Origin of the sequence: Microbispora bryophytorum, assembly GCF_006874465.1 — a bacterium.
In the GTDB taxonomy this organism is placed as follows: domain Bacteria; phylum Actinomycetota; class Actinomycetes; order Streptosporangiales; family Streptosporangiaceae; genus Microbispora; species Microbispora bryophytorum.
Map to the genome: position 1 here is coordinate 113,897 of NZ_VIRL01000010.1, position 56,523 is coordinate 170,419.

A 56,523-nucleotide genomic window follows, 5' to 3' on the forward strand; every position below is an offset into this window, starting at 1 on the left:
TCGACTCTCAGGGCGTTCCCGCGGTGACGGTTCGCCACGACAGTGCCGAGATCGGCGACGGGTCGTCGACTCTGCGCTCCGGAGTCGTCTCGTACGCCAACAGCCTCGCCATTCGAAGCGGTGCGCGGGCCGGCGCATCGCTGATCGAAGTGATCCGCCGGCTGCCGGAATAATTCGCGAATCAAGGATGGAGTCAGATGATCATCAATAGCCAGGAGTCCACAAGGATCTGTTCCGGTGGCCGGGCGATCGCCGAGATGATCAAGCTCTACGAGCCCGGGCCGATATTCGGCATGGGCGGGTTCCAGATGCTCCCGTTCTACGAGGGGGCGCGTCAGCTCGGGATGCGTCACATCCTGATCAACGATGAGCGAGCCGGTGCGTTCGCCGCCGACGCCTACGCCAGGGCGACCGGGCGACCCGGATTGTGCGACGCCACGCTGGGGCCCGGCGCCACCAACCTGGTGACCGCGCTGGTCGAGTCGTTGAACGCGGGAATCCCGATCGTCGCCTTGGTCGGCGACACCCATCGTTCCCACTCCTGGAAGAACATGACCCAGGAGACGCGGCAGGAGGAGCTGCTGCGACCGGCGGTGAAGGAGTACCTGCGGGTCGAGGACATCGCCCGCATTCCGGAGTTGGTGCGCCGAGCGTTCTCAGTCGCCACGTCGGGCCGGCCCGGCCCGGTCGTCCTGGCCGTTCCGGAGGACATCGCGCACGCCGAGCATCACTTCGCCGCCGCCGACTTCTGGGCCGATCAGCGTGCGACGCGCGTCCCGTCCACCCGGTCCAGCCCCGCGCCCGACGCCGTACAGGACGCTGTCGCTGTGCTCGAGGGCGCACAGCGGCCGGTGATCCTCGCCGGCGGAGGCGTGCACCTGGCCGACGCGTACGCCGAGCTCGCCGCTCTCGCCGAAACGCTCAACGCGCCGGTCGCGCACACCCTCAGCGGAAAGGGCGCGCTCTCCTGTCTCGACGACCGGTCGATCGGACTGTTCGGACGGTACAGCCGATTCGCCAACGAGATCATCGACTCGGCCGACGCGCTGGTCGTCGTCGGGAGCAAGCTGGGTGAGATCGCCACCAAGCGCTACACGATTCCACGGGCAGGGATCCCGATCGTGCACCTGGACAACACCGCCGAGGAACTCGGCCGCTACACCAAGATCGATGTCGCCCTCTGGGGAGACGCCAAGGAGGGTCTGAGCCGTCTCCACGAGGCGCTGTCGGACCGCGTCCCCCCGCAGCGGACGTCGTTCTGGCAGGAGATCGCCGAGCGGCGCACGGCCTGGGAGCGGGAGGCGGAACCGCGGTACGCCTCCGCGGACAGTCCGGTTCACATGGCCCGGCTGATCAACGAGATGAACACCTTGCTGCCGCCTGAGGCGGTGGTGGTGGCGGACGGCGGTTTCGCCAGTCACTGGACCGGACTGTTGTACAACACCAAGCAGGCCGGTCGCGGCTACATCAGCGACCGCGGGTTCGCCTCGATCGGCTATGGGCTGCCCGGAGCGATGGGCGCCTTCCTGGCGGGCCGGTCGCCGGTGATCGGCCTCACCGGAGACGGTGGGTTCAACATGACGGTCGGGGAGTTGGAGACGGCGGTCCGGGAGAAGATGGAGTTCGTTCTCCTGGTCGTGAACAACGCCGCTTCGGGATACGTCAAGGCGCTGCAACACGCGGTGTACGGACCTGGCAGCTACGAGTCGAGCGACCTGAGCGAGCTGAACTACGCACGGATCGCGGAGGCGTACGGTTGCCTCGGGATCCGGGTGGACGACCCTGGTCAGCTCGCCGGCGCGCTCACCCGAGCCCTCGCCGAACGCGGACGGCCGGTCGTGATCGATGTCGCGGTGACTCGGGATCCGGCGCAAATGCTCCCTGCCGTCGACAGCCGGACGCTCAAGGTGGAAGCCGGGGACAGACCGGCCTGATGAGTGACGCGTCAAAGGAGCCGCAAGGAGGATCATGATGGGACCGAACCAGCTCCGTGAGGTCGCGCAGGTGACCGGGCCGGGCGGCCGGCTGCAGGACCGTGTTGTCGTCGTCACCGGCGCCGGCGCGCTCGGCGACGAGATCGGGAACGGGCGCGCGATCGCGATGCTCGCCGCCTTCGAAGGCGCCTCGGTAGTGATCGTCGACCGGGACGCGGCGTCGGCCCGGCGCACGCGCGACCTCCTGGGTGAGGAGTACGCCGATCGGACGCTGGTCGTCCGTGCCGACACCACGTCGGTGGAAGACACCCGCAGGGTCGCCGAGCAGGCCTCCGAGAGGTTCGGCAGAGTCGACGGACTGGTGAACACCGTCGGTGTCATAGGTGCGCCCGGCACCGCGGCCGACGTCGACCCCGCCGAATGGGCACGTGGGCTGGAGATCAACATCACCTCCACGATGCTGATGAGCAAGGCCTGCCTGCCTGACCTGACGCGCGGCGGTGGAGCGATCGTGAACATCGCTTCGACCGCGGCCCTTCGTGGCGGCCACCCGTTCCTTCTCTACCCGACGTCCAAGGGCGCCCTGATCAACATGACCAGGGCGATGGCGGCGCACCATGGGCGGGCCGGGGTCCGCGTGAACGCGGTGGCGCCGGGGCTGGTCGAAACACCGATGGTCGACGCCGCGTCGATGACCGAGGAGTATCGCGAAACGCGCCGGGCGGCGTCACTGCTGGGCACCGCGGGAACCGGATGGGACGTCGCGCGGGCAGTCGTCTTCTTGCTCAGTGAGGACGCCCGATGGATCACCGGAGTGACGATACCCGTCGACGCAGGATTGACCGCGGCGGCCACCGACCTGCCGCTGGACGTCGAACCGACCAATTGAGACGGCGGAGGGCAGGGCGTTGACGACGAAACAGGACCGGATCGCGGCTCAGTTGGATGGGATCGACCGGCTCAACGGTTCCTACCATGCGGTGATCAGCAAGCTGCCCGAAGCAGCTGTCGTCGCAGCGGAGCTGGACAGGCCCGGCAGCTCCCCCGGACCTTTGGCCGGGCTCTCGGTGGGAGTCAAGGACGTGATCGCGACCGCCGGGCATCCGACCACGATGGGCTCGGCGATGTATCGCGATCACGTTCCGGATGCCGACGCCGAGGTGGTGGCACGCATCAGGGCGGCCGGCGGGGTGGTTCTCGCCAAGACGAATCTCTCGGAGTTCGCCATGGGCGCCACGTCGCACAACGCGCACTACGGCAACGTCGGCAACGCGTGGAATCCAGCGCGTGTTGCCGGCGGCTCGAGCGGAGGGTCGGCCGCGGCCGTGGCTCTCGGACTGTGTGACGCCGCGCTCGGCACGGACACGGGCGGGTCGATCGTGATCCCTGCGGCTCTGAACGGGTTGACGGGTCTGCGCCCGAGCCTCGGCCTGGTCTCCAACCGAGGCGTCTTCCCCGTCAGCAGCAACTTCGACACCACCGGCCCGATCGCCCGCTCCGTGGGTCAGGTGCGCCGTCTTCTCCAGGTCATCGCCGGATGGGACCCGGATGACCCCGACCAGCCGCCGACGGCCCGTGAGTGGGACGCCGGGCACAAGGAGACCCGCCTGCCCGGGCTTCGCATCGGGGTACCACGCGGCCACTTCGTCGCCGAAGAGCCGGAGATCGCGGCCCGGTTCGAGGAGGCGCTCGGCGTTCTCGCCGGGCAGGGCGCCAAGCTGGTCGAACTCGAACTGGCCGCCGCGTCCGAAGCGCTGCCGAACATGGCCACCCAGATGTTCACCGACTTCTACGGTGTGCACGCCGAGCGATTCACCACGCACCCCGAGCAGTATGGTTCCGACCTGACTCACAGGTTGCGGCTGGGTGGCGCGACGACCGGCGTCGGATACTCCACGAGCAGGCGCTGGACCGAGCGCTGGCGACATTCACTGGCCCTGACATTCGAGCAGGTGGACGTGATCGTCACCCCGGCCACGTCGATCAGCGCGCCGCTGATCGACGATTCGGCGATGGCCACGACCACGCCACTGCTGACGCGCTTCACCCACCCCTGGTGCCTGTCGCTCGGTCCGACGCTGAGCGTGCCCATCGGTGCGGGTCGCCACAGCCCGGTCGGCATGTTGATCACGGGCCCGGCCTTCGGCGAACGATTGGTGCTCGAGGTGGGCGATGCGTACCAGTCGATGACCGAATGGCACCACCACACGCCGGAGGCGCGCATCGACATCCCGTGACAGCACGGGCCAAGCCGCCGATCATCACGTCCACACGCTCGGAGATCGGATCAGAAGCGGGGCCTCCGGCCCCGCACGTGCCCGGTCATGACGTGGCCCCGGTGAGCTGGGCGTGGAGGCGTCTGCACTCGTGGACGAAGCGCGTCGTCCGGCGGCTCCGCGCGAACTCGCCGATGACCGGGATCTCCCCGCGCGCGCCGGTCCAGCGTGCCACGTCCGCCGCGAAGGCGACGAGTTCGGAATGAGTCACGGTGGCGCGCTGCCCCTCGCCCGGCAACATCCCGGGTAGCAGTGTGCGCAGGATGCGCCACACCTCGTGATGGCCGCCGGCGTCGGCCAGCTCGGTGAGGGCCGCGATGGCGGGACGGGTCTCCCGCCAGGTGCGGCGCAGCACCAGCGCGAGCTGGTGGCCGATCGCCTCGGCGGGCAGTTCGCCCCTGACGGCCATGCGCAGGACCAGCGGGATCATGTCGGGCACGCCGCCGGCCAGGAGGAAGGCGAGGATCACCGCCGTGGACTCGCCCATCGGGCCCTCGGCGATCTCCAGGCCGGCGACGTCCGCCGGAGTCACCCGCCCGCCCCAGTGGCCGCGCAGCAGGAACGGAAGGAAGTTGACGGCCGCGACCTCGCGGTGCGAGGGCAGCATGCCGGGCCATGCCCTCAGCGTTCCGTCGGACTCGTCGATCGTCCAGTCGAACGGCTCACGCAGCAGCACCTCGTCGATCAGCCGATGACCGGTCGGGGCCGTCATCCGCAGCACGGGCCGCAGTCTGACCTCGGTGAAGTGTTCCGGTTCGCCGTCGCCGAAGTCGACCATGGAGGCGTTGACCATATGGCGCCACACGTGGCCGCACTCGGGGTCGGCCATGCCGTCACCGGCGAGCCAGCGGGCGGCCGAGCGCGCCGCCTCCGAGCCGACCTTCGCGGCCCGGTCGGCCGCGGCCTGGTGGCAGCCCCTGGGCAACCGCAGCAGCGCCTGCGCCAGGTCGGCCGGGGGTGGCTCGACGCCGGCGGCGGCGCAGGTCTCCAGCCGGTCGATCAGCACGTCGGGGTCGAGGCGGCCGCTCATCCAGGTCGGCGTGGCCAGCAGCACCGGCGGCAGGGTGCCGTTGCGGAGGGCCTCGGCGAGTTCCGCGTAGCGGTGCAGCAGGAAGTCATGGGGCGGGGAGACCCGATTGGGATGGGGCAGTTGGTTGCGCCGACGCCACTCGTCGTGCTCGGGCAGTTCCTTGGGCATGAAGGAACGCAGCCGGGGCGGAACGAAGACGACGGTCACCTCCACGAGCGGTTCGCCCGATTGCGGCGGAGGCACCGGCTCCCCCCTGCGCATCGCCGCGATCCGGGCGGGGTTCACGCCGAGCTCCGCCATGTGCTCGTAGGCGCGGTCGAGGATGAAGGACGGCATGGCCTCCACGGAGTCGTCGTATAAGGCGCCTGGTCTCGTCCGCATCGGATGGGGGCGATCCGGCAGTTCGTCGTCCCAGATCTCCTCGTCCTCCTCCTCGGCGCCGTCATGCCACGCCTCCTCGACGTCGGTCGGGGAGCCGTTCAGGTGGATCCGGCCCCCGGCGAAGGGGATCTGCCGGTCGCCCTCGCGGGCGACCGCTCCGTCGGGGCCGTCGTCACTGGTCCAGGTGATGAAGAAGGCGCGCAGCGGAGTGTCGTCGTCGAGATAGCGGCCAGGCCGGTAGACGCCGCCCACCGTGATTCGCCGGGGCGACGGCTCTGGCTCGGGCTCCTCGCCACGGGTGAGCAGACGCATTCTCACGGAGTGGTTCGCACTGTCCCAGAATTTCTCCGGCCCGATCGGCGGTAACTCCGGCACGCTGCCGGGGTTGACGAACTCGGCGGACAGCGCCGACTGCCAGTCGCCGGGGTCGATGCGCACCTGTCTGGACCGCCAGTAGCCCTGGTTCTGCTCGACGTGGGGCTTGAGCGTGCGACGCAGTCCCTCCCGGTCGTCGGCGATTCCGGCGACGAAGGCCGCTAGCCAGCGCTCCTGGCCGACCCAGCGCTCCTGGTAGTCGGGGAAGATCGACGGCTCGGGGAACCGCCGCGTCTCCGCCGGCTCGGGCAGCGGCGGGAAGTCCTTCTGCTCCAGCGGTTCCTCGACCGGGGTGTCCCCGCCGACCTCCCCGCCGAACTGCCCGGCCAGCTTCGCCGCCAGGTCGGCGGGGAGGTGCCGGGCGCCGTCGAGGATCGCCTCGGCGTGGTCGGCGAACAGGCCGGCGTATTTCAGGGTCAGCTCGACCGCGCGGCCGCGCACGTCGAAGGACTTGTGCGCGTACGCCGTGGTCAGCGCGGTCACGAAGTCGGCGGCCGCCTCGGGCGTGGCCCGGATCGCCTGGTCGAGCCAGCGCAGGCCCGTGGCGGCGAGCTTGGACTCGTCCCGGAAGGTGAGCGCGTCGACCGCCTCGGCCAGGTCGGCGTGGTCGAGCGGCATCGCCCCGCGCACCTGCCCGGCGGCCAGCTCCGCGACGGTGCCCGGAGCCGACGGCAACAACCGCAGGTAGTCGCGCAGGCGGGGCGCGGACTCCGCGGGCGTGGGGTCGACAAGGGTGTGCAGCCGGACGAAGAAGCGCAGGTCCTGCGCCTCGCCGCCGCGCAGGAAACGGCGCACGCATCCGTCGAGCACCTGCTCCCTGGGCAGTTCGCGGGCGGCGGTGGCCAGCCAGCGAGTCGGCCGGGGCTCCAGCCGCTCGTCACGGAGAGCGCGGCCCGCGCCGTCAGCGGTGAAGACGCGGGGCAGCAGCACCGGGGTCAGCGGGTCATCGGCCACGCTCGGCGCGGCCAGCCAGGCGGCCACGAGCGGGTCGTGGTCGGGAGGCACGGCGCCGGACTCGCGCAGCAGCGCCACCGCCAGCGGCGCGATGCGGTCGGTGGGACGGCGCACCCTCTGAGCCAGCCGGACCGCGACATCGCGACGCCACTCCAGGGGACGGGTGGCCGCCACCCGGCACACCTGAGCGATGTTGGGGTCCTCGGCCCAGCGGCGGTTGACGTCGCGGCCGGTCATCCACGTCACGGCGGCCGCCGGGCCGGTGATCACGCCGACACCGGTCAGCAGCAGCGCGCCGGCCAGTTTGTCGAGCAGGTCGCCGACCTCCCAGGAGGCCAGCTCCTCGAAGTCGCCGGGATGCTGGGCGCGCACCTGCTCCGTGCGGGCGTGGCGCAGCTCCTTGACGAGGCCGGGCAACCGTCCGCCCAGCTCGGCGCGCTCCTCCTCGGTGAGCGTGACCAGCCGGTCGGCCAGGCGGGAGACGTGGTTACCGCTGATCAGGTCGCGGATCTCCGTCCAGACGGTCATCGGGAGACCTCCACTGCGGCGCGGGCGACGATCCGGGCGGCCAGCACGTGTTTGCACGGCCCACGAGAGCCGCGATGGTCCCACCACCACTCACAGGTGCAGGAGCCGTCGGCCAGCGAGACCCGGCGCGCACCGCCCGGGGTGCGGACGGTGGCCGACTCCCCTTCGAGGTGCACGGCGCCCGCGTCGACAAGCGTGCGCGCCTTGGCCAGCCGGGGGTTGAGCAGGATCACGTTGTCTTTGTCATAGGGCAGCTCACGGTGGAAGTGGGCGGCCTCCGCCAGGTCGTAGCCGACCCGGCCGGCGACGCCGAGCTGCGTCAGCGCGGCACGCACCCGGTCGGCGGGGATGCCCGCGCGGCCCGCCAGCAGGCCGATCTCGACCTCGGGCTCGAAGTTGAGCAGCATGCCCACCACGTCGGCGTCGTTCTCGGCCTCGTCGGTGGCCAGGTCGTCGAGCACCGCGCCCTCGCCGGAGAAGCCGCGCCAGCGCTCGGGCGAGAGGGTGAGCGTGTAGCGCATGCCCGGCAGCTCCAGCTCCCAGGCGCTGGAGGCGGCGTCGGCCGGGCCGTACACCCGGAGGGCCTTCGCGAAGCGCAGCAGCGGCAGGAGGGTGCCGAGCCGGTTGGGGCCGGCAAGCCGGACCGAGCCCGGAACCTGGCGGTCGGAGACCTTCAGCTCACGCCCCGCCTGCGCCACCCACACCGTGCCCTTCCTCGGCAGCCTGCGCAGGAACCGCACCGCCGCCATGCCGGTCAGCTCACCGCGCTGATCCATGCCCGAGGCGATGACCTGAACCTCGGCGAAGCCGCGCAACCACCGCTCGGGCAGCGGCACCTTCTTCTCCACCACCGCGCCGTCCATCGTGGTCACGACCAGCTCGTCGAGGCCCACCCCCAGATGCAGCGGGTCACGCGTGCCGATGCGCGCCAGCGCCTCCCGGAGCGGCGCGTTCACGTCGACGTTGGTGGTGCCCCGGTCGAACACCTCGCCGTCGAGGGTGCCGTTCAGCAGATCAAGCCGGGCATACACGCCGCCACAGGCTGAGAACGACTCGAACCGTAATCGGTCTCCGTTGCACGTCACCACCGGGTCCCGCACCCAGCCGGGCCGCGCCTTCGGCTGGTGGTAGCGGGCCAGCGCCACGTCGGCGACGCCGAGCAGGCCCGCAGCGGCGGGGGCCGCCTGGGTCACCACGCCGCTGAAGAACCGGGGGGCCGTGGCCGGGCCGGACAGGGCCCGTCCGCCGGAGGTCGCCAATCCGAGACGACCGTCGACAAGGGAGGAGGGCGCGGCGTACGTGTACGCCTGCGTCGCTGGAGTCATGGCCGGGACATTAGAGCGCCCCACCGACATTCAGGCTCGCTCGTGAGCTGCCAGGGCACTTTGCCGGTTTCGCAGAGTGTCCTGGCGGGTCCTTCCGACACGGCTTCCGTACCGGCTGTCAGCCCCATCGGCGGGTGAGGGGCCGCCGGGTCGCGGCCTGCGGCGCGGCGGGGTGTTCCGCACCGCAGGCCACAGGTGCGGGCTATCCGTTCCAGGTCCACTTCTGGTTGGTGCCGCCGTGGCAGGAGTACAGCTGGATCTTGGTGCCGTTGCTGTTGGCGGCGCCGACGGCGTCGAGGCACAACCCGGACTGGACGCCCTGGATGGACCCGTCCGAGTTCACCCGCCACTTCTGGTTGTCGCCGCCCCAGCAGGAGTAGATCTGCACCTTGGCGCCGTTGCCGGTGCCGGCCGCGTCGAGGCACTTGTTGCCGTACACCCGGATCTCACCGGCGGAGGTGGAGGCCCAGGTCTGGTTGGTCTGGCCGTTGCAGTCCCAGATCTGCACCTGCGTGCCGTCCGCGGTGCTCGCGGCGGGCACGTCCAGGCAGCGGCCGGAGGCCACCCCCTTGATCGCCCCGCTACCGCCACCGGGGGTCGGAGACACGGTCGGGCTGGGGGACGGGCTGCCGCTCGGTGACGGGGAGGGGGAGGAAGTGCCGCCGTCGAGCGTGAGGTTCTTCTGCTGGACCTGCCACTGGGTGTTGCACAGACCGCAGTTGGAGCCGACGAAGTTGGCGCCGGCCGTCGTGTCGCCCTTCAGCCGCCACTTGAGGTACAGCACCGCCACGCGGCCGAACTCGCCGCCGTTCGTCTGGTCGTAGGTGCCGCCGTGCCCCACGTTCAAATTGCCCATGAACGCGGGCAGCCCTGACGGCAACTTGCCCCAGTCGTCGATGGCGTTCGGATAGGCGATGTCACTGGGCCCGCCGATGAAGTAGGCGATCGGCTTCGTCAGCCGGCGGAGCTGGTAGTCGTCGGAGTCGTTCAGCAGCCCGCTGCTGAAGATGGTCGTCGTGGTGACACGTGAGTCGTTGGAGACGGCGTAGGCCTCCAACCCTCCGCAGGACCAGCCCCCTACAGCGATCTTTCCGGTGTCGATCCTGCCGTTGTATTTGCTGCCCTGACGGCTGTTCTCCGCGACCGCCCAATCGATGGACTGCGTGAGCATCTGGGACGTCGTCGAACCAGAGCCGTTCGGGCTGCCGCTGGCGATGACCAGGAACCCGTGCGAGGCGATCTCGCGGAGGAAGTTCAGTTGCCCCGTCCCGTTGGCGGAGCAGCCACCGTTGCCCCATACGAAAACGGGGAGCTTCTCGGACGGGAGGGTTCCGGGCCGGTAGATGGTGTGATTGGGCAAGCTGGTCGAGGTCTCGTAATCAGCCGGGTAGGGGCCCGAGCCACCGACCGCCGCGGCGGCCGGGGTCGTGGTGAGCGCCACTACTCCGGCGCAGACCGGGGCGATCGCGGCCGCCAGCACTGCGCTGATGATCGAGCGTTTTCTCATTTCGCCCTCCGAGGGGGTCACGACGGCGCTCTGTGTCGGATCTGGATCACGCGGCTACACGCCGAAGGAGCGCGGCAACGGCACATGACTGCCACCGCGGCCAGGTGGTCGGCGCCGACCGGATCTGGGGATATGGCGGGCCATCGACGGCGAGTCGCGCCCCGCGCCAGGCGAAACAAGCCGATGAGAGCAGCGTGCAGTTAATATCACTACGGTCACCAAAAGTGTCAAGCGACCGTGACCCGGCACGTGGAGCGGCGCCTTCGCGGACAGGACCGGCCCCTGACGCATTCGGGTGCGGGGTGCAGGCCGATCCTCGGGATGGTGTAGCCACTCCCCTGCCCGGCGCCAGGAGGACGGACCGGGGTGGAGGCGGCTCCGGCGCAGGTCACCATGACCGGTCTGCCGGAGACGCCGGGGAAACCTCGGTGGGCGGCGGCCGGCCGAAAGTGGACGCGTCGCGACGGTCGCGAGAGGCGTTCCGGGAGCCGGGCCGGCGGCCGAGCGCGTGAAAGTTTCTTCAGCCGTCCCCGCCCGCCCGGGCCGAGACGAAGTTCTCCGCTGCGTGGAAGTGGGTGATCCATGACGCGGCGTCCGGCCAGTACGGCGTCGCTACCTGGATGAGCCGCGCCTCGGCGAGCGAACCCAGAGCCGAATGGATCTCCAGCATGAGGTCCCTGGCGGTTTGGCGGGGCCACGGTGCCGGCAGGAGGTGCTCGGGCAGGTTCGGGTCGATGTCCGGAAACCTCCGCCAGGAATCCATGACGGAGGTCCGGGCCACCAGCGCCCGGCTCGCGTCGATCTCCCCGTCGCGGACGGCCACCCGCAGGTCCGAATACTGCGCGATGAATGCCTCGTAGGCCGCGGCGAGGCCGGCCAGGTCGTAGGCGGCGGCCGGTCCATGCGGGCCGGTCTCCTCGTCGAACCGGGTGTGCATCACCGACCATCGACCACCGTCGACCTCGTCCAGAATGTCGTGCAGCGCCTGAGTCACCGGCCCGGCGTCGGATCCGGGCCGGATCCACACGCTGTCGTACAGCCGCGCGAACCCCAGCGACCCCAGAGCCTTGCGGACCGCGTGCCGTGGGGCCTGACCGGACCACGCCTGGCCTGACCGCGCCTGGCTGGACTGTCCCTTGCCCGACTGTGCCTGGCCGGATTGGGGGATCGAGAACGAGACGGTCACCCAGTCGCCGGTCCACTGCGGCGGGTGTGCGCCGAAGCCGAGGAAATGATCCATCCGGGACCGATGCCGGGCGATCGCCTGAGGCGTGAGGTGATACACGGGTGGCCGTCCGGATCCCCGCACGGCGATCAGGCCACGCTTGGTCAGCCGGGACAGCGCGGCCCGCGCGCTGGACTCGCTGATGCCGAACTCCCCGAGCATCGCGACCACCGCCGTCGACGGGAGGCCCGCCTCCGAGGAGTCGAGGTACTCACCGAGCAAGGTCGCCAGCAGGTGCTGCGGGTTGGGGCCGGCCTGCGCACGTGGGGCTCCGGCATCGTCCGGAGGCACATGGACACTCACGTCATCAGCTTGCCTCACGACAACGTCCCTGCCGGACGACTCCGGCCCCGCACCGTCGCCCTGGAACGGCGAAGAGCCCCGCAGGAGCGACGTCACGGGATCGGCAGACGGCGATCGGGCACTCCTCGGTATGCACGGTGATCGGCTCGGGCTCCTGCGTCCCGACCTCGACGCGGACGTCCTCAACCGCGCGACCGGCTCGCGAAGCCACTCCTCCTCCCACGCCGCCGGAGTCGCCGGCTTGAGCCGTACCTACCGGTCGTGACGCCCATCCAGGACCGAAGGCCCACTTGCCACCGACACGGACGTATCCTACTATTTCTACAGAATAACTAGGAATAAGCCCGCCTCGCCCGAGACGGTGCGGAAAGGGGCGAATCATGCCCGCGACGGCCGAGTCCGTGGACACCGTCTGGTTCACCCGCTGTCCGGTCCCGACGGCCAGTGGGCTCGCCTACGCGCTCGGCCGACTGGCCACGCGGTACGCGGACCTGGGCGTCGACGTCGGGATCCTTCAGGACGCACCACTGGAGATCGCCCGGCACCACTACGACCACGACCTCGTCGGCCTGATTCGCGAAGGAGGCAACGTGCCCGCCATCGCGGCGCGGGCCGAGGGGGCCAGGACCCGCCTGGTCGGGCTCACCTGGATCGACGAAGGACAGTCGATCATGGTCCGTCCGGACTCGGCGATCACCTCCCCGGCCGCCCTGCGGGGCGCGCGGATCGCCGTTCCCGGCTGGGCCGCCACGAGGGACACCAGTCATGCGCGCGCCATGGCCCTCCACGGGTTCAAGGGCGCGCTCGGGCTCGCCGGCCTGACGCTCGACGACGTGGAGTTCGTCGAGCTGCCGCTCGACCCCGTCCTCCCCCCGGGCCGCATCCGCGCCGAACGCGCCGCGCCCCGGTTCCGCGAGCTGGACGAGCTGACGTCCGGACGGGTCGACGCGGTCTACGTCAAGGGCGCCGCGTCGCTGGAGGCCGCCCGCGTCCGCGGCGCGGTGGTCGGCATCGACCTCGACGCGGTGCCGTCGCGGCGGTCCAGGGTCAACAACGGAACCCCGCGGCCGATCACGGTGCACGAGGAGCTGCTGCAGTCGCACTCCGAGCTGGTGGTCGAGTTCCTGGTCGAGACGCTGCGCGCGGCCGACTGGGCGGCCGGCGACCTGAACGGCGTACGCGAGGTGCTGGCGGCCGAGACCGGGTCCGGCGCGGAGGGCGTCCTCCTGGCCTACCGGGAGGGCTTCCACCGCACGCTCCACCCCACGCTCGACGAGGAGCGGGTGGACCTGCTGCGGGTCCAGAAGGCGCTCCTGTTGCGTCACGGCTTCCTACGCGCCGACTTCGACCTCGACTCCTGGATCGACCCCCGGCCCCTGCGGCTCGCGTACGAGCGGCTGGCCTCGCGAGACTGACCGCGGTCGTCGTTTCACGGACTCCGACGCCGGACGGTCACCGTCGGTCGCCCGCGCGCGGGCATCCCTTCTCCCCATGCCCCGGCCGGGTGCGATCAGCGGCGGGCGCAGACGCCGGTCATCAGCCGCGCCTCGCCCGCCGGCCCCCCTTGCCATCTTGAAAGGCCATGAGTTGATCAGCACATCCACCTCCGGCGACCGCGGCCCCTCGGCCCGGCCCGCCGGTCGTGCACACGTCCGCCGTCCGTTGTTCCTGACGGCGGTCGCCGCCGTCGGCGTGCTGCTGGCCGCCTGCGGCACGTCGGCGGCGTCGTCGAAGGACGGGTCCGGCGCGCAGGGCGTGAGCACCGTCCGCGTGGGCGTCATCGCCGGCTCGCCCCCGGGCGTCTACTCCGCCATCGAGAACGGGTTCTTCGACAGGGAGCGCATCAAGGTCGAACTCGTGACGCTCAGCGGCGGCCCGGCTCTCGTCGCGGCCACCGAGGGCGGCTCCATCGACATCGCGTGGGCCGACATCTTCGCCTGGGCGGCCGCGATCGAGCAGGGCTTCAAGCTGACGATCATCAACCCGGCCAACGCGCTGAAGCCCGGACAGCAGGTCAACGTCATCGTGACGAAGCCGGGCAGCGGCATCACCTCGGCGAAGGACCTCACCGGCAAGAAGCTCGGAGTGCCGGCTCAGGCGCTCACCACCGTGCAGATCAAGAAGTGGCTCGCGGACCAGGGCCTCGACCCGGACGGCCCGACGTACACCACCGTGCAGGACCGAACCACCTCGGGTGGCCTTGCGGCCCAGGGCACGCTCGACGCCGCGGCCACCAGCGGCGCGTACGTCACCGCATGGGAGGCGCAGTACGGCCTCACGGTGGCCGGCACCTTCGACTCCGGCGTGCCCAAGGGCGCGGCGACGTCCGGCTACGGCGCGCTGCGCAGCTACGCGGAGGCGCATCCCGACCTGATCAAACGCTTCGTGCGGGCCGTGCGGCAGGGCGTGACCGCGTTCCAGTCCTCGGCGCCGCTCGCGCAGAACACGCTGCTGGTGAAGTACGGCGGCGCGGACGTCTCGAAGCTGGAGGCCAAGTATCCCGGCGCGCTGGACAAGGCGTCGGCGGCGACCAGCGGAGAGCTCAGCGGCCCGTTCGACGTCGCCGCCGAGAACACCTGGATCGAGACGGGCGCGCGGTTCGGCGCGCTGAAGAAGGCCTTCGACCTCACGCCCCACCTGTGGCCCACCGCCACGTCCGCCAACCCCTGACCGTCCGCGACGAACGCCGGGAGCCCCGATGGCGACATCAGCAGCACCCCCCGCGGCCGCGACCGAACGCACCGCACCCGCGAACCCCACACCCGCGAACACCGCACCCGCAAGCAGCGCGCCCCTGCTGGCTGTGGAGGACGTCGCGAAGACGTACCGCACCCGCCGGCGGGAGGTGACCGCCCTGCGGGAGCTGTCCCTGGACATCGGCGCCGGGGAGTTCGTCACCGTCGTCGGACGGTCCGGATGTGGGAAGTCCACGCTGCTGCGGCTGCTCAGCGGCCTGCTCCCCGTCTCGGCGGGAGAGATCAGGGTGGCCGGGCAGCGGATCGACGGGCCACCGCGGCAGGCGCGCTGCGTCTTCCAGGACTACGCCCAGTCGCTGCTGCCGTGGAAGACGGTGGCGGGCAACGTCCGGTTCGGGCTGCGGCACGCGTACGAGCCGGCCGAGGGCGGCCATGACGAGCTGGTGGCGCACTACCTCGACCTGGTGGGCCTCGGCCACGCGGCCGACCGGTACCCCTGGGAGCTGTCCGGCGGCATGCAGCAGCGGGCGGCCATCGCCCGCGCGCTGGCCGCGCGGCCCCAGTTGCTGCTCATGGACGAGGCGTTCAGCGGCGTGGACGCCCTGAGCCGCGCCAAGCTGCAGGACGTCCTCCTGCACGCCTGGGCCGAGGAGGGGCTGACGGTGGTGTTCGTGACCCACGACATCGACGAGGCGGTCTACCTGGCCGACCGTGTCGTGGTGCTGCATCCCGAAGGACACGGCCTGCTGGCGGACGTGCGGACCGGCCTGCCCCGCCCGCGCGGCCAGGTGGTCACACGGGAGCTGCCGGAGTTCCTGCACCACCGGCGCGAACTGCTGCACATGGTCCTGGACTGAGAGGACTCCGCCGAATGACCAGCAACCCCACAGCGACCAGAACCCCCGGCGCCGTGCCGCTCCCGGCGGCCCTCGGCCCCACCTCCGCGACCACCTCCGCGACGGGGACGCCGAGGCGCCGCCCCTGGTTCCTGCGCGCTCTGCGCAGCAGGCTCTTCGGCTGGCTCGTGTTCGCCGCGGCCCTGCTCGCCTGGCAGCGCTACGCCACGGCGAACCCCTCGCCCAGATACGCCACCGTGAGCGACGTCGCCGTCCAGTGGTGGGACCAGATCCTCGGCGGGCGGCTGCTGACCGCGACCCTGCAGACCCTGCGCACGATGCTGATCGGGTACGGTTTGGCCGCCGTGCTGGCCGTGGTGATCGGGGTGCTCATGGCCCGCGTACGGCTCGTCTACGTGCTGCTCGAACCGCCGCTCGAACTGCTGCGGCCGATGCCGATCTCTGCGGTCATCCCCCTGCTGATCCTCTACCTCGGCATCGACGACGCGATGAAGATCAGTGTGGTCGCGGTGGCGGCGTTCTTCCACATCCTGTTGAACGCCTATTCGGGCGCGGGCTCCACGCACCGCACGATGATGGACACCGCGCGCACCTTCGGACTGACCTGGCGGCAGACGATGGCCGAGGTCGTGATCCCGGCCGCCGCGCCCTCGATCTTCGTGGGGCTCCGCTCGGCGCTCGCCGCCTCGCTGGTGATCTCGGTCGTCGTCGGCATGATCGCCGGCAACGACGGCCTCGGGCACCTGCTCATGATCCAGCAGCAGAGCTTCCAGGTGACCGACCTGATCGTCGGCGCTGTCACCATCGCGCTGCTCGGCTACGCCCTCAACGCCGCGTTCCTGTTCGTCGAGAGACGGGTCCTGCACTGGCACTTCGGCGCGACCCGCACCCACGACTGACCACAGGCCTGACCACGGGCCTGACCACACGCCTGACCTGCGACACGCCTGACCTGCGACACGAAGGAAGACCGATGACCTCGACCCTGACCACCCCCGCCCGCGAGGGCGAGTGGCTGAAGGCCGGTGAGCTGCTGCTGACCCCGGCGGACGCGGCCGTGCGCACCGAACTCGTCCAGGCGGTGCGCGTGCTACACCAACTGGGCGCGCTGCAGAACCCGTACTCGGCGAACGCGAGCGTCCGGCTGCCGGACTCCCCCGGCCACCTGCTGATCAACGCGAAGGGGCTGCCCGCCGACATCGGCGAGCAGGACTTCGGCGTCATCACGCTGGACGGCGACCTGGTCGCTGGCAGGCTCGGCCCCGGGGTGCGGCAGGTGCTCCAGATGCACACCCTCGCCTACACGCGTCCGGAGGTGAACGCCGTCATCCACACGCACTCGACGCACGCGACCGCGTTCGCCCTGGCCCACCGGCCGATCCCACCGAACTACGAGCCTCTGGTCAACCGCGGGCAGACCCGCGAGATCCCCTGCGCGCCGTACCGCACGCGCAACAACGGCGATCTCGGCGCCTCGATCGCCGGCCTGCTCGCCGAGCACCCCGGCACCAAGGCCGTCCTGCTGGCCAACCACGGACTGCTCGCCTTCGACGACAGCCCGCTGAGCGCCGCCCGCCTCGTCGCCACGATCGAGGAGGCCGCCACTTTGGAGATCCACGCCGCCGCCCTGGGCGGATCGAAGCCGATCGCCCCATGAACAACAGCACGAGCAACAGCACGAGCACGACCGACGGAGCGCGCCGATGACCGAGACCGACCTTCTCCCGCCGCTCCCCGAGCGCAGGCTGGAGATCCTGTGGTACCTGATCGCCAATGACGGCAGGTATCCGTGGGACCCGAGATGGAAGCGGCCGGTCGACTTCGAGTACGTCCAGGCGTGGGCGAAGTCGATCGACGTCAACGGCTTCTACGGCGCGCTGCTGGCCACTCAGCCGACCGGCGGCATGGACCCCTGGATCACGGCGGCCTCGCTGGTGCCCACCACCCGGCGGATGAAGTTCGTGATCGCGGTGCACCCATCGGTGTACACGCCGACGTCGCTGGTGAAGCTCGCGACGACGCTCGACCAGAACTCCGGCGGCCGGGTCATCCTGAACGTCGTGAGCGGGCACATCGGGCTCGATGCCGCCGGGGTGCACCTCAAGCACGAGGAGCGTTACGAGCACACCGACGAGTTCCTCACCGTCTACCGGGCGCTGATGCGCGGGGAACGCGTCGACTTCGACGGCAAGCATCTCAAGATCAGGGGGGCGGAGGCCGCGTTCCTGTCCCTTCAGGATCCGTACCCCCCGCTGTGGTTCGGCGGCGCATCGCCGATCGCCCGCGACGTGGCGGCCAAGCACATCGACAACTACCTCACGTGGGGCGAGCCGCCCGCCGAGACCGCGGAGCTCATCGCCGACGTACGTGCCCGGGCCGCGAGACACGGCCGCTCCATCCGTTTCGGAATCCGGCTGAACCTGATCGTCCGGGACACCGACGAGCAGGCCTGGGCGGCGGCGCAGGACATGCTGGACCACGTGGACGACGGCGTCGTCGCGCGGGTGCAGACCGAGTCGGCGAAGCAGGAGTCCGTGGGGCAGGCGCGGCAGCTCGCCTTCCACAAGGGGGTCAAGCCGCGCTTCGCCCAGGAGCTCGAGGTCTACCCGAACGTGTGGTCGGGCTTCGGCCTGATCCGCGGCGGCCCCGGCATCGCGCTGGTCGGCAGCCCCGAGTCGGTCGCCGCACGCATCCGCGAGTATCACTCCTTGGGAATCGACTCGTTCATCGTCTCGGGCAATCCACTGCTGGAGGAGACGTACCGGTTCGGCGAGCAGGTGATGCCGCTGCTGCCGGTGACGCACGACGACCCCGGCCCGCTGCGTCCCGCCGGTTACACCCCGCCGCGGACCTCCGCGCCCGCACCGACCGGCGCCTCCTCACTCGTCGCCGCCGGCAGGCGCCGGTGAGCGCGGGAGACGCCCCGCTTATGACGAAACGGCGACTTCTGCGAAAAGCAGCTCGCCGGCCTCCGGAGCCGTCGCAATCCCGCCTTTCAGAATTTCACCGATCAGTTCATCGTCCCTGCTGCGAACCAAATGCCGTGTGGGGCTGAGATAGGTGCGCACAAAAGCGCAGACATATCGCGCGATTGCCGCGATACAGTGCGGACATGCCCCTCGCTCCGCTGACGAAACCAGTTCCGCTGAGCCGAGCGTGGCTTGCCGTTGTCGTTGTCGTCGCCCTCTTCGCCGGCGGTTTCATCGCGACCCGGCTGCCTTTCGGCACCGTGCCGCTCCGCGTGGCCGAGGGTCATGCGTTCCTCACGTCGGAGGGTAAGAAGGGGGCTTTCCAGGCGGACAACGGAGTCAGCTCAAGCTTTTACGGCAACGTGGTGTGGACGGATGCCGGTCAGCCCACGGTCGGCGGTCGCCCCTCCTGTCTCTGGGACAAACAGACGAACAGCCCACGACCTGCGGGCGCCAGAGTCGAGGCGGGATACCGATGGGTCAGGACACCGGACGGAGTGAGCCTGCCCATCGTGGCCTGGCTGAAGTGCCTATAGCGTTTCGTCGTGTCCGACGACGGGAGGCCAGGAGATGAAGATCGCTGTCATCGGCGGGACCGGCCTCATCGGATCCCGGGTGGTCGAGATCCTGAACACCCGCGGGCACGAGGCGGTGCCACACTCGACGTCCACCGGAGTGGACCTGCTCAGTGGGCGGGGCCTGCCCGAGGCGCTGGCGGGCGCCGACGTCGTCGTCAACCTGACGAAGCCGCGGACCTTCGACGACGCCTCGCCCGCCTTCTTCCGGAAGACGATGGACAACCTGCTGGCCGGCGCCGAGGCGGCCGGCGTCGGCCACGCGGTCATCCTGTCGATCGTGGGCGCCGAGCTGGTGCCCGGTTCGGTCTACTACCGTGCGAAGGTGCTGCAGGAGGACCTGCTCAAGGCGGGCCCCGTGCCGTACTCGATCGTGCGTTCCACGCAGTTCTTCGAGTTCATCGGCACGGTGCTGTCCTGGACCTCCGACGAGCACACGGTCCGCCTGCCCGCCACCCTCATGCAGCCCATCGCCGCCGACGAGGTCGCCCGGGCCGTGGCCGACGTCAGCGGGGGCGTCCCGCTGCGCGGCACTCTGGACATCGCAGGCCCCGAGGTCCTCGCGCTCGACGAGCTGGGCAGGATCACCCTCGCCGCCCGTGGCGACCACCGCACGGTCGTCACCGACGACAGCGCCGGCATGTACGCCGCCGTCTCGGGCCACGCCCTCGTCGCCAAGGACGGCGCCGTCATCGCCGGGACCACCTATCGGGAGTGGCTCACGCGCTGACCGGACCGCACCCCACCCCCACCCCACCCCAGCCCACCCACGCCCCCACCCACCCGCGCCCCACCGGCGCCCGTTCCGCGCATTCCCGCAGCCGGAAGCGCGCGATCCCGGCGCCGCCTTGTCACAGATCGAAACTCTGCTCTGTCTTCGGGGCGGACCGTACGTTGCACAGCGACAGGAGCAGGACCTTGCCCCCAGCAGGCACCACGATCCGGATCCGGGTCCGGATGAGCGCCCGTGCCATCGATGAGCCGCACCGCGTTTCGAGTCAGCTCGAGCTGCTGTTCGATCTCACCTTCGTGGTCGCGGTCGCGGCCGTCACCGCGCAGTTCGCGCACGACATCGCCGGCGGTCACGGCCTGGCCGGGCTGGTGCCGTTCCTTCAGGTGTTCTTCGCGATCTGGTGGGCGTGGATGAACTTCACGTGGTTCGCCTCGTCCTACGACACCGACGACGTCGCCTACCGGCTGCTGACCATGGTGCAGATGGCCGGCGTGCTGGTCCTCGCCGCCGGCGTGCCCGCCGCCGCGAGCCACTCCGCCTACGGGGTCATCACGCTGGGCTACCTCGTCATGAGAGTCGGGCTCGTCGCCCAATGGCTGCGGGCCGGTCTCGAAGACCCGGCGCGGCGCCGCACCGCGTTTCGCTACGCCGGCGGCATCGCCTTCCTGCAATTGGGCTGGCTGTCGCGGCTCGTCCTCGTGGAGACGGGAGTCCTGCCCGCGTCCTTCGGCCTGCCGTTCTTCGTCTGCCTGGCCGCCCTGGAGCTCGCGGTGCCGTGGTGGGCGGAGCGGGCCAGGGCCACCAACTGGCACCCGTACCACATCGCCGAGCGCTACGGCCTGTTCACGATCATCCTGCTCGGTGAGAGCGTGCTGGCCGCGAGCAGAGGGGTCGGAAGAGCGCTGGAGGCGGACGCGGTCGGCGGTCCCTTCGTCGTGATCGCGGTCGCCGGCCTCATCCTGCTGTTCGCTCTTTGGTGGCTGTATTTCCTCGGGCCTGCGGGGGACGGTCTCAGTGATCGTCGTCATCGGTCCTATTTGTGGGGATATGGCCACTATGGAATTTTCGCGGCTCTGGCAGCCCTCGGCGCCGGGCTCGAGGTGACGGTGGAGAAGAGCGGGCACGGCGTCGCGGCGTCGCCGGCGCTCGGCTACGCGGTCGCCGTCCCGGTAGGGGTGTGTCTCGCCCTGCTGTGGGCCGTACACGTGATTGTCGTCGCAGAGCCCATCATGTACCCGGCCGCCGTGTTGGGGTGCGTCGTCATCGTCCTGTCGCTGCCACTCGCGACGCCCTGGATCGGCGTGGCCGGCATGGTCGCGGCGATCGCGGCCGTCTGCGTTCTGCTGGTCGCCGTCACGATCTGGACGGCGGCCGCCGGGTCCCGCACCGGAGCACGCCGTCATGACCACGTGACCGATGACGAGTTGACGTGAACCTGCCGGTCGCCGTCACAACCCCGAGGGCTGTCCGGTCTTAGCTGGCGACCGGGTGACGACGAAGTGACCCGGCGGACAGAAGGAGAGCGCAGTGAAGATCGTGGTAATCGGCGGCACCGGCCTGATCGGGTCCAAGCTGGTGAAGAAGCTGGGCGAGCATGGCCACGAGGCGGTCGCGGCATCGCCGAACACCGGCGTCAACACGCTGACCGGCGAGGGGCTCGCCGAGGTGCTGACGGGCGCGAAGGTCGTGGTCGACGTGTCGAACTCACCGTCGTTCGAGAGGGCCGCGGTGCTGAAGTTCTTCGAGACCTCCACGGGCAACCTGCTCGCCGCGGAGGCGGAGGCCGGCGTAGGTCACCATGTCGCGGTCTCGATCGTGGGAACGGAGCGGATGCCGGAGAACGGCTACTTCGCAGCGAAGATCGCCCAGGAGCAGCTGATCGAGAAGTCGGGGATCCCGTTCTCGCTCGTGCACTCGACCCAGTTCTTCGAGTTCGCCCGGGGCATCGCGGACGACGCCACGGTGGACGGCAAGGTGCACATGGCGCCGGTGCTCTTCCAGCCCATCGCGGGCGACGATGTCGCCCAGGCGGTCGGCCGGACCGCGGTGGGGTCGCCGCTGAACGGCAAGATCGAGATCGCCGGGCCCGAGCAGTCCCTCATGGACGAGTTCTTCCGGCAGGCGCTGATCGCCTGGGGTGACCCGCGCGAGGTGGTCACCGACCCGCACGCGCGTTACTTCGGCAGCGAGCTGACCGAGCGGTCGCTCGTTCCGCTCAACGACGACGACGCGGCCCTCGGCACGATCCGCTACCACGACTGGCTCGGCCGCACCTCCACCGGCAAGTAAGCCGACCAGGCGGTTCATCCCCCCGAGGGCGAACGCGATGACCGCGATCACTTGCCACACCGCCGCTCCGGCCGCGCCGCAGTACCGGCTGCGCCGCGGTCTCGGCTCCGCTGCTGTCCCGGCTGCGCTGCGGGCTCGGCTGCGTTGCTGTCCCGGCTGCGCTGCTGTCCCGGCTACGCAGTGCAGGTCGCCGCGGTCATCGCGTCCCGCCCCTGCCGAGCCATCCGCACAAGACACGGAGAGAGGAACGATGGCCGTTCCGAGCGACGAGAACGAATTCCTGCACGAGCTCGAAATCGAGGTCGAGGCGGAGGTGATCCAGGTCGAGTCCAGCCGTCCGGAGGACGCCGCCGCCCTGCCGGTCACCGACTGGCTCTTCGACCCGGCGGACGCCGAACGCGAGGAGATCGGCCTGCGGGGTCTGCTCGCCGCGGTGGAGGTGCTGGAAGACGACCTCCGGCCCGGCGATCCCGCCGAGTAGAGCGGTCTAGCAGCGGGCGACACCGACGGCGAGCAGCTCTTCCAGCTCGTCCAGGTCGCCGGTCTGCGCGGCCGACAGGAACGACCGTACGAGGCGCCGGTGCCCGGTGGTGCTCACCGGGGTGTGCCTGCCGGTGGCGAGGTGGTGGCGGGCGCGCCGCAGGAGTTGCCGCGCGTGGTCCTCGCTCAGATGGAGGATCTCGGAGATCCTGCGGTAGGGGTAGTCGAAGGCCATGCGCAGCAGATAAACCGCTCGTTCGGCGGAGGTCAGTCTCTCCAGCAGCAGCCGGATCGCGGCCTCGACCGCCTCATGCCGTTCCGCCGCCGTCTCGGGGCCGACGGAGCGGTCCGTCGTCTCGGGCAGCCAGGCGCCGGCAGTGGTCTCCCGGCGCCTGCGCGCGGACTGGGCGACGTTGAGGGCGAGCCTGGTGGTGGTCAGCGCGAGGAACGCGGGCGGATCGACGACGATCGAGCGGTCGGCGCGGGCCCAGCGCAGCCACGTCTCCTGCACCACGTCCTCGGCCTCGCCCACGTCGTGCAGGACACGCAGGCCGATCGCGAAGAGCCGGGGTGCGACGCCGGCGAACGCCGAGGCGGCTCCGTCCCGTCTTCCGATCGATCCTTGGCCGGTCCGGTCCGCGTGGTCCCCGTGGTCCCCGTGGTCCCCGTGGTCCCCGTGGTCCCCGTGGTCCCCGTGGTCCGCGTGGTCCGCGTGGTCCGCGTGCGGGCCCGACAGGTTCATCGTCACGATCTCGGCTCCGTTCACACCCGGCATCCGGCGGTTGCCGCTGTGCTCACGGTCGCGCCCGGAGCCCTCTCATCGCGCCCTGGAGAGCACGTGGTCGACACCCTGGCCCGCATGCCGCGGGTCCCCAGTGGACCCGGGGCGAACGCCGGGGGCGCGGCAGGGGGCGCGGCCTGGGCCGCTTCGCACCGAGGTCGTCGCGCTGGTCGTTATAGGCAGAGTCACCCTGACCGCCGATAATGACCAGGCTGATGGTGATTGCCGGGTTGACAGCGGAAAGGTGGCTGCGCGCCGATCCGAGAGGGAGCGCGGGTAGCCTCCTACGTCCGGCGGTCGACGGTCAACGGGTGAAGGGTCGGCGGGGGCGGTGCCCATGACAGGCGGAGGTTCCGAGTCGCGGCTTCGTGGGCGGCAGATCGAGTGCGAGACGCTGGACCGGCTCGTGGCGGCCGTGCAGGCCGGCAACAGCTCGGTCCTGGTCCTGTGCGGCGAGGCCGGCATCGGCAAGACGGCACTGCTGGAATACGCGCGAAGCAGCGCGTCCAGCTGCCGGACGGCCAGGGTGGCGGGCGTCGAGTCCGAGATGGAGCTGGCCTTCGGCGGCCTGCATCAGCTGTGCGCCCCGTTCTTGGATCACCTCGGTCACCTGCCGGGCCCGCAACGCGACGCGCTCGGTACGGCGTTCGGCCTGAGCGCCGGACCTCCGCCCGACCGCTTCCTGGTCGGGCTCGCGGTGCTCAACCTGCTGGCCGACGTGGCCGGGAAAGGGCCGCTGGTCTGCCTCGTCGACGATGCCCAGTGGCTCGACGAGGTCTCCGCGCAGACCCTCGCCTTCGTCGCGCGACGCCTGCTCGCGGAGCCGATCGGGCTGGTGCTCGCAGTGCGCGAGCCCCACCTCGAACACGAGCTGACGGGGCTGCCGCGACTCGACGTGGGGCGGTTGAGCGACGGCGACGCCCGCGCGCTGCTGGACACCGTGATCCTTGGGCGGCTCGACGAGCGGGTCCGTGACCGGATCGTCGCCGAGGCCCAGGGAAACCCGCTGGCCCTGCTTGAGCTGCCGAAGGGGTTGACGGCCACCGAACCGGCGGGCGCGCTCGGGCGGCCCGGCGTGCGGGCGCCCGTGGGCCGGATCGAGCAGAGCTTCCTGCGGCGGGTCCGGTCGCTGCCGTCCGAGACACAGCGGCTGCTGCTCGTCGCGGCGGCCGAGCCGGTGGGCGACGTGACGTTGGTGACGCGGGCGGCGGAGCTGCTCGAAATCCAGTGGGCCGCGGCCGCCCCGGCCGAAGCGGCGGGGCTGATCACCATCGGTGCCCGGGTGCGTTTCCGCCATCCCCTCCTGCGCTCGGCGGCCTACCGCGTGGCAGCCCCGCAGGACCGGCAGGACGTCCACCGCGCGCTGGCCGACGCGACCGACGCCCGGTCGGATCCCGACCGCTGGGCATGGCACCTGGCCAACGCCACGGCCGGCCCCGACGAGACGGTGGCCACCGAGCTGGAGCGCTCCGCCGATCGGGCGCAGGCGCGCGGAGGCGTCGCGGCGGCGGCGGCGTTCCTGGAGCGAGCGGCCGAACTGACCCCCGATCCCGCCCGCCGAGGCGCCAGGGCGCTGGCGGCTGCACGGGCCAAATACCAGGCCCGGCGGCTACGACGCCGCGCTCGAACTGCTGGACGCGGCCGAGCGCGGCTCCCTCGACGATCACCAACTCGCCCAGTCCAGCCTGCTGCGCGGTCAGATCGTGTTCGCGTCCAGAAGTGCCGGCGCGGCCCTGCCACTGCTGCTCAGAGCCGGGAAGCACCTGGAGCCGCTGGACGCCGGGCTGGCCCGTGAGACCTACCGTGACGCGCTGTACGCGGCTCTCACCGCAGGCCGTCTGCCGAGCGGCGCCCAGTTGCCGGATGTCGCGGAGGCGGTGCTCGGCGCGCCGCCGGGGCCTCGGCCGGGGCGTGACGACCTGCTCCTGAACGGCCTGGCCGTGGTGGCCACCGAGGGCTACCCGGCGGGCGCGCCGATGTTGCTGCAGGCCCTGAGCGCCTTCCGGGCCGAAGCCGTCTCCGCGGAAGAAGGCCTCGGCTGGCTCCCGCTCGCATGCCGCATGGCCCATAACGTCTGGGACTTCGACAACTGGTCCGTGCTCTCGGCGAGGCTGGTCGATTTAGCCCGCGAGACGGGAGCTTTGTCGGTGCTGCCGTCGGCTCTGCTGCTGCGCCTGTCGAATCGGGTCTTCGCCGGCGAGCTCGACGTCGCCGGCACTCTGGCCGCCGAGGCGATGACGATCGGTGAGGTGACGGGCAGCCGCTTCCTCGCCCAGTACGGCGCCCTGGTGCTCCACCCGTGGAGGGGCCGGGAGGCCGCGACACGTCAGGTGATCGAAGCGATCACCCGGGACAGGGCCCTCGAAGGAGAAGGGAAGGTGTTGACCGCCACCCAGTGGGCGAGCGCCGTGCTCTACAACGGCCTCGGCCGCTATGAGGAGGCCTACGTCGCGGCCGAGCGGGGCTGCGAGCACCCGCAGGAGCTGGGGCTGGCCTCCTCGTCCATGGTCGAGCTCGTCGAGGCGGCCGCCCGGAGCGGACGGCCGGCCCGTGCCGCGGAAACCGCCCGGCGACTCGACGAGATGGCCCGGGCCGGCGGCACCGACTGGGCTCTGGGCACCTCGGCGAGCGCGCGCGCCCTGGTGAGCGACGGACCGGCCGCAGATGCTCTGTATCGCGAGGCGGTCGAGCGGCTCGGCCGCACCGAGGTCCGGACGGCGCTCGCCCGCACCCGGCTGCTCTACGGCGAGTGGCTGCGCCGGGAGAACCGCCGCGCCGACGCACGCGAGCAACTGGGCATCGCGTACGAGATGCTCAGCGACATGGGGGCCGAGGCGTTCGCGGAACGTGCCCGGCGCGAGCTCCAGGCCACCGGCGAGACGGTACGCAAACGCACCGTCGAGACGCACACCGCTCTCACCGCCCAGGAAGCGCAGATCGCGCGCCTGGCCGGTGACGGGCTGACGAACCCCGAGATCGGCGCTCAGCTCTTCATCAGCCCGCACACCGTCGAATGGCACCTGCGCAAGGTCTTCGCGAAGCTCGGCATCGCGTCCCGCAGGCAGATCAGCACCGCGCTGCTCGAAGGGACCGGGGCCACGGCCTGAGGCCCGGCGGCCGCCGCCGGCCGCCGCCAGCCGCCAGCCGCCGGACGCGCCCGGCCCCGCCTCAGTCAGGAACCCGCCGCTGCCGAGGTGACGTGCATGGCTCAGGAACCCCCGGCCGCCGAGGTGACGTGCACGGCTCAGGAACCCCCTACCGCCGAGGTGACGTGCATGGCGACCGGCCGAAGGGCCAGGCCGTCGGTCCATGCCACCGACTCGGGCGAGTCGGTCAGGCGGAGAGCGGGTCGCCGGGTGACCAGGGCTCTGATCGCCTCGGTGAGCTCGACCCTGGCGAGACTGGCGGCGAGGCAGCGGTGCGGACCATAACCGAAGGCCACGTGGGGGTTGGGAGGGTGGTCGGTGAAACGGTGGATGTCGAACCGGCCCGGCTCGGGGAACGCCTGCGGGTCGTGGTTGGCCGCGTTCAGGTTCGGCATGACGACCGTCCCCGCGCTCAGCGAGCCGCCGGGCAGGTCGGTGTCCGCCGTGATGCGGCGCATGAAGGCGTTGGCGGGCGGCCCGTCGAAGCGCAGGATCTCCTCGACGGCGGTGGCCGTCAGGCCCGGGTCCGCGACCAGCTCGTCCCACTGGCTCGGGTGGAGGAACAACCGGAAGACGCCTCGGGCGATCATCGAGGCGGTCGTCTCGTAACCGGCCGTGATCAGGGAGAAGACGGTGTTGACGAGTTCGCCCTCCGACAGCCGGTCTCCGGAGTCCCTGGCCTGGATGAGCAGGTCGATGAGGTCCTCGCCAGGCGAGAGGCGATGCTGGGCGACCAGCTCGGTGGCATAGGCCATGAAGTCGCTGTAGCCCTCGTAACGCGCCTGCTCGGTGGCCGTGGAGGTGGTCAGGAACATGTCCGTCCAATGGACGAACTGCTCGTAGTGGTCCATCGGCACGCCGAGCATCGCGCAGATGACATGGGCGGGCAGCCGCAGCGCGTATCCCTGGACCAGCTCGAAGCGGTCGCCCAGGCCGTCGAGGAGCTCTTGGGCGATCGCCGCGACGCGGGGACGCCACGGTTCGATTTGGCGCGGGGTGAAGGTGCCCTGCATGATCCTCCGGTAGCGCGTGTGCTCCGGCGGATCCTGATTGATCAGCGCGTCCGGGTCGTCGTCGATGCCGACGCCGCTCACGAACCGCGGCAACCCGGGGATGCGTAGATTGCGGCTGGATGTGGGCGAGGCCAGCAGCGCGCGAACGTCCTCGTACCGGACGGCCATCGGGACGCGGTCGCCGCTGGGCATGGTCGCCGGCTCCAACGGCCCCGACTCGCGCCTGCGGGCGAACTCCGGTGGTGGCGTGGCAAGCGGCCCCGGCACGATATCCGGCCCGACGCCGGTCTCGATGGTGGGCCCGATGGTGGGCTCAGTCCCGTGCGGATCCAGCTCGGCGGTCATTGCAACCCCTTCCGGTCCGGGTCGCCCGGGGTGCGGCCTACGCGGAACGTACGAAATGCCGCACCATCCGTCAACGGACGGATTCCGAGGAGGAGCTCATAGACCGCGAAGACGTTCGCGGCGGCTGTCACAAGTCCGGCGGCTGTCCGGTCTTAGCCTGCGACCGGCCGGCACCCCAAGGTCCGGCACCCCCTGAGACCCATGCCGCCGGGCGGTCATCTCGCACAACGACCCCTTCTGCCAGTGAGGTAGGACTTCGATGAAGGATCTGACACCCCAGAGGACTGTGGCTACCGGGCCGGCGCCGATCACCACTCTCGACGATCTGCGTGAGCACCTTCAGTGGGCGGTCGAGCTGGAACACGCGACGTTGCCGCCGTACCTGTGCGCGCTCTACTCCCTGGAACCGGAGCACAATCCGGAGGCCGCGGAGGTGGTGGGCAGCGTCTTCGCCGAGGAGATGCTGCACCTGGCGCTGGCCGCGAACCTGCTCAACGCGGTGGGCGGCCGGCCGCGCCTCGACATGCCGGAGATGTTGCCGCCGTATCCCCGGCGGCTGCCCCACAGCGACCTGGAGCTGTCGTTGCTCCCGTTCGGCCCGCAGGCCCTGGAGATGTTCCTGCGACTGGAACGGCCGGCCCCGCCCGGCGCGCCTGCGGAGGCCGACGGCTACGAGACGATCGGGCAGTTCTACGCCGCGATCGAACAGGGTCTGCGCCACCTGTGCGAGCGGCTGGGCGAGCGGGAGGTCTTCTGCGGCGACCCCGCGCGCCAGGTGAGCGGCGGCCGTTTCCGGCACACCGCGGGGGGCTTGTTCGCGGTGGAGGATCTGGAGTCGGCGCTGGGCGCGCTGAGGGAGATCGTCGAACAGGGCGAGGGCACGGCCCGGGGTGAGGTCTGGGACGGGGACCAGGACATCTTCCACCCCGATCGGGACGAGGTCGCCCACTACTACCGCTTCCGGGAGCTCCAGCTCGGCCGGCGCTACCGGCGTGGCGACACCCCGCAGTCCGGGCCGACCGGCGAGACGATCTCGGTGGACCCTGCCGCCGTGCGTCCGATGCGGCCCAATCCGCGACTGTCCGACCACGCCCCGGGCAGCGCGATCCGCACCGCCCAGGACGGGTTCAACCGCGTCTACTGCACGCTGTTGAACCAGCTGGAGCAGGCCTTCAATGGCGACCCGAAACTGCTCGGGGCCGCCGTCGGCACGATGTACGCGCTCAAGGCCCAGGCCGACGCCCTGATGCTGATGCCCGACGTCGACGGCACCACGGCCAGCCCCACCTTCGGCTACGTGCCGCCGGAGTCCCGCTCATGAGCGTCTACCGCGCTTCGGAGTCGAGCTCGGCGAGCGCGGTCTTCAGCTCCGCACGCCCTCTGATGCCGAGCTTCGTGAAGACCTTGCGCAGGTGGTATTCGGCGGTGCGCGCGCTGATGAACAGCCGCGCGCCGATGTCCCGGTTGGTGAGTCCCTCACGCGCGAGGCGCGCCACGTTGAGCTCCTGCTCGGTGAGCCGCGCCGACGACCCCTGCACGCGTACGCGCGGGGTCTCGCCGCTCGCGCTCAGCCCGCCAAAGCCGAAGGCGGGAACCCGATCCGGTTCCCGCCTTCTCCGCTCCCGCTTCCCCTGCTCCCGCTTTCCCTGCTCTCAAGGGTCCGCCGTGCGGGCGAGTGCGAGCAGATCACGGACGAGCGCGGTCAGTGCGACCTGGTCATGAACGCGGCGCCCGACGGTCCCGCCGAGCTTCCAGCTCCTCCGGGCCGACCACGGTCAGCATCGGCTGCCCGGGCGCGCAGAACATCGTCACCACGAACGCCGACTCCTCGTCGGCGAGGTGGTTGCCGTCCTGGTAGTGGATCACGTCGCCGCCGGGCTCCCAGAACGTCTCACCGGCCCGGACGACCCGCGCGGGCTCGCCTTCGAGCTCGAAGTCCATCGCCCCCTTGACCACGAATCCGTACACCGGCCCGGAGTGGCGGTGAGGCGGCGTGCCGGCGCTGTCCGGCGGCAACGTCACCAGGATCGTCATCGCCTCGGCCCCCTCCGGCACTTGCGGGGCCTCCGGAACGTTGCCGACCATGTCGATCTCCGGCGGCGGACCGCTCTTGCCGTAGTTCTCATAGTGGTGAGCGTGATCGGTGCTCATCGGGCCTCCTTCGCGACACGGTGGCCGACTGGTTCCGGCCGTACACCAGCTCAGACAAGGCAGCTTCCCGATGTGTGACACGTGCCCACGACCGAGGCCGTCACCCGCGAGGCGCCCACCATCCGCGGCCTGAGCCCTGCCTGCCACGCTGCGACCTGAGCTGACGCTCCTCGTCCGCGCGGGCTCGGCAGGCGACCAGATCACCGCGCTCCGCGACGCCCAGGAGGACAGACTGGTCGTGACCGCGAAGGTCGGCGGTGAACCCGACAGGAGTGTGTGCCGATGCCGCGAGTGCCACAGGTCGTCGTCATCGGAGGCGGCCTCGGCGGGCTCTGCCTGGCCCACGGCCTGCGGATGGCCGGGATCGGCGTGACGGTCCACGAGCGCGATCCCTCACCCGGCCACCGGCCGCAGGGATACCGCCTCCACCTCGACTCACGCGGCGCGGGCGCGCTGCACCGGTGCCTGCCGCCCCGCCTGTACGACCTGTTCACCGCCACGGCCGGGCTGCCCAGCAGGCGGGTCACCGTCCTCGACGAACGCCTGCGGGAAGTGCACGCCGTGACGTTCGACAGCGTCTCCGCTGGGGGCGTGCCGGCAGAGGGTGGGTCGGCAGGGGGTGTGTCGGCGGAGGGTGGATCTGCAGGGGGTGGGTCTGCAGGGGGCGACCCCGCGACCTTCAGCGCTCCGGTCGACCGGATGGTGCTGCGCCAGGTTCTCCTGGCCGGGCTGGACGACGTGGTCAGTTACGGCACCGAGTTCACGCACTACGAGCACGAGGGCGAGCGGGTGCGCGCCTGGTTCGCCGACGGCGACAGCGTCACGGGGGACGTGCTGGTGGGCGCCGACGGCGTCGGCTCACGCGTACGCGGGCAGCTCCTGCCACATGCGCGGATCAAGGATCTGGGCACCAGATGCGTCTACGGCAGGACGCTGCTCGACGAGCGGGTGGCCGCCCTGCTCCCTCCTCGGCTGCACGAGGGCTTCGTGTCGGTGCACGCGCGCCGGGCCGGCCTGGCGCTGGGTCTGGTGCGGCTGCGCGAGGATCCGGCAGAGGCGGCCGCCAGGCTCTGGCCGGGGCTGCGTCCACAGTGGCCGGGCGACTACGTGATGTGGGCGCTGACGGTGGACGCGCGCGAGCTGCCGGGCGCCGGCGCCGAACTGCCGGCCGCCGGAGGGCTGCACGAGTTCGTGAAGCGGCGCATCTCCACCTGGCACCCCGACCTGGTGTCCCTGGTGGCCGCCGCCGAAGTGGATCAGACGGCCTGTGTGGCGATCAGGAGCTCCGTCCCCGTCGGGCCCTGGAGACCTTCCAACGTCACCGTGCTGGGCGACGCCGTTCACGCGATGAGCCCGGCCCAGGGCTCGGGGGCCAACTGCGCGTTGCTCGACGCGGCCGTCCTGTGCCGTGCGCTGTCCGGCGCCGTCGCCGCGGGCCTGCCACTCGACGGCGCGATCGGCGACTACGAACGGCGGATGACCGGCTACGGATTCGCCGCGGTCCGGGCGTCGGAGCGGGCGGCGACGGCGGGGAGCGGCCCTCTGGCCAGGGCGATGTTCCGGCTCGGGCGAATGCTCCACTAGGACCTTTCCAAGACTCCGTAGCCGGACGCGCGGAAGAGGAAGGAGGCCCAGGAGCGGTAGGGCCGCCATGCCTCGGCCGCCTTCCGGTACGCGGCGGGCGGGGCGTCCTCCGGCAGGCCGTACGCCTCGCGCAGGATCGCGAACAGCCGTGGTTCGTCTCCCGGGAACGCGTCCGGCGCGCCCGCGCCGCGGATCAGGATCAGACCGGCGGAGAACGGCCCCACGCCGGGCAGGGCACGCAGCTCCGCCAGCGCCTCCTGGGGGTCGAGCGCGCGCAGATGCTCGGAGGTGAGCACGCCGTCGAGCGCCGCCCGGGCCAGCCCGCGCAGCCACTCCTCCTTCTGCGCCGGCAGGCCGAGACCGCCGGCCTGCAACAGCGTCATGGGCGGAGGAAAGGCGGTGTAGGTCGCCCCGTCCACCACGACCTTCGCGCCGTATCGCTCCGCGATGCGCTGTTTGAGCCGGGCGGCGATGAGCATCGACGAACGCTGCACGATCACCGCCCAGCAGGCCGCCTCCCAGGGGCTCCAGAAGCCCAGCGGGCGCAGCCCGGGGCTCTTGCGCTGCAGGTCGCCGAGCACCGGGTCGGCCTCGCCGGCCGCGGCGAAGCCGGAGCCGTCCACGTCGAGGGACAGGATGCGCGCCACCTCGCCCCGGATCGGTGGCCCGGCGGCCCGCGTCGTGGCGACGGCGACCCCGTCCGGCGCGGCGGTCACGGTCACGCCGAGCGGCAGCCAGTCGGACTCCGCGCAGTAGGCGAAGCGCAGCGCGTGCCCGTCGGAGGGGAGCCCGCTGGTGGCGGGCCAGTCCTCGACGAAGCGCAACGTCGCGCCGAAGTCGAACGGGCCCTGCGCCGTGAGCGTGAAACCGTGCCTGGTCATGCGCGCATCGTACGAGGCCCGACCGACAGACGATCATGCCGGGCGGCGTGGGCACGACCGCCCGCGGGCCGTACCGGATCCGCCGTACCGGATCCGCCGTACCGGATCCGCCGTACCGGATCCGCCCCGCAAGACGCCCTGCGATCCCCCATGCGATCCGCCCCGCAATCCGCCCCATCGGATCCTCGGGAACGAGGACCCCGGCGAGAGCGGGGAAGTACCATGTCGGCAACCGTCCGCAGGATGATCACGTTCGGCGTATCGGAAAAGAGGTGGCCCCGCGCCTCGGAAACGCCTTCCTTCGAAAGCTTTCGGCAGGAGACTTGCGACTTTCACTGTCGCCTCTCCGCTCCTGTTGCCTATTCTTCCGTTGCACGGCGACGTCCGGCGTGACCAAAACCCGGACTAACTGGCATGTCCGTGTCGATCATGGAGTGGGCATCGTGTCGAAACTTTTCGGTGACAGCATAGAGACCGGCCGCGGCGGCGAGCCGGCCTTCCAGGGGATGACGGGCTCATGGTGACGGTGGCGTTCAGCGGCACGCGGGAGGGCCAGGCACCGCTGACCTGGGGACAGCGGCTGATGTGGCGGGCGGTCCACCTGATGGGCGACAGCCAGACCTTCCTGAGCTGTCCATGGGTGCTCCCGGTGTACGGCAGGCGTGACCTCGGCAGCGTCCTGGACGCGCTGCGCGTGCTGCTCGAACGCCACGAGAGCCTGCGTACGACCTTCGCTCTCACCCCGGAGGGGCCGGTGCAGCGGGTCGGCCGCGGCGGCGAGCTCACCGTCGAGCTGGTCGACGCGGGACAGGACCGGGCGCTGCGGGTCGCCGAGCGGCTCGCGGGCGAGCTGGGCCGGACGCCCTTCGCCCACGACCGGGACCTGCCCCTGCGCTGCGCCGTCGTCGTCAAGAACGGCCGCCCGATGGCGCTGGCGATCGCCTTCTCCCACCTGGCGGTGGACTTCCAGGCGCTGAACACGCTGTCGGAGGAGTGGAAGGTCCTGCTGCGGGGCGAGGGACTGCCGCCCGCCGAGTGGCAGCCGATGGACCAGGCGGCCGCGGAGCGCGAGGAGCCGTACCCCGCCCGTTCGGCCAAGTCCGTCCGATACTGGCACTCCGTGCTGGCGGAGGGGCCGCTCGACGTGTTCGACCATCCGCCGCGTGAGGCGGACGACCCCCGGTTCATCGAGGTCGGCATGGAGTCGGTGGCGCTCGCCATCGCGGCGCAACGGCTGGCCGAGCGCTGGACGATGAGCACGACCAGCGTGCTGCTCGCCGCCTGCGCCACGGTGCTGACCGTCGTGAGCGGCCGTCCGCGTGCGGTCATGCAGCTCGTGCACAGCAACCGCCGCGACGCGCGCGTCCGCGCGATGGTCGCCACCGTAGAGCAGGACGGCCTGTTCGTGCTCGACCTGCCCGCCACGGACTTCGCCGCCGTCTGCCGGGCCGCGCAACGCGGGGCGCTCAGGGCATACCGCAACGCGCACTACGACCCCTTCGAGATGCAGGCGATGCGGGAGGAGATCGGCCGCCGCCGCGGCCGGGAACCGGATCTCGACGCGTTCTTCAACGACAGGCGGACCGTCGGCACCTGGCCCGGCCTGCCTCCCGTCGGCCCCGACGAGGACGTGGCCCGCCTCACCGAAAACACCACGACGTACGTCACGAACGCCTGGCCGGGTGTCCGGTTCAAGGCGTTCTTCACGGTCGTCTCGGCCCCCGACACCGGGAAGCTCAGCCTCATCGTGGACACCGCCTACCTGCCCCCCGGCACCGCCGAGGCGATGCTGCGCGGCGTCGAGAACCTGCTGGTCCGCGCCCTCACCGAGGAGGTGCCGATCGCCGCCGTCCCCGAGGTGTGCGGGATCGGCCCCTACGATGAGCGGCTCAGGACTGCTGGATCGCCAGGCGCAGACCGAAGCCGATGACGACGAGGCCGGTCAGCCGGTCCAGGGCGCGCCCGACCGGCGGCCTGCGCAGCCACCCGCGCACCATCCCGGTGAACCCGATGAGCACGGCGCTCCAGACCAGCGCCTCGCACACGTGGACGCCCGCCAGCAGCACGCCCATCACCGCGTGCGGCACGCCCCGGGGCATGAACTGCGGCAGCACCGCGACGTAGAACGCGCCCACCTTCGGATTGAGCAGGTTGGTCAGCAGGCCCCGCCGGAACGCCCGTCCCCATCCGGCCTCCGGCGGGCCGGGCGGCGCCGCGTCGTCCCCCTGGCTCGTGCGGCTGTGCCAGAGCATTCTGGCGCCCATCCAGATCAGGTACGCGACGCCCGCCCACCGCAACACCTCGTACGCCACCTGGGAGGCGGTGAGGAGAGCGGACAGACCGGCGGCCGTGAGCATCCCCCACGACAGGGTGCCGCCCTGGATGCCGAGCACCACGGCCCAGGCCGATCTCCGGCCGGCGAGCAGCGACGTACGCAGGATCAGCGCCGTGTCCAGGCCCGGCGTGAGCGTGAGCAGCGCCACGATGGCGGCGAACGAGGCGAGCGCACCATAGACGTCCACGGGCGGTCACGGTAGCCCACACCCCTGCACAACCGACACCCACCCGATCGCCGCGGATTATCGCGGCAGGCCAGGAAAGCCATCGGCGGCTTAGCATCGAAGGCATGGACGAACCGCAGCCGGTCACGCTCCCCAACGGCCGCAATCTGAAATGCGACACGTGCGAGAACGAGCTGTTCGAGCCGCGCCGGTGGAAACTCCAGACCACGGGCATGACGTTCATGAACCTCGACTGGGCCAACCGCGACGCCACCTGCTTCGTGTGCAGCAGTTGCCGCCGTATTCACTGGTTCCACTGGTGATCGGAGATCAGAGGTAGCCCCAGGCGGCGGCGATCTCTCGCAGGGCCCCGGGCACCTCCTCGGGGGCGGGGAGCGGACGGCCCGGCTGGACCCGCCCGCTGCGGATCTTGTCGCGCCAGTCGCCGATGCCCTTCACGAAGTCGCCGTGGTCCTTGTCGCCGTACCGGACCATCCCGGGCTCGTACTCCACGCCCAGCCAGGCGCACAGCCGGCGCAGCTCGCCTTCCGTGTCGTCGACGAGCCGCTCGTATCGGACGTCGATCCCGTCGTGACGGCGCCTGGCATCCTCCAGGTGGCGCATGTACTGCAGCGTGTGCCGCACGGCCTCGTCCATGGGCCGGGCTCGCGGGTCGGCCTCGTGCCACGACCGGGCGATCGACGCGGGGTGGCGCAGGAGGAAGACGAATCGGGCATCCGGCCAGCACGTCGTGATGCGGCGGCAGGCGAAGACGTTGCTGGGCGTCTTGTCCACGATGACCTCCTTTCCGCTCCTGACCAGCTCCCGATGCAGCAGTCGGTCCCACAGGATGTGCTCGATGTCGCTCGTGCGGTGACCGGCCGCCTCCATGGCCTGCCGTACGGGATCGGTGGTGAGGGTGACGGCGATTCGCCGGACGTGCAGTTCGTGCGGCGCGTGGATCCTGCTGTGGCTGTTCAGCAGCACACGCAGGAGCGTGGAGCCGGACCTCACCGGGGAGAGCACGAAAACGGGCGCGCGCAGCAGGCGGTCGGCGGCGGGATCGGCGGGCGGGCGCGGCTCGTCTCGCGGCTCCGCGGCCGGTACGGCCCGTGGCCTGGCTCGTGTGATGACGTAACCGGTCATCCCCTCGACGGCGGCGTTGACCCTGCTCTTCCATGCCATGGCCGCGACCGTAGGCAGGCGTGGTGGCCTCGCGGTTAACGGAGGCTGGGGATTTCCGAAGTCGACGCGGCCGAACCGGATGCGCAGGTCACGCACGCCCGTCACGCACGCCCGTCATGCCCGCAGATCACGCACGCCGGTCACGCGCCGGTCGTGCACGCGGGTCATGCGGGCCGGTCCGGTCATGCGCCGGTCATGCGGGCCGGTCCCGTCATGCGCGGGTCATGCTCACGCGGGCGACAGGACCAGGACCGCATAGCCGGGCGCCACGCTCGCCAGCCGCAGGCGGATGTCGCCGATCCTGCCGGGCCGTCCCGGGGCCAGCGTCAGCCCGCCCTCCGTCCGGCAGCGGCCGTTGACGCAGCTCTGGCTGACGCCGGTGTTCATGCCCTCGACGCGGAAGGCACCCGCGCCCGCCTTGAAGCGCAGCCGCAGCTCGCCCTGGTCGAGCGAGACGATCGTGATCGCGTCGAGGCCGGTCTTCCGGTCGAGCCGCAACCGATCCCCCGGGCGCACCGCCACCTCGCAGGCGGCGTTCCGGCACGCCTCCGGATGGTCCGCGGCCGAGACGGCCGACGGGCCGGGCGAGGGTGAGGCGGGAACCGCGGTGGACACGGGATCGCCCGTGGACACCAGACCGCCCGGGGACGCCGAGCCGTCCGTGGCCACGGGCCGCGGCCGCATCTGCGGCTCCGGGGTTCCGCACGCCGCGAGCAGCACGATCACCGGTAGGGCGACGAGGCCGACCCAGCCGATCAAGCGGGACGCGTACTGTCCTCGACGCATGACTCTCCCCGAGACCACGACGGCTCCGCCGGTTCCTGACACCGGCGGGCGGAGCGCCCCAGACCCGGCCGCTCGACGCGTTCGAGCCTTCCCCGAACCCGGCGGCCCCAATCCCCGAAACGGGGATCACATGAGGAGGGCGCCGGTGATCTGGTGGGCGGTCCTGCGCACGGCCGCGCCCATACGCGGCAGCGCCGCCGCCCCCACCGGCGCGGCGACCGCGACGGCCATGCACACACCGCCGTCCGGGCCGAAGACGGGCGCGGCGGCGCAGCACACCCCCTCGGCGAACTCCTGCCGCGCGTACCCCACGCCCTCGCCGCGGATGGCCGCGAGCTCGCGTTCCAGCGCGGCCGGTCTGGTCACCGTACGGCCGGTCATCCGCCGCAGGGCCGGGGCGGCGAGGAACGCGGCGCGCAGGCCCGCGTCGTAGGCGAGCAGCACCTTGCCCGTGGCCGTGCAGTGCAGCGGCGCCCGGTCGACGCCGTCCGACGGCGACGTGACCCGGTTGTGGCCGTACAGCCGCTCGACGTACGCGACCTCGAACTCGTCCCGCACGGCCAGATTGACCGTCTGCCGGGTGGCCTCGTACAGCTGGAGCAGATGCGGCAGGACCACCCTGCGGGAGCCCGGCAGACGACGGCCCTGGACCGCCCAGCCGCGCGGAGGCACGAGGTCGGCGAGGCGTCCGCCGACCGTGTAGTCGCCGCCAGTACGCGTGACCAGGCCCCGTCGCTGGAGGCTCCCGAGCAGGCGATGCGTGGTGGTCTTGGAGAACCCGGTGGACCGGTGCACCTGGGTCAGGTTCATCGGCCTCATGCCGGCGGCGAGACACAGGAGGATTTCCATCCCGCGTTCCAGGCTGCCCAGGGCGGAGGCCGCCTCCGCCCGGCGGGCGCGATCCAACGGTACGAACAACCTCACCCCGCGACGCTCGTGAATCACATCTTGATCGGCCAGCGGTCACCTTAGCCGCGCCGCGCCGCGCATGAGGGGAGAACGCGTTTGCTACGCCGAGGCCGCGAGCCCGACCTGGCGGCCCACCCCGTCGCACTCCGCCGCGGCCAGCACGGGAGCGAGCAGCCCGGGGAACCGGGTCTCCAGGTCGTCGCGGCGCAGCACGACGAAGCAGCGGGTGCCCTCCTGACGCGTGCGGGTGATCCCGGCGTCGCGCAGAACCTTGAGGTGATGACTGAGCGTCGACTTGGCGACCGGGGCCCGCAGCTCTCCCCATCCGTGCTCCCGCCCGTCGGCCAGCAACCGGACCAGACCCACCCGGATCGGGTCACTGAGCGCCGCCATGACCGCGGTGAGGGAAATCTCGTCCAGTTGGGGGTGGTGCGCCCGCTTCATACACCGATGGTAGCTTGTTCGATGTTTGGCGAACATCGAACAATGGGAGTCGCGTTGACCGGACAGCCAACCGGCCGCTTCGCCGGCCGGATCGTCGTCGTCACCGGTGCGGGCTCGGGCATCGGGCGCGCCACCGCCCTCGCCTTCGCGCAGGCCGGCGCCCAGGTCCTCGGGGTCGGCCGCCGCGCCCAGGCCCTTGAGGAGACCGCCCGGCAGCACCCGCGCATCGCCGCACTCGCCGCCGACGTCCGTGTCGCGGGCTCGCCCGAGACGATCGTGCGTACGGCCGTCGACCGCTGGGGCCGGTTGGACGTGCTGGTCAACAACGCCGGCGCGACCACGGTCATGCCGCTGGCCGAGACGACGGCGGCACGCGTCACCGACCTGTTCGACCTCAACGTCACCGCGCCCAGCCTGCTCGCCCGGGCGGCGCTGCCCCACCTGCGCGAAACGGGCGGATCGATCGTCAACGTATCGAGCACCTTCGGCCACCGGCCGCTGCCCGGCGCGGCGCACTACGCCGCGTCGAAAGCCGCGATCGAGCAGCTCACCCGCAGCTGGGCGGTGGAACTCGCCGGAGACGGGATCCGGGTCAACGCCCTGGCCCCCGGGCCGACCGAGAGTGAGGCGCTCACCGCCGCCGGTCTTCCCGAGGCCGTCGTCGAGCAGACCAAGCAGGACGAGGCCCGCCGCATCCCCCTCGGCAGACGTGGCGAGCCCCGAGAGGTGGCCGAGTGGATCCTCCACCTCGCCGATCCCGCCGCGACCTGGCTCACCGGCCAGGTCCTCACCCTCGACGGCGGTCTTGAGCTCACCTGATCCGAGGAACCGCCTCCGGCCGGTGCGCTCGAAGAGTACCCCGGCCGGAGGCGCACCTCAGTTCACCTCGACGCTTTCCAGGATGCCGAGGGCGTCGGGGACCAGGACGGCCGCCGAGTAGTAGGTGGTCACCAGGTAGGAGAGGATCGCCTTTTCGTCGACGCTCATGAAGCGCACCGACAGACCGGGCTCGTACTCGTCCGGCAGCCCCGTGCGGCGCAGCCCGACGACGCCCTGTTTGTCCGCCCCGGTGCGCATCACCAGGATCGAGCTGAGCCCTCCCTCGCTGATCGGGATCTTGTCGCAGGGCAGTATCGGCACGCCCCGCCAGGCCATGACCGTCGCCCCGTTCACCTCGGTGACGTCTGGATACACGCGGCGCCGCGTGCACTGCCGTCCGAAGGCGGCGATGGCCCGGGGATGGGCGAGGAAGTAGTGCGAGCTGCGCCGGCGGGCGAGCAACTCGTCGAGGTCGTCGGGGGTGGGCGGGCCCGAACGGGTGTGCAGGCGCTGCTTGAGATCGGCGTTGTGCAGCAGACCGAAGTCGCGGTTGTTGACCAGCTCGTGCTCCTGACGCTCCCGCAACGCCTCGATCGTCAGCCGCAACTGCTGCTCGGTCTGGTTCATCGGCTCGTTGTACAGATCCGCCACCCGCGAGTGCACCCGCAAAATCGTCTGCGCCACACTCAGCTCGTACTCACGCGGACCCAGCTCGTAGTCCACGAACGTCCCCGGCAGCGTCGCCTCACCCACATGCCCCGCCGCCAGAGCGATCTCCGCCTCGCCGAACCGGTTCACCGGCCGCGCCTCGGCGGGACGGCCGAGATGCTCGCGCAGGCCGCCGGCCAGCGCGGTCAGGTTGTCCAGCACCGACCGGTCGAGGACGAGAACGATGCAGGAGGTGACGGCCTTGGCGGGCGGGGCCCCCGGGCCGGTGAGGTCCCCCAGGTGGTCTCCGTCGGCGAGGACCTGGAGCAGGGCCTCACCGCCGTACGCGCCCGCGCCGACGCGTGCGACCTTGCCGTGGGCGACGAGCACCACCTGTCCGGGTGGCACCGGCTCGCCCGAGCTCAGGTCGTGCTGGACGAACCGGTCGGCCAGCGCCCGGAGCGTGTCCAGGTCGCCGTAGTCGTGCAGGGACGGCAGTTCGCACAGCTCGGCCGGGATGACCCGCACCCGCGCCCCGGTGGAGACGAAGCTCACCCGCCCGTCCCCCACCGTGCAGGTGAGCCGGCGGTTGACCCGGTAGACGCCGCCCTGGACCTCCGTCCACGGGAGCACCCGCAGCAGGTGCCGGGGAGTGATCTCCCGCATCTGCGGCGGCGTCTTGGTGGTCGTCGCCAGGTTCCGCGCGGCGGCCGTGCTCAGGGTCAGGCGCGACTCGGTCATGGCGCCCCCACCGGCAGCGCGTGAGCCAGGGAAGCCGGTGAAGCCGGCGGAGCCAGGGGAAGAAAGCGAGCGGTGGCCGTGCCGAGGCCCGTCGGGCCCTGGGACCACCGGGCCGCCGGACCCCTGCGCAGCTCCTCCTCGCAGTAGCGCCGGGACCGCTGGTGCCAGCGCAGGATCGCCGCCATCCAGTTGCGCAGGTCGGCCACGTATCCCCCGACCGACTCCCGCACGGCCTCCCCCACCTCGATGCGGTCGAGCAGGGCGGGCAGGTCGACGGTGGTGATGTGCTCGAACTGCCTCATCCGGCTGGTCATGAGCGCGTCCACCACGGTCACCGCCTCGCCCGGCGCGCAGTCGAGGAAGGTGCCCAGCACCACGACGGCGTTGTGCAGCTCACCCTCGAACTGGGTCTCCTTCTGGTAGGAGAACAGGTCGTTCAGCAGGCACGCGTAGTCCTGCGCGGCGTCGGTCATGCCGAGGAACTCGCGGGTCCGGTGGATCTCGTCGGGGATGACCCGGCCCGGCGCCAGCCTGGCCAGGCTCATCGTCATCTGCGAGCCGAACGTCCTGCGCCGCATCTCGATGTAGTCGACCGGATCGGGCACACGGTGCTGGGCCTGGTTGGCCAGCTCCCACACCCAGCTGTCGATCATTTCCTCGACCGCGACGCGGAAAGCCCGGCGGGAGCCCTCCGGCAGCGGCCCGGCGGTGCGCGGCCACAGGTCGGCCAGCCCGCGCTCCAGCCCCGTCATCGGGGTCAGGCGCGGGACGAGGTCCAGTGGCATGAACTCCTTGAGCCGCCGGTTGCCGAGCTTCGCGCCGATCAGGTCGCGCGCCACCCCGTAGACCCGGGGATAGTAGTCGTCGCCGTACGTCCCCCAGGCCAGCCAGTTGGTGGCCAGGATCAGTTCGTCGGCCGTGGCGTCCGGGTTGATGCCGGACGCGCACAGGGCGAGGTCGAAGCCGACGAGTTGCGGTTCGTTCCACACGGCGGTCGCCGGGATGCCGGGGACCCCGTCGAAGAAGCCGATCTCGGCACACCATTCGACGTCCGCCGCTCGCGCCGCGTCCAGGTGCGGGTTGTCGCGCACCTCGAACGGCATGTACGGCTGCGGCAGCCGCACCGCGGCCTCGGCGAAGGGCCGGTGGGTGTGGTTGCGCAGGCCGCCCGCGCCCGTGAGGTGGGCGCGGGCCACGTTCATCCCGAAGAACCCGGCCTGTCCCGCGGTCTTGGTGTAGCGGCTGGAGGCGGTGTGCCAGGCGTGTCCGCCCGCCTGCCAGTCCTGCAGTCCCTTGACGTAGCTCAGGACCAGCGCCTGCTCGGGCGGCAGCACCCCTTCGTCGGCGAACAGCGCCGGAAGCTCGGTCAGCGCGGTGTGCTCGAACTGGTGCAGCCGGGAGGTGAGCAGGTCGTTGGTGATCTCCACGGCGCGCTCGGTGTCGCAGCCGAAGAAACGCTCGCTGACCAGCACACAGTTGGACAGCTCGCCCTCCCGCAGCACCTCCCGTTCGTAGGAGAACAGGTCGTTGCGCAGGTGCACGGCGTCGGCGAACGACTCCGTCAGCACCCGGATCGGCCGGGAGTCCGCCAGACGGGCGGGCAGCTCCGCGCCGGCCGCGTGCTCCACCAGCGCGGCCGACCACGGGGCGCCGCCGACCTTCCTGCGTTCCTCGATGTACTCGATCGGGTTGGAGACGGCCTCGCGCTCGATGTGGAACAGCTCCCACATCGACTCCTGAAGGAGGTCGCGGGTGACCCGGACGAACCGGCGCCGCCACGCCTGCGACATGGCCGGCACGGTGCGGGGCCACAGGTCGGCCAGGCCCCGCTCCACCGGGTTCGTCGGCTCGGGCGGGTCGTCCGCCATGAACGCGTCGAGCCGGTCCAGGTAGTCCTGGGCGCCGTCCAGGTCCCTGCTGCGTTTGAAGGTCTCCAGGAAGTGGTCGTCGAAGTAGAAGACCCACACGTACCAGTCCGTGACCAGGTCCAGTTCGGTGGCGGAGCAGTCGGGATGGGTGTAGGCGCACATCAGGCCGTAGTCCATCGCGTCGAGCGACTCCTCGGTCCAGATGTCCGGGTCGTCGAGCATGCCCATGTCCGCCGCCCACCCCCGCGTGTGCGCCCGGGCGGTCTCCACGTGCGGGTTCAGCCGGGGCGGATAGGGGAGGTAGAAGTCCGGCAGCCGGTAGGAGGACATCACAGGACCTCGACGCTCTCCAGGATGCCGAGGGCGTCGGGGACCAGGACGGCCGCCGAGTAGTAGGTGGTCACCAGGTAGGAGAGAATCGCCTTTTCGTCGATGCTCATGAAGCGCACCGACAGACCGGGCTCGTACTCGTCCACCAGTCCGGTGCGGCGCAGGCCGACGACGCCCTGGTCCTTCTCCCCCAGGCGCATGACCATGATCGAGCTGATGCCCTTGTCGTTCACCGGGATCTTGTTGCACGGCAGCATCGGCACCCCGCGCCAGGCCGGGGCCTTCTGACCGTTGAACTCCACGGTCTGGGGGTAGATGCCCCGGGCGTTGCACTGGCGGGCGAAGGCCGCGATCGCCTTGGGGTGGGCGAACATGACGTTCGGGTTCTTCCAGACCGTGGCGAGCAGCTCGTCGAGGTCGTCGGGGGTGGGCGGGCCCGAACGGGTGTGCAGGCGCTGCTTGAGATCGGCGTTGTGCAGCAGACCGAAGTCGCGGTTGTTGACCAGCTCGTGCTCCTGACGCTCCCGCAACGCCTCGATCGTCAGCCGCAACTGCTGCTCGGTCTGGTTCATCGGCTCGTTGTACAGATCCGCCACCCGCGAGTGCACCCGCAAAATCGTCTGCGCCACACTCAGCTCGTACTCACGCGGACCCAGCTCGTAGTCCACGAACGTCCCCGGCAGCGTCGCCTCACCCACATGCCCCGCCGCCAGAGCGATCTCCGCCTCGCCGAACCGGTTCACCGGCCGGTCCGGGTCCTCCCGATAGGCCTGCACGTGCTCACGCAGGCCGTCCGACAGCGTGAGCAGCCGTTCGAACTCCTCCCTGCCAAGGGCGAGCACCGTGCATGCCGTCACCGCCTTGACCGTCCACTCCCACCGCGCGTCCGCGTTCACCAGCATGTGCTCGCCGACGTACTCGCCGTCGGCCAGCACCCCGAGCCGCGTCTCGTTGCCGTACTCCCCCTCGCCGAGCCTGTCGACCTTGCCGTGGGCCAGGAGCAGGACCTCGTCCATCGGGGTGCCGGCCCGCTCGATGACCTGGCCGGCCTCGTACTCCCGCTGGGTGAACAGGTCGGCCAGGGCGGCGAGCACGTCGGCGTCGGCGAAGCCGCGCAGGGCGGGCAGCTCGCACAGCTCGGCGGAGATGACCCGCACGTCCGCCCCGGTCGAGACGAACGTCAGCCGCCCGTCGGCCATCTGGTAGGTCAGCCGCCGGTTGACCCGGTAGGCGCCGCCCACCGCCTCGACCCAGGGCAGCACGCGCAGCAGATGACGGGAGGTGATCTCCTGCATCTGCGGCGGCGTCTTGGTCGTCGTGGCCAGGTTGCGCGCGGCCCTGGTGCTGAGGCTCAACCGGTTGTCGGTCGGCATCGTGTTTTCGGTCACGGCACATCACCCCATCTGTGATCGGCACGGCGGCCGGTTGTTCGGTGACTGGACACGCTCGTCGCCGAGCGGCGGAGGGGGAAGGAAAGATCAGAGTCGTACCGGCCCGGACAGGGCCGCGCCGCGTGCACCGGCGGCATCGCCCGCGCTGCCTGCGCCACAGGCACGGGCTGCGCCGCATGCCCCAGGCGCCCGTACGGCGAATGCCCGAACGGCCGCGTGCGGAGGCCGCCGGAGCGTTCCGGTGGCGGGCGTGAGGAGACAGGCGGGCGTACCGATCGCGCGCCTCACCGGACGCGGCGGGTGAGCCGCTCCGTGAGCACCGCGAGCGCCCGCGCCGCCTCCGGGGCGATCGCGCAGTCGCGCAGCGCGTCGAGCGCCTGCACGGCCCGCAGGGCGATGAGGCCCTCGACCTCGCCGAGGGCTCCGGTGTCCACGATGATCTGCCTGAGCTCGGCCGCCCGCCGTTCGTCCAGGTCGGGGGCACCGTGCCAGGTCCGCAGCCGGTCCCGTTCCGGTCCTCGCGCCCGCGCGAACGCGTACGCCATGAGCACGGTCCGCTTTCCCTCACGCAGGTCGTCGAGGACCGGTTTGCCGGTGACGGCGGGGTCGCCGAAGACACCGAGGACGTCGTCGCGCAGCTGGAACGCCTCCCCGAGCGGCAGGCCGAACCGGGAGTACGCATCCAGCAGGGCGGGCGGGGCCCCGGCGAGCGCCGCGCCGATCTGCAGCGGGCGCTCCACCGTGTATCGGGCCGTCTTGTAGCGGATCACCGTCAGTGCCCGTTCGACGTCCGCGTCCGCGCGGGCGTGCGCCAGGATGTCGAGATACTGCCCGGTGACGACCTCCGTGCGCATCCGGTTGAACAGCTCGCGCGCCGCCCGCCCCCGCGAGTCGGCGGCGACGGCGTCCGCGAGCAGCTCGTCCGCCCACGCCTGCGCGAGCACTCCGAGCAGGATGGCGGCGGACTGGCCGAAGGTCTCCGCGCCCGTCCAGCGCGGGGCCCCGGCGAGCCCCCGGTGGATGGTGGGGCGCCCGCGGCGCAGCTCGCTGCCGTCCATGACGTCGTCGTGGATCAGCAGACCGGCGTGGTAGAGCTCCAGCGCCGCGCCGGTGATGACGGCCCGCTCCTCGTGCGGCTCCTCGCCGCCCGCGCCCCGCCAGCCCCAGTAGCACAGCAGCGGCCGGATGCGCTTGCCCCCCTCGACGACAAACTCGCGCAGCAGCCGGTAGCCCTCGGCGACGTCCGGATCCCCGACCGGGGGGCGCCGGGCGTCGAGGAAGCCGGCCAGCAGCTCGTCGACCCGTCCCCGGACGGCGCTCGTGACGGCGGCGATGCCGCCGTCGTCACCGATGCCGGTGGTCCCCTTGATGGACGTGTCCACGGTGTCCGCGGTCATGCTCGGCCTCCTCGCTCGGCGAGCCGGTATCCCTTGCGGAAAGTTACTTAATGAACACGCAAAGTAGAACCGGCCGTTCCGATAGTCGGAACTTCTCGCCGACAGACGCGGCTTAGTTCGGTTCGGTCCGCTGCTCCGCGCCGCGTTCACGAGGGCCGTGGCGCCGGACAACCCCGGAGGGGAGGCCGATCAGCAGTGCGATCGCGACGAGAAGCGCGCTCACCCACAGTGGGCCGAGGTCCGCGGCCCCTTTGCCCAGGGCGGCGGTGCCGAGGGTGGCCGCCGCGAGGAGCGGCCCGGCGGCGGCGCCGACGTTGAGCGCCGCCGTCGCGTACGAGCCGGCCATGGTCGGCGCTCCCGCCGCCTCGTAGAGCACCCGCGTGATCAAGGTGCTGCCCAGGGCGAACGACAGCGCGCCCTGAACGAACACCAGGATGAGCAGAACGACCGGCTCTCCGGCCGTGACGGCCAGCGCGGGCCAGCCGATGAGGAGCAGCGGACCGCCGATCGCGAGAACCAGTCCGGGGTGCCGGTCGGACAGCCGTCCCGCGATGGCGACGCCCACGAACGAGCCCACGCCGAAGAGCACCAGGACGACCGGGATCCACAGCGGATCCAGCCCCGCGGTGCCGGTCACGATGGGGGCGAGGAAGGTGAAGCTCGCGAAGGTCGCCGCGTTCACCAGTGCGCCGAGCAGCATGACCAGGATCAGGCGCCGGTTCCCGAGCTGTGCGAGTTCCGATCGCAGGACCCGCCCGTCGGCCTCGCCCGCCTGCGCGGAACGCGCCGGGATCCCGCGCAGGATGCCGACGGCCGCGGGCACGCAGAGGACGGCGACGGCCCAGAACGTGACCCGCCATCCGAGCAGCGTGCCGAGGACCGCCCCTCCCGGGACCCCCGCGACGGTCGCCACCGTCGTTCCGGACAGCAGCACGGCGACAGCCCGCCCCTTCCGGTTCTCGGGGACGAGAGCGGCGGCCGTCGAAACGGCCACGGCGAGGAACCCCGCGTTCGCGAGCGCGGCGACGATCCGGGCCGCGAACAGGACGGGGAAGCCGGAGGCGGCGGCGCCCGCGACGTGGGCCGCCACGAAGACGAGGACGAAGCCGAGAAGGCCGGACCGGGGAGACCGGTCGCGGGCGAGCCCGGCCATGAGCGGGGCGCCGACGATCATTCCGATCGCGAAGGCCGAGGTGAGCGTGCCGGCCGTTCCGACGGTCACGCCGAGGTCTGAGGCGATGTCCGGCAGGAGGCCGGCGAGCATGAACTCCGAGGTGCCCATGGCGAAGACCGCCAGGGCGAGCGAATACAGCGGAAGAGGCATCGAATGGCTCCGAGGCGATGAGAAGCACGAGAAGGAGACGTCTCGTCACCGCGGTCAGCACCCGGGAGCGCGTTCGTCCGGCCGCGGACGCGGCGGGACGACGGATTCACGAACTCAGTGGTGCAGGGGGCTGACGGCGTGACCGAAAGCCCCCTTCTTGGATGCCTCAGGGCTCGACATGGCCCACACCATAGCGAACCGGCGCCCGTCGGCGTCCATCGGCTTCACACACCCCGGCCCGTGCCGTCGGACGCTCAGTCGGCTCTGCCGAACTGTGCTGATCAGTCGGCTCTGCCGAACCGCGCTGTCCAGTCGGCTCTGCCTAATTGTGCCGATCAGTCGGCTCTGCCGAATTGTGCGATCGCGGTCGCCAGCAGGGCGAGCCCGAGGACCGCGAGGACGGCCACCTCGACGAGGATGGGCACGTGCCACCCGCCCCACGTCAGCCCGGGCGCGAGCCGGGCCCGTACGGCGGGCGTCAGGTTCAGGTGCGCGAAGACCAGCCGCCTGATGGGATCCACGGCGTACGAGAGCGGATCGATCCGGTTGAGCGCGGTCAGCCACGCGGGCAGGTTCGACGCGGGGAACATCGCGCCCGACATGAAGTACAGCGGCATGATCAGCAGCTGGTTGAGCGCCATGAACGACTGCATCTGCTTGACCCGCACGGACATCGCGACTCCGAAGGCCGTGATGGTGAAGGCCAGCAGCACCTGGATGCCGAACACGCCGAGCATCAGGCCCGGCGCGTACGGCACGCCCACGGGACCGGCGATGCAGATGACCACGAGGCCCTGGAAGGACGCGACGGTGGCCCCGCCCAGGCATTTGCCGAGGACGATGGACCCTCGGGACACCGGCGCGACCAGCATCTCGCGCAGGAAGCCGAACTCCCGGTCCCAGACGATCGAGGCGGCCGAGGACATCGCGGTGAACAGGACGGCCATGGCGAGGATGCCCGGGTAGAGGAAGGTCCGCAGGCCGAGCCCGCCGGTGCCGCCCGAGGTGAGCTGGGACAGGCCGGTGCCGAGGACGAACAGGAACAGGAACGGCTGCACGAGAGAGGTGAGGATGCGCAGCGGGCCGTTGAAGAACCGGATGATCTCGCGCTGCCAGACCACCTTGACGGCACGCAGCTCGCTCGTCGCGCTGCGCCCGGGCACCCGGACCGCCGTGATGGGCAACGTCATCGCCGGCCTCCTCGCGCCGCGGCGAGCGCGGCCGGGCCGCGTGCGCCGCCGGTCGACTCCGCGTCGCGGATCGACCGGCCGGTGTAGGACATGAACACGTCGTCGAGGCTGGGCCTGGCCACGCTGACGGACCGGATCGGCAGCCCCGACCGCGAGAACAGCTCCGGGACGAACCGCTCCCCCTCGTCCACGTGGAAGACGACCACGCCCCCGGACGCGACGGCCTGGATGCCGAACCGATCGTCCAGGGCGGCGACGGCCGCCGCGCCGTCATCGGTCTCAATCTGGACGCGGTCCTTACCGACACCGGCCTTCAGCGCCGCGGGGGTGTCGAGCGCGATGATCTGGCCGCCGTCCATGATGGCGATGCGGTCGCAGTGCTCGGCCTCGTCCATGTAGTGGGTGGTCAGGAAGACCGTGATGTCCTCGGCGTCCTTGAGCTCCCGGATGTAGGACCAGATGGAGCTCCTGGTCTGCGGGTCCAGGCCCACCGTGGGCTCGTCGAGGAACAGCACCCGCGGCGAGTGCAGCAGGCCGCGGGCGATCTCCAGTCTTCGTCTCATGCCGCCCGAGAACGTCGCGACCCTGGCGTCGCGCCTGTCCCACAGCCCCACCATCTCCAGCACTCCGCGCAGCCGTGGACCGACGTCCGCGCGGGGCACGCCGTACAGCTCGGCGTGGAAACGCAGGTTGCGCTCGGCCGTCAGATAGCCGTCCAGCGTCGGGTCCTGGAACACCAGCCCGATCGAGCGCCGCACGCTGTCGCGTTCGCGCACCACGTCGTGTCCGGCCACCCGCGCCTCGCCGGACGTGGGCGTGGTCAGCGTGCAGAGCATGCTGATCGTCGTGGACTTCCCGGCCCCGTTCGGGCCGAGGAAGCCGAAGATCTCCCCTTTGCGCACGGTCAGGTCGATGCCGCGCACGGCCTCGACGTCGCCGTAGTGCTTGGCCAGGCCGGTGGTGTGCACCGCCGGATGCGTCATCCTGCCTCCCCATTTGTTACACTTGGTGCAACAGTACACCAGGTGTAACCAACGGAGGCCGATACGCTGTGCCCATGAGTGCGGGCGGGCTGCGGGAGCTGAAGAAGAACCGGACCCGGCAGCTCATCGCCGACACCGCGAACGCGCTCTTCCGGGCCCGGGGGTTCGACGAGGTCACCGTGGACGAGATCGCGGCGGCCGCGCAGGTGTCGAAGAAGACGGTGTTCAACCACTTCCCGACCAAGGAGGACCTGGTCTTCTACCGGGCCGAGGACCGGGAGGCCATGTCGCTGGCGGCGGTCACCGACCGCCCGGCCGGGTTCTCCATCCTCGACTCCTTCCGCGCGCTGTGCCTGGCGCAGACCAGGTTCATCCCGGGCATGCGGCGCGACCTCGTCCATCCGCGCAGCTTCTTCGACCTCGTGAGCGGCAACCCGTCACTTGAGCGGAAGATGCACGAGGTCAACGAGCGGATCATCCGGGTGCTCGCCGACGCGCTGGCGGCCGAGGCGGGCGCGGAGCCCGGCGACCCGCTGCCCCGCATCGTCGCCTCGACGCTGGTCGGCGCGCAGCGGGCGCTCTACCGGCGGCTGCGGCAGCGGGTGCGGGAGGGCGGGTCCGACGAGGAGATCGGGCGCGCCCACCGCGCGGACGTCGAACGGGTCTTCGGCCTGCTCGGCAACGGCCTCGGCGGCTACCCGCCGGTCTGATTCGTCCGGGCAGGCCTCATTCGGCCACCGCGACCCTGGCCTCCTGGTCCTCGGCGGTCACAGCGTGCTCGCGCCGCCAGGGGCCGTGGAACAGGAAGACGGCGGGGGCGAACAGCGCCAGGCACACCAGGGAGACCACCAGCCAGGTCTGCCAGCTCGTGGCCTCGACCACGTGCGGGATGACCAGCAGGCCGACCACGGCGATCGCCTTGGTGAGGAAGCCGAACAGGCCCCATGCCGTGCCCTGCAGCCGGGGGTCGACGTCCTCGGCGTCCTCGGAGTAGTTGGCCATCCAGGGGGCGTACGCCACGCCGAGCGAGCCGCCGAGCAGCGCGCCGACGATCATGAGCATGCCGCTGGAGACGCCTTCGCCGCCGAGGATGTACGCCAGGTAGGCGGTGACCACCACGGCCGCGACGGTGCCGACGAGCGTGATCGGCTTGCGCAGCTGGGTGCGGTCGGAGACGCGGCCGGCGACGATCAGCGTGATCAGGTTGAGGCTCCAGAAGCACGCCATGATCGTGGACGCCTCTGCGGTCGTGATGCCCAGGGCGCCGACCAGCATGGTCTGCCCGAAGAGCGTGAGCGTGATGTAGAGCACCAGCCACAGCGAGATGCCGACCACGTGGGCCCAGATGTTGGGCCGTACGAACAGCGAGGAGACCCTGGCCGGCCTGGTCAGGTCGACGACGTCGGCGGCCTTGCGCTCGGTGTGCTGGATCTGCGCGCGCAGCTCGGGCGACAGGTCGGCGATGTTGAAGGCGATGACGATCGAGATGACCAGCGAGAAGCAGCCCATGATGACGAACTGCGACCGCCAGGAGTCGTCGAAGATCGGCAACGTCCAGCCCGCGACGGCGGCGGCGAGGAAGTTGGCTCCCACCGGGCCCCAGGTCCAGAAGCCGAACGCCTGAGCCCGGCCGAGGCGCGGTGAGAAGTCGCGGACCAGCGGCGCCGTGCTCGCCATCGCCACCCCGTCGACGAAGGCCAGCGCGATCCTGGCGATCAGCAGGTCCCGTGGACTGTGCACGAGCGTCATGCCGAAGCAGCACACGGCGGTCAGCAGCATCAGCGGGACCAGCAGGCGCACCCTGCCGATCCGATCGGTTAGCCTGCCGCCGAGCGCCGACGCGAGCGCCCCCGCGACCGCCGCCGCCCCGGACACCGCGCCGTACGTCGCGAGGGACATGTCGAGGTCCTTGAGGAGCAGCGGGACCACGGGGGCGATCTGCGCCTCGTAGGAACCGATGAGGACGGCCAGCACGGCCATCGTGAGGATCTTCATGCGGCGGGCACCCGTTGGGTACTCGTCGAGCTCGCGTACGTAGGACAGGCCCATTGACACGCCTTTCTCGTCAGCCCCCGTCCCTGAGATGAGTTCTAGAAGCAAGCTCTAGAATTCATTTCCACGAATGCTCCGCCTCCTCACGGCTGGAGTCAAGGGTTGTGAGCACGTGTTTCCTGGGGATCGACTGACTAGAATGAGATTCTAGGATTTCGATCGAAGGAGGACGGGTGGACATCGCCGAGGAACTGGCCGGACTGGACGCGGCCTTCGACCACACCGCCGTCGCCGCGCCGCGCATCAGGGACCTGCTGCCGCTCTATCGAGGCCTGCTGGGAGGCGCCTACCTCGGCGGGGGCGACAACGTGGTGAACGGCTACCGGACGCTCCAGCTCAGGTACGCCAACGGCAGCAAGATCGAGCTGATGGAGCCGCTGGCCGGATCCTCGTTCTTCGACAGCTTCTTCGACCTCACCCGCGGCAGAGGCGGGGTCCACCACCTCAACTTCCACGTCACCGACATCGAGGCGGCCGTGGATGCGCTGCGCGGGCGCGGCTACCGGCTGTTCGGCCTCAACCTCGCCGAACCCCGCTGGCGCGAGGTCTTCCTCCACCCGAAGGAGGCGCACGGCGTTCTGGTCCAGCTCGCCCAGCCGGGGCCGCGCGCCACCGAGCCGGTGCCGTCCCTCGACGACCTGCTGGCCGGTCGCGGCCGGCGCGGCAACGGCGTCCCGAGCCCCTGACGACAAGACCCTCGCCAACTCTAGACCGGAGTTCTAGAATCCGACTCTAAGACTTCCTCCGCCTCCGAGGAGAACGATGACCGCATCGCACAAACCCGTCCCGAAGCCGACGCCGGAGACCCAGCCGTTCTGGGACGGCACGGCGGAGGGGCGGCTGCGGATCCAGCGCTGCGACGCCTGCTCGCGGCACTTCTTCTATCCACGGCCCGCCTGCCCGCACTGCGGCTCCGACGACGTCACATGGGTGACGGCCGGCGGCAGGGCCACCCTCTACTCGTATGTGATCAGCCATCGCCCGGCTCCCGGCTTCGAGCAGGACGGGCCGTACGCGATCGCGGTCGTGGAGCTGGAGGAGGGCGTGCGGATGATGACGAACATCGTCGGCGTCGAGATCACGCCGGAGAACCTGCCCCTCGACATGGAGCTGCGCGTGGTGTTCGAACAGCGCGGCGACGTGCACGTCCCCCTCTTCACCCCCGCTTCCGCCGTCGACGACGCCCCCACCGGAGCCGCCGCGTGAACATCGTCATCGCGGGCGCGGCCGAGACCGACGAGCTCGGCAAGCTGCCCCACATGTCCACCGCGCAGCTCCACCTCCAGGCCGCGCGCAACGCTCTCGCCGACGCCGGAATGACCAAGGACGACATCGACGGGGTCGCCACCGTCGGCGTGCCCGGCCCGATCCAGATCGCCCACGCGCTCGGGATCGCTCCGGCCTGGCTCGACGGCACGGGGGTGGGCGGCTCGTCCTTCCTCTTCCACGTACGGCACGCCGCCGCGGCCATCCGGGCCGGGCTGTGCACGACCGTGCTCATCACGCACGGCGAGTCCGGGCGGTCGCGGGTCGGCGCGCCCCGGCCCGCCCTCGGCCCCGACTCGCTGATCGGCCAGTTCGAGATGCCGTACGGCGTGCTCGGCCCGCCCACCATGTTCACGCTGACGGCGCTGCGCTACATGAAGGAGACCGGGCTCACGCACGAGCAGCTCGCGGAGGTCGCGGTCGCGCAGCGCCGGTGGGCGCACCGCAACCCCCGGGCCATGTTCCAGGACCTGATCACCGTCGAGGACGTGCTCGCCTCCCGGATGGTCGCCTACCCCTTCCACCTGCTGGAGTGCTGCCTCGTCACCGACGGCGGCGGGGCGCTGATCGTGACGACCGAAGAGCGCGCCCGCAGGTCGCCGGTCCATCTGCTCGGCTCCGGCGAGTCCGCCGAGTCGCCGATCATCTCCCAGATGGAGGACTTCACCACCTCCGCCGCCTTCCGCCGCTCCGGCGAGGCCGCCTTCGCCGAGGCGGGCATCTCCCACGACGACGTGGACCATCTCATGATCTACGACGCCTTCGCGCACGTGCCCATCTACGGGCTGGAGGACCTCGGCTTCGTCAAGCGCGGCGAGGCCGGGCCGTTCATCGCCGAGGGCCACACCTCCCCCGGCGGCCGGCTGCCGCTCAACACCAACGGCGGCGGCCTCTCCTACACCCACACCGGCATGTACGGGATGTTCGCCATCCAGGAGTCCGTACGGCAGTTGCGCGGCGAGGCGGCCGCCCAGGTGCCCGGCGTCGAGGTCGGCGTGGTCCTCGGCAACGGCGGCATGTTCGCCTCCGCCGCCACGCTCGTCCTGTCCAACCGCCGCCCCTGACCCGCCCCGGCCGCCCTCTGGCCCTCGCACCCTCCGGCCGGCCGCCGGAGGGTCGACGGCGGCGGCGACGGCGGCGGCGGGAAGGTCTCCCCTCGTCCACACCGGCACAGCGTCGCACCGGCTCCGTGAAGGAGACCGGCCGTCCGCCGCAGGCATCGGACCGCGCTGCGATCAGTAAGGCCCGTAGGTCACCGCGCAGGGGACGCCGTTGAGCGTGAAACCGGTGGGGTGTTCGTCGGCCCCGTTGGCGTTGAAGCCGATCCAGAAACTCGTGCCGGGATCGATGCTCGGCTGCCAGATCGGATTGGCGGCCTGGACGCTGGGCGGGGTTTCGGAGAAGGTCGCGTTCCACCCTTGCATGAGCGTCTGCCCTCCGGGGAAGACGAACTGCAGGATCCAGGGGCCGAACACCAGGGTCCCGGTGTTGGTGATCGTCAACCTGGTCGTGAACCCGGTGGTCCACCCCACGCTGGCATAGGTCACCGCGCAGTCGTAACCGGCTGGCACGTCCACGGGCGCCGCCTGGGCGGGCCCCGTGAACGACGCGGCCAGGAGAATCGCGGCAATGCCGATCCCCAACGAAGCCCGCAGAAAACGCATCGATCCCCCTCAGGGCGCCGTTCCGTGAAACCGATTTCGATGTGATCGTGATCCACTCGAAATGCGCTGTCAAACAATTCCCCGGGCATATCTCGCGGCTTCCCGGCCCTGTCGCGCGTACGTTCGCCGCTTCGGCGAGCCGAGCTGGGAGTTTCACCGCCGGCCACATGGCGGTCACGTGACGGAGGCCGGCGGGAACGCCCCTACTCGACGTCGCGAATCATGCTTTTCAGGCGCGCTGGAATGGTGGTCTCGCGACCGGTGCGGTAGCGGCCCGGGGTCGTTCCGATGATGTCGGTGAACGCCGTGATGAAGCTGCTCGGGTTGGCCCATCCACAGGCGTAGGCGGTCCGGGTGGTGTCGTGGCCGTCGGCGAGGAGCACGAGCGCGTGGTGGACGCGTAGCTGGGTGCGCCACTCGTAGAAGGTCATGCCGAGTTCGTCGCGGAACAATCGGCTGAGCGTGCGGGTGCTGGCTCCGATCGTCTTCCCGAGCTCGGCCAGCGAGGCGTTGTCCGCCGGATTCTCGTACAGCAACCGGGCGACGGCCCGCAGCCGGTCGTCCCGTGGCTCCGGCAGGTGCAGTGGCTGTTCGTGTGCCTCGCGTAGCTCGTCGACGAGGACGCGAAGGAGACGAAGGCGCGCGGAGCGGCTGTAGACGAGCGCGTCGTCGTAGTTGCGGGGGCCGGTCAGGGCGAGCAGGACCTCGCGGGCGAGGTTGGAGGCCAGGAACACGACGGGATGCTCGGGTACGAGCCGGGCGAGGGACGGCGGGAGAAAGACGATCCGCATGTCGGTGTCGCCGTGGGCGCGGTGGTAGTGCGTGAACCCGGCCGGGGTCCAGGCGACCCGGTTGGCGGGAACGATCGACGTGCCGCGCTCGGTGCAGACTGCCAGGACGCCGCTGGCCGCGTACACCAGATGTCCCCGTGCGTGCGACTGCACTGCACTTGTCTCACCGGACGGCCACAGGTGGCGCCCGCCGGACGGCCAGATATGCGACGTCACACCGGCCGTCAGGCGAGGTTGGCGGCGAACAGGCATCATTTGGCATCCTATCGGTGGCCCGCCACGGCTTGATCTCATGACACTTCCTCCATGCGGAGTGGTTCCCGGTCGCGCGAAGCGCCCGGCCGGACCACACGGCGTCGCGGCGCACCTCGACGCCGCGACGTGAGAGAGAAGGAGAAACGTATGGCGACGTTCGTTCTCGTGCCCGGCGGCTGGCACGGCGCCTGGTCGTTCGAGGCGGTGGTCCCGCTGCTGGAGCGCGCCGGTCATGCGGTGCACGCCCTGACCCTGACCGGTCTGCGGCCGGACGACGACAACGCGACGGTCGCGACCGCCAACCTCGACACGCACGCCGGCGACGTGGTGCGGCTCCTCGACCGCGCCCGCATCACGAGCGCGACGCTCGTCGGCCACAGCTACGGGGGGATGGTGATCGCCGCCGCCGCCGATCGCGCCGGCGGCCGGGTCTCACGACTGGTGCATCTCGACGCCTACGTGCCGCGCGACGGAGAGTCCTGCTGGTCGTCGACGACCGAGCGCTACCGGGAGGCGTTCGCCGCCGGCGCTGCGAGCACCGGCTACGCCGTCCGGCCGCCGGACGGCGGCGATCCCCGCCGCCGTCCCCATCCCCTCGCCTCGTTCCTGCAGACGATCCGGCTCACAGGCGCGCTCGCCCAGGTCCCGCGCCGGGAGTTCGTCTACTGCTCGGGATGGGAGGACCGGACGCCGTTCGCCGAACTCCGCACCCGGCTCCACGCCGATCCCGAATGGCAGGTCCACGACCTCCCCACGGGACACGACGCGATGCACGAGGCCCCAGAGGCGGTCGCCGCGCTACTGCTCGGCGACGCGGGCCACGACCGCCGCGACGGCGCCGAGATCGGCGGGCTCGGTGCCACGAGCGCCCCGCGGTAGCGCGGTGCCGCGCAGCTCGTCCAGCACCCACCGCACTTCGGCCGCGTCCACCGGCAGGGCGATCGCCCGGCGCCCGTGACGCCGGTCCGGGCGGCTGATCCCGCGGAATCGACCGCCACAACTGGCACGGCCTGTTCGGTCTCGACATCCACGGCCCTGTCCGAGGATGCCCGCTTCATGGATTCCGGGGACATCTCGCCGCGATGCCCCGATCATTGGGCGATGCGACCGGAAATCAGCGCGATCGGACGGCTCGCCGTGATCGGTGCGCTGGGCGCCGCCGCGATCGGATGCTCGGGCGGCGCCAGCGGCGGCGTCGACGCACGCGACTCCCCCGCCTCCACGGCGGGCACACCGGCGGCGGTCACCCGGCCCGAGGCGGTTCCGTCTCTGTCCGGCGGAACCTGGACGGAGATGAGAACGGCCGGAAACGGCGCGGTGATGCTGAGTGTCGCCGCGACCGGGCGCGGCGAGGCCTGGGCGGTGGGCAGCCCCGGCGAGAGCAGACAGAGCGGCCCTATCCTGCGCTGGGACGGCCGCACCTGGCAGTCCGTGGCACTGCCGCCGGGCCTGCGCTATCCGCAGGTGGTGTCCGGGACGTCCCCCGGCAATGTATGGATTTTCGACACGGACGCGAACGCGTGGCAGTGGAACGGCCGGCAGTGGTCGCCCCGGGGACGACCACCCTGGAAGCTCCCGGTCCTTCTGGAGGACGCCGTGGTCACCGGGCCCGAGGAGGTGTGGGTCGCCGGAGGTCAGGAC

52 protein-coding genes (2 of these 52 only partly in view) are annotated in these 56,523 nt (G+C 71.1%); 28 read left to right on the plus strand and 24 right to left on the minus strand.

Features of this window, described 5'->3' with window-relative positions:
* The 4 genes in view from FLX07_RS19350 to FLX07_RS19365 are tightly spaced (at most 34 nt apart) and all read left to right on the plus strand, a layout consistent with a single transcriptional unit that may run on beyond the window.
* Positions 1–173: the 3' end of a hypothetical protein gene (locus tag FLX07_RS19350; RefSeq protein WP_142572221.1), read on the plus strand. It extends 667 nt beyond the left edge of the window; the window shows 173 of its 840 coding nt (coding positions 668–840); its start codon lies off the left edge, out of view; it ends in the stop codon at positions 171–173.
* A 24-nt stretch (positions 174–197) separates the two neighbouring features.
* Positions 198–1,934: a thiamine pyrophosphate-binding protein gene (locus FLX07_RS19355; RefSeq protein ID WP_142572222.1), complete on the plus strand. Its 1,737-nt coding sequence runs from the start codon at positions 198–200 to the stop codon at positions 1,932–1,934.
* Positions 1,935–1,968: 34 nt separating this feature from the next.
* Positions 1,969–2,823 carry an SDR family NAD(P)-dependent oxidoreductase gene (locus tag FLX07_RS19360; RefSeq protein ID WP_208762280.1) on the plus strand — a complete coding sequence of 285 codons (855 nt, stop codon included), beginning with the start codon at positions 1,969–1,971 and terminating at the stop codon, positions 2,821–2,823.
* 19 nt (positions 2,824–2,842) lie between these two features.
* Positions 2,843–4,171: an amidase gene (locus FLX07_RS19365; protein ID WP_167748306.1), complete on the plus strand. Its 1,329-nt coding sequence runs from the start codon at positions 2,843–2,845 to the stop codon at positions 4,169–4,171.
* Between the two features lie 85 nt (positions 4,172–4,256).
* On the opposite strand, the gene FLX07_RS19370 is transcribed toward FLX07_RS19365, so the two are convergent.
* The 4 genes from FLX07_RS19370 to FLX07_RS19385 form a co-directional block, all read right to left on the minus strand.
* Positions 4,257–7,478 (minus strand): DUF7824 domain-containing protein, encoded by a 3,222-nt coding sequence (locus FLX07_RS19370; protein WP_142572224.1) that lies wholly within the window; start codon positions 7,476–7,478, stop codon positions 4,257–4,259.
* Entirely contained in the window at positions 7,475–8,803 is a 1,329-nt protein-coding gene (locus FLX07_RS19375) for an SWIM zinc finger family protein (RefSeq protein ID WP_142572225.1), read from the minus strand. Before FLX07_RS19375 ends, FLX07_RS19370 begins: the two co-directional genes overlap by 4 nt.
* A 202-nt stretch (positions 8,804–9,005) precedes the next feature.
* Positions 9,006–10,310 (minus strand): RICIN domain-containing protein, encoded by a 1,305-nt coding sequence (locus tag FLX07_RS37845; RefSeq protein WP_142572226.1) that lies wholly within the window; start codon positions 10,308–10,310, stop codon positions 9,006–9,008.
* Positions 10,311–10,830: 520 nt separating this feature from the next.
* Entirely contained in the window at positions 10,831–11,838 is a 1,008-nt protein-coding gene (locus FLX07_RS19385; RefSeq protein WP_142572227.1) for a PaaX family transcriptional regulator, read from the minus strand.
* A gap of 130 nt (positions 11,839–11,968) precedes the next feature.
* Between FLX07_RS19385 and FLX07_RS38480 the strand changes: the two genes are divergently transcribed.
* From FLX07_RS38480 to FLX07_RS19435, 11 genes are all read left to right on the plus strand, one after another.
* On the plus strand, positions 11,969–12,103 hold the full coding sequence (locus tag FLX07_RS38480) for a hypothetical protein (RefSeq protein ID WP_263407693.1): 135 nt from the start codon (positions 11,969–11,971) through the stop codon (positions 12,101–12,103).
* A gap of 115 nt (positions 12,104–12,218) precedes the next feature.
* On the plus strand, positions 12,219–13,253 hold the full coding sequence (locus tag FLX07_RS19390; RefSeq protein ID WP_142572228.1) for an ABC transporter substrate-binding protein: 1,035 nt from the start codon (positions 12,219–12,221) through the stop codon (positions 13,251–13,253).
* 172 nt (positions 13,254–13,425) lie between these two features.
* Complete coding sequence (locus tag FLX07_RS19395; RefSeq protein ID WP_167748307.1) at positions 13,426–14,508, plus strand: ABC transporter substrate-binding protein; 1,083 nt, start codon at positions 13,426–13,428, stop codon at positions 14,506–14,508.
* 28 nt (positions 14,509–14,536) lie between these two features.
* Positions 14,537–15,391, plus strand: a complete 855-nt coding sequence (locus FLX07_RS19400; protein ID WP_142572230.1) for an ABC transporter ATP-binding protein — start codon at positions 14,537–14,539, stop codon at positions 15,389–15,391.
* 14 nt (positions 15,392–15,405) lie between these two features.
* Positions 15,406–16,290, plus strand: coding sequence for an ABC transporter permease (locus FLX07_RS19405; protein WP_142572231.1), 885 nt, complete (start codon positions 15,406–15,408; stop codon positions 16,288–16,290).
* A 74-nt stretch (positions 16,291–16,364) separates the two neighbouring features.
* The gene (locus FLX07_RS19410) at positions 16,365–17,048 is read left to right on the plus strand and encodes a class II aldolase/adducin family protein (RefSeq protein WP_142572232.1); all 684 of its coding nucleotides are present in this window, start codon (positions 16,365–16,367) and stop codon (positions 17,046–17,048) included.
* A 46-nt stretch (positions 17,049–17,094) separates the two neighbouring features.
* The gene (locus tag FLX07_RS19415; RefSeq protein WP_142572233.1) at positions 17,095–18,300 is read left to right on the plus strand and encodes an LLM class flavin-dependent oxidoreductase; all 1,206 of its coding nucleotides are present in this window, start codon (positions 17,095–17,097) and stop codon (positions 18,298–18,300) included.
* Between the two features lie 630 nt (positions 18,301–18,930).
* Positions 18,931–19,665 carry an SDR family oxidoreductase gene (locus tag FLX07_RS19420; protein WP_142572234.1) on the plus strand — a complete coding sequence of 245 codons (735 nt, stop codon included), beginning with the start codon at positions 18,931–18,933 and terminating at the stop codon, positions 19,663–19,665.
* A 188-nt stretch (positions 19,666–19,853) separates the two neighbouring features.
* Positions 19,854–21,101 (plus strand): low temperature requirement protein A, encoded by a 1,248-nt coding sequence (locus FLX07_RS19425; protein ID WP_142572235.1) that lies wholly within the window; start codon positions 19,854–19,856, stop codon positions 21,099–21,101.
* Positions 21,102–21,195: 94 nt separating this feature from the next.
* Entirely contained in the window at positions 21,196–21,957 is a 762-nt protein-coding gene (locus FLX07_RS19430; protein WP_142572236.1) for an SDR family oxidoreductase, read from the plus strand.
* Between the two features lie 250 nt (positions 21,958–22,207).
* Entirely contained in the window at positions 22,208–22,438 is a 231-nt protein-coding gene (locus FLX07_RS19435; protein ID WP_142572237.1) for a hypothetical protein, read from the plus strand.
* 6 nt (positions 22,439–22,444) lie between these two features.
* Here FLX07_RS19435 and FLX07_RS19440 read toward each other — a convergent pair whose 3' ends face one another.
* Positions 22,445–23,179 (minus strand): sigma-70 family RNA polymerase sigma factor, encoded by a 735-nt coding sequence (locus FLX07_RS19440; RefSeq protein ID WP_142572325.1) that lies wholly within the window; start codon positions 23,177–23,179, stop codon positions 22,445–22,447.
* A gap of 376 nt (positions 23,180–23,555) precedes the next feature.
* Here FLX07_RS19440 and FLX07_RS37070 point away from each other — a divergent pair, with 376 nt between their 5' ends.
* Entirely contained in the window at positions 23,556–25,013 is a 1,458-nt protein-coding gene (locus FLX07_RS37070) for an AAA family ATPase (RefSeq protein ID WP_208762281.1), read from the plus strand.
* Positions 24,922–26,325 (plus strand): helix-turn-helix domain-containing protein, encoded by a 1,404-nt coding sequence (locus FLX07_RS37075; RefSeq protein ID WP_208762282.1) that lies wholly within the window; start codon positions 24,922–24,924, stop codon positions 26,323–26,325. Before FLX07_RS37070 ends, FLX07_RS37075 begins: the two co-directional genes overlap by 92 nt.
* A gap of 137 nt (positions 26,326–26,462) precedes the next feature.
* Here the strand turns inward: FLX07_RS37075 and FLX07_RS19450 are convergent, their stop codons facing one another.
* On the minus strand, positions 26,463–27,722 hold the full coding sequence (locus tag FLX07_RS19450) for a cytochrome P450 (RefSeq protein WP_142572238.1): 1,260 nt from the start codon (positions 27,720–27,722) through the stop codon (positions 26,463–26,465).
* A 286-nt stretch (positions 27,723–28,008) separates the two neighbouring features.
* On the opposite strand from FLX07_RS19450, the gene FLX07_RS19455 reads away from it, so the two are divergent.
* Complete coding sequence (locus FLX07_RS19455) at positions 28,009–29,043, plus strand: ferritin-like domain-containing protein (protein WP_208762283.1); 1,035 nt, start codon at positions 28,009–28,011, stop codon at positions 29,041–29,043.
* 4 nt (positions 29,044–29,047) lie between these two features.
* On the opposite strand, the gene FLX07_RS19460 is transcribed toward FLX07_RS19455, so the two are convergent.
* Together FLX07_RS19460 and FLX07_RS19465 are read right to left on the minus strand one after the other, a co-directional pair.
* A complete protein-coding gene (locus FLX07_RS19460; protein WP_268239485.1) occupies positions 29,048–29,260 on the minus strand; it encodes a helix-turn-helix domain-containing protein in 213 nt (70 codons plus the stop codon).
* Positions 29,261–29,438: 178 nt separating this feature from the next.
* Positions 29,439–29,873 (minus strand): cupin domain-containing protein, encoded by a 435-nt coding sequence (locus tag FLX07_RS19465; protein ID WP_142572240.1) that lies wholly within the window; start codon positions 29,871–29,873, stop codon positions 29,439–29,441.
* Positions 29,874–30,155: 282 nt separating this feature from the next.
* Between FLX07_RS19465 and FLX07_RS19470 the strand changes: the two genes are divergently transcribed.
* Positions 30,156–31,457 carry an FAD-dependent oxidoreductase gene (locus FLX07_RS19470; RefSeq protein WP_142572241.1) on the plus strand — a complete coding sequence of 434 codons (1,302 nt, stop codon included), beginning with the start codon at positions 30,156–30,158 and terminating at the stop codon, positions 31,455–31,457.
* Here FLX07_RS19470 and FLX07_RS19475 read toward each other — a convergent pair.
* Positions 31,454–32,338 (minus strand): DNA-3-methyladenine glycosylase family protein, encoded by an 885-nt coding sequence (locus tag FLX07_RS19475; protein ID WP_142572242.1) that lies wholly within the window; start codon positions 32,336–32,338, stop codon positions 31,454–31,456. The genes FLX07_RS19470 and FLX07_RS19475 overlap by 4 nt on opposite strands.
* A gap of 517 nt (positions 32,339–32,855) precedes the next feature.
* Here FLX07_RS19475 and FLX07_RS19480 point away from each other — a divergent pair.
* Entirely contained in the window at positions 32,856–34,268 is a 1,413-nt protein-coding gene (locus tag FLX07_RS19480; RefSeq protein WP_142572243.1) for a condensation domain-containing protein, read from the plus strand.
* Here FLX07_RS19480 and FLX07_RS19485 read toward each other — a convergent pair.
* A complete protein-coding gene (locus tag FLX07_RS19485; protein ID WP_142572244.1) occupies positions 34,228–34,860 on the minus strand; it encodes a LysE family translocator in 633 nt (210 codons plus the stop codon). The two genes, FLX07_RS19480 and FLX07_RS19485, sit on opposite strands and share 41 nt — an antisense overlap.
* 104 nt (positions 34,861–34,964) lie before the next feature.
* On the opposite strand from FLX07_RS19485, the gene FLX07_RS19490 reads away from it, so the two are divergent.
* Positions 34,965–35,162: a hypothetical protein gene (locus tag FLX07_RS19490; protein ID WP_142572245.1), complete on the plus strand. Its 198-nt coding sequence runs from the start codon at positions 34,965–34,967 to the stop codon at positions 35,160–35,162.
* Positions 35,163–35,169: 7 nt separating this feature from the next.
* On the opposite strand, the gene FLX07_RS19495 is transcribed toward FLX07_RS19490, so the two are convergent.
* The 4 genes from FLX07_RS19495 to FLX07_RS19510 all read right to left on the minus strand — a co-directional run bounded on the left by FLX07_RS19495 (position 35,170) and on the right by FLX07_RS19510 (position 38,163).
* A complete protein-coding gene (locus FLX07_RS19495) occupies positions 35,170–36,024 on the minus strand; it encodes a sulfotransferase family protein (protein ID WP_142572246.1) in 855 nt (284 codons plus the stop codon).
* A 228-nt stretch (positions 36,025–36,252) separates the two neighbouring features.
* Entirely contained in the window at positions 36,253–36,810 is a 558-nt protein-coding gene (locus FLX07_RS19500) for a hypothetical protein (protein ID WP_142572247.1), read from the minus strand.
* 126 nt (positions 36,811–36,936) lie between these two features.
* On the minus strand, positions 36,937–37,734 hold the full coding sequence (locus FLX07_RS19505) for an IclR family transcriptional regulator (RefSeq protein WP_142572248.1): 798 nt from the start codon (positions 37,732–37,734) through the stop codon (positions 36,937–36,939).
* An 84-nt stretch (positions 37,735–37,818) separates the two neighbouring features.
* A complete protein-coding gene (locus tag FLX07_RS19510; RefSeq protein ID WP_142572249.1) occupies positions 37,819–38,163 on the minus strand; it encodes an ArsR/SmtB family transcription factor in 345 nt (114 codons plus the stop codon).
* A gap of 54 nt (positions 38,164–38,217) precedes the next feature.
* Between FLX07_RS19510 and FLX07_RS19515 the strand changes: the two genes are divergently transcribed.
* Positions 38,218–38,982: an SDR family NAD(P)-dependent oxidoreductase gene (locus FLX07_RS19515; RefSeq protein WP_223854085.1), complete on the plus strand. Its 765-nt coding sequence runs from the start codon at positions 38,218–38,220 to the stop codon at positions 38,980–38,982.
* Positions 38,983–39,039: 57 nt separating this feature from the next.
* Here FLX07_RS19515 and FLX07_RS19520 read toward each other — a convergent pair whose 3' ends face one another.
* From FLX07_RS19520 to FLX07_RS19550, 7 genes are all read right to left on the minus strand, one after another.
* On the minus strand, positions 39,040–40,371 hold the full coding sequence (locus tag FLX07_RS19520; protein ID WP_142572251.1) for a family 2B encapsulin nanocompartment shell protein: 1,332 nt from the start codon (positions 40,369–40,371) through the stop codon (positions 39,040–39,042).
* A complete protein-coding gene (locus FLX07_RS19525; RefSeq protein WP_208762284.1) occupies positions 40,368–42,569 on the minus strand; it encodes a terpene synthase family protein in 2,202 nt (733 codons plus the stop codon). Before FLX07_RS19525 ends, FLX07_RS19520 begins: the two co-directional genes overlap by 4 nt.
* Positions 42,569–43,942, minus strand: coding sequence for a family 2B encapsulin nanocompartment shell protein (locus FLX07_RS19530; RefSeq protein WP_142572326.1), 1,374 nt, complete (start codon positions 43,940–43,942; stop codon positions 42,569–42,571). Before FLX07_RS19530 ends, FLX07_RS19525 begins: the two co-directional genes overlap by 1 nt.
* A gap of 302 nt (positions 43,943–44,244) precedes the next feature.
* A complete protein-coding gene (locus FLX07_RS19535) occupies positions 44,245–45,357 on the minus strand; it encodes a polyprenyl synthetase family protein (protein ID WP_142572253.1) in 1,113 nt (370 codons plus the stop codon).
* 112 nt (positions 45,358–45,469) lie between these two features.
* A complete protein-coding gene (locus tag FLX07_RS19540; protein WP_142572254.1) occupies positions 45,470–46,681 on the minus strand; it encodes a Cmx/CmrA family chloramphenicol efflux MFS transporter in 1,212 nt (403 codons plus the stop codon).
* Between the two features lie 335 nt (positions 46,682–47,016).
* A complete protein-coding gene (locus tag FLX07_RS19545; RefSeq protein WP_142572255.1) occupies positions 47,017–47,871 on the minus strand; it encodes an ABC transporter permease in 855 nt (284 codons plus the stop codon).
* Positions 47,868–48,854, minus strand: coding sequence for an ATP-binding cassette domain-containing protein (locus FLX07_RS19550; protein ID WP_142572256.1), 987 nt, complete (start codon positions 48,852–48,854; stop codon positions 47,868–47,870). The genes FLX07_RS19545 and FLX07_RS19550 overlap by 4 nt, the downstream gene beginning before the upstream one ends.
* Positions 48,855–48,928: 74 nt before the next feature.
* On the opposite strand from FLX07_RS19550, the gene FLX07_RS19555 reads away from it, so the two are divergent.
* On the plus strand, positions 48,929–49,564 hold the full coding sequence (locus tag FLX07_RS19555; RefSeq protein WP_142572257.1) for a TetR/AcrR family transcriptional regulator: 636 nt from the start codon (positions 48,929–48,931) through the stop codon (positions 49,562–49,564).
* Between the two features lie 16 nt (positions 49,565–49,580).
* Here the strand turns inward: FLX07_RS19555 and FLX07_RS19560 are convergent, their stop codons facing one another.
* Complete coding sequence (locus tag FLX07_RS19560; protein ID WP_142572258.1) at positions 49,581–50,903, minus strand: MFS transporter; 1,323 nt, start codon at positions 50,901–50,903, stop codon at positions 49,581–49,583.
* A gap of 176 nt (positions 50,904–51,079) precedes the next feature.
* On the opposite strand from FLX07_RS19560, the gene FLX07_RS19565 reads away from it, so the two are divergent.
* The 3 genes from FLX07_RS19565 to FLX07_RS19575 all read left to right on the plus strand — a co-directional run bounded on the left by FLX07_RS19565 (position 51,080) and on the right by FLX07_RS19575 (position 53,236).
* Entirely contained in the window at positions 51,080–51,592 is a 513-nt protein-coding gene (locus FLX07_RS19565) for a VOC family protein (RefSeq protein ID WP_142572259.1), read from the plus strand.
* 76 nt (positions 51,593–51,668) lie between these two features.
* Positions 51,669–52,112 (plus strand): Zn-ribbon domain-containing OB-fold protein, encoded by a 444-nt coding sequence (locus FLX07_RS19570; protein ID WP_142572260.1) that lies wholly within the window; start codon positions 51,669–51,671, stop codon positions 52,110–52,112.
* Positions 52,109–53,236 carry a thiolase C-terminal domain-containing protein gene (locus FLX07_RS19575; RefSeq protein WP_142572261.1) on the plus strand — a complete coding sequence of 376 codons (1,128 nt, stop codon included), beginning with the start codon at positions 52,109–52,111 and terminating at the stop codon, positions 53,234–53,236. Before FLX07_RS19570 ends, FLX07_RS19575 begins: the two co-directional genes overlap by 4 nt.
* A 171-nt stretch (positions 53,237–53,407) precedes the next feature.
* Here the strand turns inward: FLX07_RS19575 and FLX07_RS19580 are convergent, their stop codons facing one another.
* The gene (locus FLX07_RS19580; RefSeq protein WP_142572262.1) at positions 53,408–53,836 is read right to left on the minus strand and encodes a cellulose binding domain-containing protein; all 429 of its coding nucleotides are present in this window, start codon (positions 53,834–53,836) and stop codon (positions 53,408–53,410) included.
* Between the two features lie 203 nt (positions 53,837–54,039).
* Positions 54,040–54,780, minus strand: a complete 741-nt coding sequence (locus tag FLX07_RS19585; RefSeq protein ID WP_167748309.1) for an AraC family transcriptional regulator — start codon at positions 54,778–54,780, stop codon at positions 54,040–54,042.
* 249 nt (positions 54,781–55,029) lie between these two features.
* On the opposite strand from FLX07_RS19585, the gene FLX07_RS19590 reads away from it, so the two are divergent.
* Positions 55,030–55,761, plus strand: coding sequence for an alpha/beta fold hydrolase (locus tag FLX07_RS19590; RefSeq protein WP_208762285.1), 732 nt, complete (start codon positions 55,030–55,032; stop codon positions 55,759–55,761).
* A 222-nt stretch (positions 55,762–55,983) separates the two neighbouring features.
* Positions 55,984–56,523 carry the 5' end (the start) of a ligand-binding sensor domain-containing protein gene (locus FLX07_RS19595; protein ID WP_142572263.1) on the plus strand. Its footprint extends 639 nt past the window's final position, so 540 of the gene's 1,179 nt are visible here — the first part of the coding sequence; the start codon lies at positions 55,984–55,986; the stop codon falls past the right edge of the window.

Excerpts from the sequence above, each read along its gene's own strand:
- FLX07_RS19470 (WP_142572241.1), top strand. The coding sequence starts at position 30,156 with ATGCCGCGAGTGCCACAGGTCGTCGTCATCGGAGGCGGCCTCGGCGGG.
- FLX07_RS19390 (WP_142572228.1), top strand. The coding sequence starts at position 12,219 with ATGCCCGCGACGGCCGAGTCCGTGGACACCGTCTGGTTCACCCGCTGT.
- FLX07_RS19435 (WP_142572237.1), top strand. The coding sequence starts at position 22,208 with ATGGCCGTTCCGAGCGACGAGAACGAATTCCTGCACGAGCTCGAAATC.
- FLX07_RS19520 (WP_142572251.1), bottom strand. The coding sequence starts at position 40,371 with ATGACCGAGTCGCGCCTGACCCTGAGCACGGCCGCCGCGCGGAACCTG.
- FLX07_RS19530 (WP_142572326.1), bottom strand. The coding sequence starts at position 43,942 with ATGCCGACCGACAACCGGTTGAGCCTCAGCACCAGGGCCGCGCGCAAC.
- FLX07_RS19415 (WP_142572233.1), top strand. The coding sequence starts at position 17,095 with ATGACCGAGACCGACCTTCTCCCGCCGCTCCCCGAGCGCAGGCTGGAG.
- FLX07_RS19420 (WP_142572234.1), top strand. The coding sequence starts at position 18,931 with ATGAAGATCGCTGTCATCGGCGGGACCGGCCTCATCGGATCCCGGGTG.
- FLX07_RS19465 (WP_142572240.1), bottom strand. The coding sequence starts at position 29,873 with ATGAGCACCGATCACGCTCACCACTATGAGAACTACGGCAAGAGCGGT.
- FLX07_RS19550 (WP_142572256.1), bottom strand. The coding sequence starts at position 48,854 with ATGACGCATCCGGCGGTGCACACCACCGGCCTGGCCAAGCACTACGGC.
- FLX07_RS19545 (WP_142572255.1), bottom strand. The coding sequence starts at position 47,871 with ATGACGTTGCCCATCACGGCGGTCCGGGTGCCCGGGCGCAGCGCGACG.
- FLX07_RS19410 (WP_142572232.1), top strand. The coding sequence starts at position 16,365 with ATGACCTCGACCCTGACCACCCCCGCCCGCGAGGGCGAGTGGCTGAAG.
- FLX07_RS38480 (WP_263407693.1), top strand. The coding sequence starts at position 11,969 with ATGCACGGTGATCGGCTCGGGCTCCTGCGTCCCGACCTCGACGCGGAC.
- FLX07_RS19500 (WP_142572247.1), bottom strand. The coding sequence starts at position 36,810 with ATGCGTCGAGGACAGTACGCGTCCCGCTTGATCGGCTGGGTCGGCCTC.
- FLX07_RS19510 (WP_142572249.1), bottom strand. The coding sequence starts at position 38,163 with ATGAAGCGGGCGCACCACCCCCAACTGGACGAGATTTCCCTCACCGCG.
- FLX07_RS19400 (WP_142572230.1), top strand. The coding sequence starts at position 14,537 with ATGGCGACATCAGCAGCACCCCCCGCGGCCGCGACCGAACGCACCGCA.
- FLX07_RS19405 (WP_142572231.1), top strand. The coding sequence starts at position 15,406 with ATGACCAGCAACCCCACAGCGACCAGAACCCCCGGCGCCGTGCCGCTC.
- FLX07_RS19590 (WP_208762285.1), top strand. The coding sequence starts at position 55,030 with ATGGCGACGTTCGTTCTCGTGCCCGGCGGCTGGCACGGCGCCTGGTCG.
- FLX07_RS19570 (WP_142572260.1), top strand. The coding sequence starts at position 51,669 with ATGACCGCATCGCACAAACCCGTCCCGAAGCCGACGCCGGAGACCCAG.
- FLX07_RS19540 (WP_142572254.1), bottom strand. The coding sequence starts at position 46,681 with ATGCCTCTTCCGCTGTATTCGCTCGCCCTGGCGGTCTTCGCCATGGGC.
- FLX07_RS37070 (WP_208762281.1), top strand. The coding sequence starts at position 23,556 with ATGACAGGCGGAGGTTCCGAGTCGCGGCTTCGTGGGCGGCAGATCGAG.
- FLX07_RS19370 (WP_142572224.1), bottom strand. The coding sequence starts at position 7,478 with ATGACCGTCTGGACGGAGATCCGCGACCTGATCAGCGGTAACCACGTC.
- FLX07_RS19355 (WP_142572222.1), top strand. The coding sequence starts at position 198 with ATGATCATCAATAGCCAGGAGTCCACAAGGATCTGTTCCGGTGGCCGG.
- FLX07_RS19490 (WP_142572245.1), top strand. The coding sequence starts at position 34,965 with ATGGACGAACCGCAGCCGGTCACGCTCCCCAACGGCCGCAATCTGAAA.
- FLX07_RS19440 (WP_142572325.1), bottom strand. The coding sequence starts at position 23,179 with ATGAACCTGTCGGGCCCGCACGCGGACCACGCGGACCACGCGGACCAC.
- FLX07_RS19560 (WP_142572258.1), bottom strand. The coding sequence starts at position 50,903 with ATGGGCCTGTCCTACGTACGCGAGCTCGACGAGTACCCAACGGGTGCC.
- FLX07_RS19525 (WP_208762284.1), bottom strand. The coding sequence starts at position 42,569 with ATGTCCTCCTACCGGCTGCCGGACTTCTACCTCCCCTATCCGCCCCGG.
- FLX07_RS19475 (WP_142572242.1), bottom strand. The coding sequence starts at position 32,338 with ATGACCAGGCACGGTTTCACGCTCACGGCGCAGGGCCCGTTCGACTTC.
- FLX07_RS19375 (WP_142572225.1), bottom strand. The coding sequence starts at position 8,803 with ATGACTCCAGCGACGCAGGCGTACACGTACGCCGCGCCCTCCTCCCTT.
- FLX07_RS37845 (WP_142572226.1), bottom strand. The coding sequence starts at position 10,310 with ATGAGAAAACGCTCGATCATCAGCGCAGTGCTGGCGGCCGCGATCGCC.
- FLX07_RS19450 (WP_142572238.1), bottom strand. The coding sequence starts at position 27,722 with ATGACCGCCGAGCTGGATCCGCACGGGACTGAGCCCACCATCGGGCCC.
- FLX07_RS19360 (WP_208762280.1), top strand. The coding sequence starts at position 1,969 with ATGATGGGACCGAACCAGCTCCGTGAGGTCGCGCAGGTGACCGGGCCG.
- FLX07_RS19535 (WP_142572253.1), bottom strand. The coding sequence starts at position 45,357 with ATGACCGCGGACACCGTGGACACGTCCATCAAGGGGACCACCGGCATC.
- FLX07_RS19580 (WP_142572262.1), bottom strand. The coding sequence starts at position 53,836 with ATGCGTTTTCTGCGGGCTTCGTTGGGGATCGGCATTGCCGCGATTCTC.
- FLX07_RS19480 (WP_142572243.1), top strand. The coding sequence starts at position 32,856 with ATGGTGACGGTGGCGTTCAGCGGCACGCGGGAGGGCCAGGCACCGCTG.
- FLX07_RS19495 (WP_142572246.1), bottom strand. The coding sequence starts at position 36,024 with ATGGCATGGAAGAGCAGGGTCAACGCCGCCGTCGAGGGGATGACCGGT.
- FLX07_RS19555 (WP_142572257.1), top strand. The coding sequence starts at position 48,929 with ATGAGTGCGGGCGGGCTGCGGGAGCTGAAGAAGAACCGGACCCGGCAG.